Origin of the sequence: Sinimarinibacterium flocculans, from assembly GCF_003201205.1 — a bacterium.
Lineage (GTDB): Bacteria > Pseudomonadota > Gammaproteobacteria > Nevskiales > Nevskiaceae > Solimonas > Solimonas flocculans.
In genome coordinates this window covers 112,678-170,348 of sequence record NZ_QICN01000010.1, presented here as the reverse complement: position 1 = coordinate 170,348, position 57,671 = coordinate 112,678, and the positions used below count along the sequence as shown (strand labels likewise).

43 protein-coding genes (2 of these 43 only partly in view) are annotated in these 57,671 nt (G+C 69.0%); 24 read left to right on the top strand and 19 right to left on the bottom strand.

Annotated elements, in window-relative coordinates; all coding sequences use genetic code 11:
- The 6 genes from C8D93_RS16640 to C8D93_RS16615 all read right to left on the bottom strand — a co-directional run.
- A protein-coding gene (locus tag C8D93_RS16640; RefSeq protein ID WP_110266356.1) for an efflux RND transporter permease subunit crosses the window boundary here: on the bottom strand, nucleotides 1-401 show its 5' portion. Its footprint begins 2,266 nt before the window's first position; 401 of the gene's 2,667 nt are visible here — the first part of the coding sequence; it begins with the start codon at nucleotides 399-401; the stop codon falls past the left edge of the window.
- A 133-nt stretch (nucleotides 402-534) separates the two neighbouring features.
- Nucleotides 535-3,672, bottom strand: a complete 3,138-nt coding sequence (locus tag C8D93_RS16635; RefSeq protein ID WP_110266355.1) for an efflux RND transporter permease subunit — start codon at nucleotides 3,670-3,672, stop codon at nucleotides 535-537.
- 9 nt (nucleotides 3,673-3,681) lie between these two features.
- Entirely contained in the window at nucleotides 3,682-4,890 is a 1,209-nt protein-coding gene (locus C8D93_RS16630) for an efflux RND transporter periplasmic adaptor subunit (protein WP_211307395.1), read from the bottom strand.
- Nucleotides 4,891-4,920: 30 nt separating this feature from the next.
- Nucleotides 4,921-6,264, bottom strand: coding sequence for a TolC family outer membrane protein (locus C8D93_RS16625; protein WP_110266354.1), 1,344 nt, complete (start codon nucleotides 6,262-6,264; stop codon nucleotides 4,921-4,923).
- On the bottom strand, nucleotides 6,242-6,970 hold the full coding sequence (locus tag C8D93_RS16620; protein ID WP_110266382.1) for a TetR/AcrR family transcriptional regulator: 729 nt from the start codon (nucleotides 6,968-6,970) through the stop codon (nucleotides 6,242-6,244). Before C8D93_RS16620 ends, C8D93_RS16625 begins: the two co-directional genes overlap by 23 nt.
- Before the next feature lie 202 nt (nucleotides 6,971-7,172).
- Nucleotides 7,173-10,100: a parallel beta-helix domain-containing protein gene (locus C8D93_RS16615; RefSeq protein WP_170124074.1), complete on the bottom strand. Its 2,928-nt coding sequence runs from the start codon at nucleotides 10,098-10,100 to the stop codon at nucleotides 7,173-7,175.
- A 194-nt stretch (nucleotides 10,101-10,294) separates the two neighbouring features.
- Here C8D93_RS16615 and C8D93_RS16610 point away from each other — a divergent pair, with 194 nt between their 5' ends.
- From C8D93_RS16610 to cls, 7 genes are all read left to right on the top strand, one after another.
- Nucleotides 10,295-12,715 (top strand): penicillin acylase family protein, encoded by a 2,421-nt coding sequence (locus C8D93_RS16610; RefSeq protein WP_110266352.1) that lies wholly within the window; start codon nucleotides 10,295-10,297, stop codon nucleotides 12,713-12,715.
- Between the two features lie 75 nt (nucleotides 12,716-12,790).
- Nucleotides 12,791-13,162, top strand: coding sequence for a CopL family metal-binding regulatory protein (locus tag C8D93_RS16605; protein WP_110266351.1), 372 nt, complete (start codon nucleotides 12,791-12,793; stop codon nucleotides 13,160-13,162).
- A 62-nt stretch (nucleotides 13,163-13,224) separates the two neighbouring features.
- Nucleotides 13,225-14,463, top strand: coding sequence for a TolC family protein (locus C8D93_RS16600; RefSeq protein ID WP_170124073.1), 1,239 nt, complete (start codon nucleotides 13,225-13,227; stop codon nucleotides 14,461-14,463).
- Nucleotides 14,460-15,707 carry an efflux RND transporter periplasmic adaptor subunit gene (locus tag C8D93_RS16595; RefSeq protein ID WP_110266349.1) on the top strand — a complete coding sequence of 416 codons (1,248 nt, stop codon included), beginning with the start codon at nucleotides 14,460-14,462 and terminating at the stop codon, nucleotides 15,705-15,707. Before C8D93_RS16600 ends, C8D93_RS16595 begins: the two co-directional genes overlap by 4 nt.
- The gene (locus tag C8D93_RS16590; protein ID WP_110266348.1) at nucleotides 15,704-18,826 is read left to right on the top strand and encodes an efflux RND transporter permease subunit; all 3,123 of its coding nucleotides are present in this window, start codon (nucleotides 15,704-15,706) and stop codon (nucleotides 18,824-18,826) included. The genes C8D93_RS16595 and C8D93_RS16590 overlap by 4 nt, the downstream gene beginning before the upstream one ends.
- Before the next feature lie 7 nt (nucleotides 18,827-18,833).
- Entirely contained in the window at nucleotides 18,834-19,598 is a 765-nt protein-coding gene (locus C8D93_RS16585) for an endonuclease/exonuclease/phosphatase family protein (protein WP_245903946.1), read from the top strand.
- Nucleotides 19,595-21,058, top strand: coding sequence for a cardiolipin synthase (gene cls / locus C8D93_RS16580; protein ID WP_110266346.1), 1,464 nt, complete (start codon nucleotides 19,595-19,597; stop codon nucleotides 21,056-21,058). Before C8D93_RS16585 ends, cls begins: the two co-directional genes overlap by 4 nt.
- Before the next feature lie 6 nt (nucleotides 21,059-21,064).
- Here cls and C8D93_RS16575 read toward each other — a convergent pair whose 3' ends face one another.
- Nucleotides 21,065-22,063 carry an acrylyl-CoA reductase family protein gene (locus C8D93_RS16575; RefSeq protein ID WP_110266345.1) on the bottom strand — a complete coding sequence of 333 codons (999 nt, stop codon included), beginning with the start codon at nucleotides 22,061-22,063 and terminating at the stop codon, nucleotides 21,065-21,067.
- A gap of 93 nt (nucleotides 22,064-22,156) precedes the next feature.
- Between C8D93_RS16575 and pdxH the strand changes: the two genes are divergently transcribed.
- The 6 genes from pdxH to C8D93_RS16545 all read left to right on the top strand — a co-directional run bounded on the left by pdxH (nucleotide 22,157) and on the right by C8D93_RS16545 (nucleotide 28,193).
- Nucleotides 22,157-22,777 carry a pyridoxamine 5'-phosphate oxidase gene (pdxH, locus tag C8D93_RS16570; protein WP_110266344.1) on the top strand — a complete coding sequence of 207 codons (621 nt, stop codon included), beginning with the start codon at nucleotides 22,157-22,159 and terminating at the stop codon, nucleotides 22,775-22,777.
- Nucleotides 22,777-25,026, top strand: a complete 2,250-nt coding sequence (locus tag C8D93_RS16565) for a M14 family zinc carboxypeptidase (protein WP_110266343.1) — start codon at nucleotides 22,777-22,779, stop codon at nucleotides 25,024-25,026. Before pdxH ends, C8D93_RS16565 begins: the two co-directional genes overlap by 1 nt.
- A gap of 71 nt (nucleotides 25,027-25,097) precedes the next feature.
- A complete protein-coding gene (locus C8D93_RS16560; protein WP_110266342.1) occupies nucleotides 25,098-25,895 on the top strand; it encodes an SDR family oxidoreductase in 798 nt (265 codons plus the stop codon).
- 14 nt (nucleotides 25,896-25,909) lie between these two features.
- Nucleotides 25,910-27,598, top strand: coding sequence for a carbon starvation CstA family protein (locus C8D93_RS16555; protein ID WP_110266341.1), 1,689 nt, complete (start codon nucleotides 25,910-25,912; stop codon nucleotides 27,596-27,598).
- Between the two features lie 36 nt (nucleotides 27,599-27,634).
- Entirely contained in the window at nucleotides 27,635-27,922 is a 288-nt protein-coding gene (locus C8D93_RS16550) for a BrnT family toxin (RefSeq protein WP_110266340.1), read from the top strand.
- The gene (locus C8D93_RS16545; protein WP_110266339.1) at nucleotides 27,909-28,193 is read left to right on the top strand and encodes an antitoxin; all 285 of its coding nucleotides are present in this window, start codon (nucleotides 27,909-27,911) and stop codon (nucleotides 28,191-28,193) included. The genes C8D93_RS16550 and C8D93_RS16545 overlap by 14 nt, the downstream gene beginning before the upstream one ends.
- Here the strand turns inward: C8D93_RS16545 and C8D93_RS16540 are convergent.
- The gene (locus C8D93_RS16540) at nucleotides 28,190-29,101 is read right to left on the bottom strand and encodes a LysR family transcriptional regulator (RefSeq protein WP_110266338.1); all 912 of its coding nucleotides are present in this window, start codon (nucleotides 29,099-29,101) and stop codon (nucleotides 28,190-28,192) included. The genes C8D93_RS16545 and C8D93_RS16540 overlap by 4 nt on opposite strands.
- Before the next feature lie 85 nt (nucleotides 29,102-29,186).
- Between C8D93_RS16540 and C8D93_RS16535 the strand changes: the two genes are divergently transcribed.
- From C8D93_RS16535 to C8D93_RS16515, 5 genes are all read left to right on the top strand, one after another.
- Nucleotides 29,187-30,017, top strand: coding sequence for an SDR family NAD(P)-dependent oxidoreductase (locus tag C8D93_RS16535; protein ID WP_110266337.1), 831 nt, complete (start codon nucleotides 29,187-29,189; stop codon nucleotides 30,015-30,017).
- A 173-nt stretch (nucleotides 30,018-30,190) separates the two neighbouring features.
- On the top strand, nucleotides 30,191-31,171 hold the full coding sequence (locus C8D93_RS16530) for an NADPH:quinone oxidoreductase family protein (protein ID WP_110266336.1): 981 nt from the start codon (nucleotides 30,191-30,193) through the stop codon (nucleotides 31,169-31,171).
- A 3-nt stretch (nucleotides 31,172-31,174) separates the two neighbouring features.
- Nucleotides 31,175-32,233: a phosphotransferase gene (locus tag C8D93_RS16525; RefSeq protein ID WP_110266335.1), complete on the top strand. Its 1,059-nt coding sequence runs from the start codon at nucleotides 31,175-31,177 to the stop codon at nucleotides 32,231-32,233.
- A 152-nt stretch (nucleotides 32,234-32,385) separates the two neighbouring features.
- Entirely contained in the window at nucleotides 32,386-33,645 is a 1,260-nt protein-coding gene (locus tag C8D93_RS16520) for an acyl-CoA dehydrogenase (protein WP_110266334.1), read from the top strand.
- A gap of 94 nt (nucleotides 33,646-33,739) precedes the next feature.
- Nucleotides 33,740-34,738, top strand: coding sequence for an NADP-dependent oxidoreductase (locus C8D93_RS16515; protein ID WP_110266333.1), 999 nt, complete (start codon nucleotides 33,740-33,742; stop codon nucleotides 34,736-34,738).
- 47 nt (nucleotides 34,739-34,785) lie between these two features.
- Here C8D93_RS16515 and C8D93_RS16510 read toward each other — a convergent pair whose 3' ends face one another.
- A complete protein-coding gene (locus C8D93_RS16510) occupies nucleotides 34,786-35,796 on the bottom strand; it encodes an AraC family transcriptional regulator (RefSeq protein ID WP_110266332.1) in 1,011 nt (336 codons plus the stop codon).
- 131 nt (nucleotides 35,797-35,927) lie between these two features.
- Here C8D93_RS16510 and C8D93_RS16505 point away from each other — a divergent pair, with 131 nt between their 5' ends.
- From C8D93_RS16505 to C8D93_RS16485, 5 genes are all read left to right on the top strand, one after another.
- Nucleotides 35,928-37,127, top strand: coding sequence for a hydroxymethylglutaryl-CoA reductase (locus tag C8D93_RS16505; RefSeq protein ID WP_110266331.1), 1,200 nt, complete (start codon nucleotides 35,928-35,930; stop codon nucleotides 37,125-37,127).
- A gap of 114 nt (nucleotides 37,128-37,241) precedes the next feature.
- Entirely contained in the window at nucleotides 37,242-39,200 is a 1,959-nt protein-coding gene (locus C8D93_RS16500; RefSeq protein ID WP_110266330.1) for a DUF1302 domain-containing protein, read from the top strand.
- 25 nt (nucleotides 39,201-39,225) lie between these two features.
- Nucleotides 39,226-40,575, top strand: coding sequence for a DUF1329 domain-containing protein (locus C8D93_RS16495; RefSeq protein ID WP_110266381.1), 1,350 nt, complete (start codon nucleotides 39,226-39,228; stop codon nucleotides 40,573-40,575).
- Between the two features lie 225 nt (nucleotides 40,576-40,800).
- Nucleotides 40,801-42,120, top strand: a complete 1,320-nt coding sequence (locus tag C8D93_RS16490) for a spinster family MFS transporter (RefSeq protein ID WP_110266329.1) — start codon at nucleotides 40,801-40,803, stop codon at nucleotides 42,118-42,120.
- A 69-nt stretch (nucleotides 42,121-42,189) separates the two neighbouring features.
- Nucleotides 42,190-42,681 carry a hypothetical protein gene (locus C8D93_RS16485; RefSeq protein WP_110266328.1) on the top strand — a complete coding sequence of 164 codons (492 nt, stop codon included), beginning with the start codon at nucleotides 42,190-42,192 and terminating at the stop codon, nucleotides 42,679-42,681.
- Here C8D93_RS16485 and C8D93_RS16480 read toward each other — a convergent pair.
- From C8D93_RS16480 to kdpA, 6 genes are all read right to left on the bottom strand, one after another.
- Nucleotides 42,671-44,290 (bottom strand): flavin-containing monooxygenase, encoded by a 1,620-nt coding sequence (locus tag C8D93_RS16480; RefSeq protein WP_110266327.1) that lies wholly within the window; start codon nucleotides 44,288-44,290, stop codon nucleotides 42,671-42,673. The two genes, C8D93_RS16485 and C8D93_RS16480, sit on opposite strands and share 11 nt — an antisense overlap.
- Nucleotides 44,291-44,366: 76 nt before the next feature.
- A complete protein-coding gene (locus C8D93_RS16475; protein ID WP_110266326.1) occupies nucleotides 44,367-45,092 on the bottom strand; it encodes a response regulator in 726 nt (241 codons plus the stop codon).
- Nucleotides 45,089-47,785, bottom strand: coding sequence for a DUF4118 domain-containing protein (locus tag C8D93_RS16470; protein ID WP_110266325.1), 2,697 nt, complete (start codon nucleotides 47,783-47,785; stop codon nucleotides 45,089-45,091). Before C8D93_RS16470 ends, C8D93_RS16475 begins: the two co-directional genes overlap by 4 nt.
- Nucleotides 47,786-47,797: 12 nt before the next feature.
- Nucleotides 47,798-48,403, bottom strand: coding sequence for a potassium-transporting ATPase subunit KdpC (gene kdpC, locus C8D93_RS16465; protein WP_110266324.1), 606 nt, complete (start codon nucleotides 48,401-48,403; stop codon nucleotides 47,798-47,800).
- Between the two features lie 12 nt (nucleotides 48,404-48,415).
- Entirely contained in the window at nucleotides 48,416-50,434 is a 2,019-nt protein-coding gene (gene kdpB, locus C8D93_RS16460) for a potassium-transporting ATPase subunit KdpB (RefSeq protein WP_110266323.1), read from the bottom strand.
- Between the two features lie 14 nt (nucleotides 50,435-50,448).
- Entirely contained in the window at nucleotides 50,449-52,152 is a 1,704-nt protein-coding gene (gene kdpA / locus C8D93_RS16455) for a potassium-transporting ATPase subunit KdpA (RefSeq protein ID WP_110266322.1), read from the bottom strand.
- Nucleotides 52,153-52,478: 326 nt separating this feature from the next.
- Between kdpA and C8D93_RS16450 the strand changes: the two genes are divergently transcribed.
- Nucleotides 52,479-54,107, top strand: a complete 1,629-nt coding sequence (locus C8D93_RS16450; RefSeq protein WP_110266321.1) for an ABC-F family ATP-binding cassette domain-containing protein — start codon at nucleotides 52,479-52,481, stop codon at nucleotides 54,105-54,107.
- 28 nt (nucleotides 54,108-54,135) lie between these two features.
- On the opposite strand, the gene C8D93_RS16445 is transcribed toward C8D93_RS16450, so the two are convergent.
- The 4 genes from C8D93_RS16445 to C8D93_RS16430 form a co-directional block, all read right to left on the bottom strand.
- Nucleotides 54,136-54,543, bottom strand: a complete 408-nt coding sequence (locus tag C8D93_RS16445; protein WP_110266320.1) for an MAPEG family protein — start codon at nucleotides 54,541-54,543, stop codon at nucleotides 54,136-54,138.
- A 434-nt stretch (nucleotides 54,544-54,977) separates the two neighbouring features.
- Nucleotides 54,978-55,703, bottom strand: coding sequence for a crotonase/enoyl-CoA hydratase family protein (locus C8D93_RS16440; protein ID WP_110266319.1), 726 nt, complete (start codon nucleotides 55,701-55,703; stop codon nucleotides 54,978-54,980).
- A 186-nt stretch (nucleotides 55,704-55,889) separates the two neighbouring features.
- Nucleotides 55,890-56,825, bottom strand: coding sequence for a M14 family metallopeptidase (locus C8D93_RS16435; protein ID WP_110266318.1), 936 nt, complete (start codon nucleotides 56,823-56,825; stop codon nucleotides 55,890-55,892).
- A gap of 41 nt (nucleotides 56,826-56,866) precedes the next feature.
- A protein-coding gene (locus tag C8D93_RS16430) for a type I restriction-modification system subunit M (protein ID WP_110266317.1) crosses the window boundary here: on the bottom strand, nucleotides 56,867-57,671 show its end. The gene runs 827 nt beyond the window's last position; the window shows 805 of its 1,632 coding nt (coding positions 828-1,632); its start codon lies beyond the right edge, outside the window; it ends in the stop codon at nucleotides 56,867-56,869.

Genomic DNA, 57,671 nt, shown 5'->3' with positions numbered 1-57,671 from the left:
CCGTTCTCGACCACCTCGAGAAAGCGCACGTTGCGCGTGAAGATCGACGACAGCTCGGTGCGGTCGATGCCGCGCGTGAACTCGACCTCGCTCGTGGCCAGCTTGAGGCTGGCGAGAAAGCGCTCGTTGTAGATCTCGCCGTCGTCCGGATCGTCCTGCATCAGCGCCACCAGCACCGCGTTGGCGCCGCCGACGTCGCCGCGGTACTGCTCGAACACCTGCATGTACGGATGATCCGTCGGCACCGTCTTGCCGAAGCTCGCGTCCGGTTCCAGGCGCAGGGCCTGCACCGCCATCAGCGCCGTCATCAGCACCAGCAACACGACGCTGATGCGCCGGCCGCGCGGCGAATAGAGCGCCGGCTCGACGACGCGCAGGATGGTTTCGGCGTTCACACGCATGCGAAGAGTCCGCGAAGGTTCGGGCGAGAGTGTCACAGAAAGCGCAGCGGCCTGTTCTCCCCCGCGCGGATCAGGCGCCGCAACGCAAACGGGCCCGCGAACGGGCCCGTAGCGAATGCCGGCGACACGGCGATCAGTGCGCGGCTGCCGGTGCCGAGCCGTGCGCCTTGGCTGCCTTTTTCGCCGCCACGGCGGCGTAGTCCCGGCCGATATACAGGTACATCGCCGGTACCACGTACAGCGTGAACAAGGTGCCGATGGTCATGCCGGCGGCGATCACCAGACCGATCGAGAAGCGCGAACCGGCGCCCGGACCCTCCGCGAACAGCAGCGGGAACATCGCGATCACCAGTGCCGCCGTGGTCATCAGCACCGGCCGCAGACGGATCGACGCCGCCTCCTCGATCGCCTCGCGCTTGCCCATTCCCTGTTCCTGCAGCTTGTTCGCAAACTCCACGATCAGGATGCCGTGCTTGGAGATCACGCCGATCAACGTGACCAGGCCAACCTGGGTGTAGATGTTCAGCGTCATGCCCGGGAACTGCGCGATCTGCATGCTGTTGAGAATCGCGAAGATGTTGAGCACCAGCAGTGCGCCGCAGATCGACATCGGCACCGTGACCAGCATGATGATCGGATCGCGGAACGACTCGAACTGTGCCGCCAGCACCAGGTAGATGAGAATCAGCGCGAACACGAAGGTCGTCGCCAGCGCCGTGCCCTCCTGCTTGAACTGACGCGAGGCGCCGGCATAGTCGGTCTGGAAATTGGCCGGTGCCAGCTCCGCGAACAGGTCCTCGAACACCTTGAGCGCTTCACCCTGCGGGATGTCCGGCCGCGGCACCGCGATGATCGTGTTGGAGTTGAGCTGCTGGAAATGCTCGATCGTGCGGGGGATGACGCGGTCCTCGAGCTTCACCAGCGTGGACAGCGGGATCAGCTCGCCGTTGCGCGCGCGGGTGTAGTAGCCCTCGAGTTGCTGCGGGTTGATGCGCTCGCCGCGCGTGACCTGCTGGATCACCTTGTACGAACGGCTGTCGTAGGAGAAGCGGTTGACCTCGCCTCCGGCCAGCAGCGCCGCCATGTCGGCGGACAATGCGCCCATGTCGACGCCGAGCATCGCCGCCTTGTCGCGGTCGATGTGGATGCGCGTCTCCGGTTTGTCGATGTGCAGGCGCTGGCCGATGAAGAAGAACTGCTTGGTGGCCTCGGCACGCTCGACGATCTGGTCGCCGATACGCGCGATGGTCTCCGGCGGCGCCGTCGACTTGAGCACGAACTCCACCGGATAGCCCTGCCCGGGGGTCGGCAGCGCCGGCGGCTGGATGCCGGTCCAGCGCAGGCCCGGAAGCTTGTTCAGCTTGCCCTGCAGCTCGGAAAGAATCGTCGGCGTGAGCCGCTCGCGTTCGGTCCAGTTACGCATCACCATGCCCATGAACGCGGTGTTCGTCGCGTTGCCGTTGGAGATGCTGAACGTGAAGATATTGTCGACGTCCGGATCTTCGAGCGTGATCTTCTGCGCCGCCTGGAACTGCTCCTCGAGGTACTCGGGCGAGGCGTAGCCGTCGACCTCGTTGATCGAGAACGCGAAGCCGAAGTCCTCCTGCGGCGCCAGTTCGCCGGGTGTCGAGACATAGAGGAAGCCGCAGGAGACGAACACGATCACGCCGAAGACGCCGATCACGTGGCGCGTGTTCAGAGCGCCGTGCAGACGCTGCTTGTAGCCGTTGCGCCAGCTTTCGAACTTCGCGTCGAGCCAGTCGGCCAGGCGGTTGGGCTCGGCGTCCTCGCCGTGGGTAGGCTTGAGAATGCGCGCGCACATCATCGGCGTGAGCGTCAGGGCGATGATGCCGGAGATCAGTACCGCGCCGGCGAGCGTGAACGCGAACTCGCTGAACAGCTTGCCGGTGATGCCGGACAGGAAGCCGATCGGCGCGTAGACCGCCACCAGCGTGATCGTCATCGCGATCACCGGGCCGACCAGCTCGCGCGCACCCTTGATCGCAGCATCGAAAGGCTTCATGCCTTCCTCGATATGCCGATGCACGTTCTCGAGCACGATGATGGCGTCGTCGACGACCATGCCGATGGCCAGCACCATCGCCAGCAACGTCAGCAGATTGATGGTGTAGCCCATCACCAGCATGATGAACAGCGCGCCGACCAGAGACAGCGGAACGGTGACCGCCGGGATCAGCGAGCTGCGCACCGAGCCGAGGAACAGGAAGATCACGGCGAGCACGATCAGTACGGCCTCGATCAGAGTCGTGCGCACCTCGGCGATCGCCTCGCGGATGTACTCGGTGGAGTCGTAGCCGATTTCCGCCTCGAGCCCTTCCGGCAGCGCCTGCTTGATCGACGGCCACACCTTGAGCACGTCCTCGATGACGTCGAGCACATTGGCCTCGGGACGCACGAACACGGCGATGAACAGGGCCGGGTCGCCGTTCCAGCCGGCGCCGCCATCGTAGTCCTCCGCACCGAGCACGATATCGGCCACGTCACCCAGGCGCACGACATCGTCGCCCTCGGTGCGCAGCACGAGCTGGCGGAACTCGTCCGTGGTACGCAGGTCGGTCTGGGCAGACAGGCCGATGCGCACATAGTTGCCCTTGGCCTCGCCAACCGCCGACAGCACGTTCTGCTCGCGGATGCGGCCGTAGACCTCGCTCGCGGTGAGATTGTGCGCCGCCAGACGGTCCGGCTTGAGCCAGACGCGCATGGCATAGGTGCGGGCACCCTGGATTTCCGCCTTCTCGACGCCGGGAATCGTCGACAGCTGCGGCTCGACGACGCGGATCAGGTAATCGGTGATCTGGCTCTTGTCGAGCACCTTGGAGTAGACCGAGATGTACATCGCGGCGGTACCGCCGCTCTCGCCGATCTCGACCACCGGGTCCTCCGAGGCCTCGGGCAGCTGGCGGCGCAGCTTGTTGACCTTGGCGGAAATCTCCGTCAGCGCCTCGTTCGGATCCTTGTCCAGGCGCAGGTTCGCGGTGATCGTCGCGATGCCCTGCGCGGTGCTCGAGGTCATGAAGTCGATGCCGTCGGCGGTCGCGATTTCGCGCTCCAGCGGCGTGGTGATGAAGCCGTCCATCAGCTCGGCCTCGGCACCCGGGTACGCGACGCTGATGTTGATCTGCGCGTTCTGCAGCTCCGGGTACTCGCGCACGGTCAGGTCGGCCCCGGCGCGTAGGCCGAGCAGCAGGATGACCAGGCTGACCACGGTGGCCAGCACCGGGCGCTTGATGAAGATGTCGGTGAAGTGCATGAGGTCGCCTCAGGTCTGCGGCGGCTGCGGATCGAGCTTGGCGTCCGGCGCCAGGCCGTTGTCGATATGGACCGGTGTCTGGTTGCGCAGCTTCATCAGGCCCGAGGTGGCAACGCGGTCGCCCGGCTGCAGCCCCTCGATCACAGCGACGAAATCGCCGCGGCTGTCGCCGATCCGCACGAAGCGCTGCACCACCTCATCCTTCGGCCCCTGCTGCTCGCCGCCCTCGCTGCCCTCGGGCGGCTTGCGCGGCTGCAGCACGAACACCGAGGTGCCGTAGGAGCTGTACTCGACGGCAGTGCGGGGAATCGCCAGCACCTCGCGCTCGCCGGGCAGCGACAGCACGACGCGCCCGAACTGACCGGCGCGCAGCAGTCCGTCCGGATTCGGCAGGCGCGCACGCAGACCGAAGTTGCGCGTGGCCGGATCGACGCGTGGCTCCACCGCGAGCACCTCGCCGGTGAAGCGCTGCTGCGGATAGGCATCGACGCGCACGCTGACCTTGAAGCCGGCCTGCACGGTACCCGTGTACTGTTCCGGCAGGCTGAAATCGACGTCGATCGGATCGAGCGACTGCAGCGTGACGATCGGCGTTCCCGGCGAGACGTACTGCCCGACGTTCACCTGGCGGATGCCGAGCTGGCCCGCGAACGGTGCGCGGATCTGCTTCTGCGCCACGCGACCGGCCTGCGCCTCGGCAGCAGCCTTGGCCGCATCGGCCTCGGCCACGGCGGCGTCGTAGTCGGACTTGGAGATCGCCTCGAGCTTGTAGAGCTGCTCGCGCCGCTTGCGGTTGAGCTCGGCCAGATCGGCCTGCGCACGCAGGCGCTTGAGGTCGCCGATCTGCTCCTCGCTGTCCAGCGAGACCAGCAGCTTGCCCTTCTCCACCCGGTCGCCCGACTCGAAGTGGATGGCCTCGACGATGCCGCCGGCCTCGGAGGTGAGGTCAGCGCCGTTGACCGCCACCAGCGTGCCGATCGCCTCGAGCCGGTTGTCCCAGCGCATCGACTGCACCTCGCTGGCACTGATCGTCGCCGGCGGCGTCGGCATGTTCTCGAGGTATTGCGCCATCATGAAATTGCCGAACCACTTCGCGCCGAATACGGCACCGAAGACGATGGCGAGCAGCACGAGCATGATCACCATGCGCACGGCAGTCCTGCGCCCGGAGCTGGCGGCGGTATCGTGGTTCGAGGGGCTGGGGGCTCGGGGATTCATAATCCGTGTCCTGAATGTTCGGTGTGCGCGTTACGGCGCCGGGGGGTAGCGAAGAAGCGTGTCGATCTGATCGAAATCCGCGGCGGACAGTTCTCCGGCGCGCTGCCTGAGTTCGAGCAGTTTGAGCAGCAGGTTGTAGCGGGTGCTGTTGAGTTCGCGCCTCGCCTGCACGACGCGCGACTTGGCGTCGAGAACGTCGGTGATCGTGCGCGTGCCGGCATCGTAGCCGGCACGCGTCGCCGCCTCGGCAGCCAGCGCCGACTCCAGCGAGCGCTGGTAAGCATCGACCTCGAAGTAGGCGGTCGACGCCTGGCGGTAGCTCTGCCGGGTCAGCCGCTCGACCTCCAGCGTCACCCGCGTCAGCTCGGCCTGCGCCGCCCGTTCGCTGGCCTCAGCCTGGCGCAGACGCGCGGCATTGATGCCGCCGGCATAGATCGGCACGCTGAGTTCCACGCCCACGCGAGCGTCGTCCTGGAGCTGGCCCAGCTCGTATTCGCTGCTGTCGACCCGCCCCGCCGAGGCGACCAGGTCGAGGACCGGCGAGGCACTGGAACGGGCGCTGCGCCGGTCGGCGCCGGCGATCAGCGCCGCGTGTCGGGCGAGCGCAATGCTCGGACTCTGCTCGCGCGCCGCGGCCACCCACTCGTCGACGTTGGCGGGCGCCAGCGGCGGGAAGGCCAGGTCGTCATCCAAGGCGGGCAGCGCGACGTGGCCGCTGCCGGTGATCTCCTCGAGCGCATCCTGCGCGGTAATCAGCCCGGTCCTGGCCGACAGCAGCCGCGCCTGCGCGAGATCATCGCGCGCCTGGGCCTCCTTCAGATCGGTGCCCGGGACCAACTCGACCTCGTAGCGCTTGCGCGTGTCCTCCAGCGACTCGCGCACGGCCTCGGCTTCGGCCTCGGCCTGGGTGAGTTCGTCCTGGGCAAGCAGCACGCCGAAGTACCGCTCGGCCACGCGGAACAACGTCGCCAGTTCGCGCTCGCGCAGCGCCGCATCGGCGCGCGAGTCGAACAGACGCGAACGGTCGCGACGCGCGAACCAGTCGAGCCGGAACAGCGGCTGGCGCAACTCCACCTGCGCGGACCAGCCCTCGTAGTCGTCCTGCGACTGACCGAAAGCCGCTTCCAACTCCGTGTCGGCGTAGTAGTAGCTGCCGCCGAGCGTGACGCTGGGCAGCAGGCTGCCGAACTCCTGGCGACCCTGCTCGCGGTCGGCCTCGTACTGGGCGCGCGAGGCGGCGACGTAGGGATCGTGCTCGGCCGCCCGTTCGTAGGCCTCGCTGAGGCTCATCGCCGAGGCCGGCGTCAGGGCCGCCGCGGCGAGCAGTCCGAGCAAGGGTGCGAGTGTCCGCTTACTGCGCAGGGCACAGGTCATGGAAAACCTCGTTGGTGATTCGTTGGATCAGCCGGTCGGTGGCACGCACGTCCTCCGGATCGGCGAGCGGCTGCCAGCCGAGCCCGTTGAGCATGGCCTGGACGTGCCGGCACATCAGGAGGTAGGAATCGCCGACGGCGAAGTCCTCGAGCACGCCTTCGGCATGCACGAGGTTGTGGATGCCGTTGCACAGCGCCCACAGGCCGGTGCAGACCTCCTCGGGCGACATGCCGCCGAGCGCGAGATCGCCGGCCGCGACGGCGTCGCGGACGATGCCGATCACGATCTCGCCGATCGGCCGCCCGGCCTCGAGGAAGTCCTGGCGACGCTCGGCCGAGGCGGCACGCCAGACGACCTCGCACAGTGCGTACTGGGCGATGCGGAAGTGTTCGGGGTAGTTGCGCACGAAAATCATGTCGGCAACGGCGATCGCGAACATGCGCTCGCGCGGACGTGCCTCCCATTGCGCGACGCGCCGGAACATCTCGGTATGCGCCTGCGACTGCAGGGTGGTCAGCGCCAGCAGCAGGTCTTCCTTGCTCGCGAAGTGCTGGTAGAGCGTGCCGACAGCGTACTCGCACTTCTCGGCAACCTTGCTGACCTGCAGGTTGAGCAGGCCGTTGGCGCTCACGAGCTCGTAGGCAGCGTCCAGGAACTGACGCTCGCGCTCGGCGAATTCCCGCTGCTTGCGTTCCTTGGTCCCCACGATCCGGCCCGAAATGTTGCGGCGCAACGAATAGGTCGCGAATTTTGAATCCGGTTCATTATCGGAGTCAAGCTCTTCAATTTGAGCGGTTTTGCGCGCGCAACTCTCCTATCTATTTGATTCTATTTGACATCGACCGCCAACCGCCGCCCCTGCCCGGGCGGAATCGGTCGCAGCGGGCTGTCCGCCGATGCCGCCAGCGTCAGTCGGCGGACGCCGGTCTGGCCTCGATCACGCGGCGCTGATCGGGGGAAAGCAGTCCCGCCATCGCGAACAGGGGCTGCAGTTCGGCAGGCACGTCCAGCTTGGACAGTCCGCCGAGCAGGCCGCCACCGCCGCTGCAGACTTCCTCGTTGTCGATCTGGTCCGACAGCTCGGGCAGGGCCTCGTCGATCCAGCGCGCGATCAGGTTGACCGCTTCGCCGTGCACCACCGTGCGCGCCAGCGGCGGCATGCGCACGCCCGGCTGATCGCTGGCGGTGCGGAAGTACAGGATCGAGTCGGTGGACGCCCCCGGCACGATGTCGTACTGCAGACCGCCCGAACCGCGGCCGGCGGCCACCGGTTTCTTGCAGATGCCATAGCGCTGGTCGACCCGGCGATACGCGTCGAGGTAGAGCCCCGAATTGGAGCCGCCGCCCTGCGGGTGATGGCAGTGCGCGCAGTTGACCTCGAGATAGGCGCGCATGCGCGCATGCACATCGGCGGGCGACTCCGGCAGCTCGCCGCTGCTGCCGGCGACGTTCCACTTCGGCGAGCGCTCGACGCCGATGCCGGGCAGGCCGCTGAGCAGCCCCTTCATCTGCATGTAGTCGAGCTGGTTCATCTCGCCGACGTCGGCGAAGACATTCGTGCGGTTGAGAAAGCGCGGCTTGGGCCCGATCGGGGCCGAACCGGCTTCGCGGTTCTCGTCGGCGTGACAGGTCAGGCAGTTCAGTGCCGCCGGAATGCCGTAGTTGGCCACGCTGCCGCGGTAGCGCACCGGCTGGCCATCGGTCGTGCGCACTTCGTCGTCCGGATCGGCATAGTCGTACTCGACCGCCTTGTTGCCGCCGGCGACCGCGAGTTCGGCATAGCGGCTGCCGTCGTCCGCGGTCTTCCAGATATAAGGCAGGCCGACCCAGTTCACGCCCTCCTCGGTCTGCCGCTTTATCAGCAGGCGCGTCTCGACGATGTCTTCGCTCAGCGGCGCACCGCTGTCGTCCTCGACCGGGAAGGAGAAGGTCTTCGCGATCACGGTGCCAACGGGGAAGTCCAGGGTCGCCGTGACACCGTCGTCGTGATCCCGGTAGACCGCCTGCGTGCCGTCCGGCACGAACAGGAAGCGGTACTTCTTCGCGTAGTCGGAGAACAGCGCGCTGTTGAGCTCGAACGGCATGCCCTGCCCGCTCGGGCCGCTGCGCGGATCGGCTGGATCGGTGAACAGCCCGTAGTCGGCGAGACGCGGGCAGTTGTAGTGCAGCACGGCGTCCATGTTGACGTGCCCGGCGCGGCCCTTGCTGCAGGCCGCGGCCACGGCAGCCGGATCGGGCCGCGCACCGGCGCTGTCCGGGTCGGGCTCGTAGGGCAGGTCCAGCACCGGCTCGGGGTGCGCCGGCAGTTCGCAGCGGTGCGGCGCAAGGTCCGTCGACGCCGGCCGCAGCAGGTCGACGATCAGCGTCGCCGGATCGCTCGACGTGATGTTCGCGCGCAAAAACGGCGTCGTCAGCGTGCCGAGCACCGATCCGCCGCTGACGAACTCGTTGGTCTCGGCGATGCACAGCCAGTTCTCCGGCTTGTTGAGTTCGCCTTCGTCGTCGAACTTCCAGGCGTTCCACTTGCACTCCGGGTCCTGGTCCTCGCGCGTGACGTTCGGCCGGCCGCGTTCGTCGGTGCGACCGCCCTGCTCCTCGTGCGGGTAGTGGGCGTTGGGCTCGGTCAGCGGCACGCCGTCGCCGTCCTTCGGAATCGAGGTGCAGTCGTTCGGCGCGTCCTCGGCACCGTCCCAGACGATGTGTGCCGAGCGGCCGAGGTTCTTGATGCGCAGCAGCAGCGGCAGCAGGCTCGCTTCGCCGCGGGCCGGATCGGGCTCCTGCGGGTTGCCGCCGTTGTTGCGGAACACGTTGTGGTGGATGTACAGCCCTTCGGGGAAGAAGTCGTAGCGCAGGTCCGGGTACTCCGGCGACGCGAGACCGAAGTTGACGATCGCGATGCCGGTGGTGTCGTTGTCGTAGATCTCGTTGTCGTGAATCTCGAGCTGGTCGGTCGCGAGGATCAGCATGCCGGTGCCACGCGGCGTCAGGCCGACGATGTTGCCGATCGGCGCGAAGTTGTCGGTGTTGTTGTCGTACGACTTGTTGCGGCGGACGATGTTCTTGGCGCCGTACTGGCGCAGGTCCGGCAGGTCGAAGACCAGAAAGCCGCCGGTATTCTTCGTGGCCACGTTGTCTTCGAACACGGCGCGGAAGGTGTTCTCGAACTCGAAACCGGCGACGTTGTAGGTCGCGTAGCAGTTGCGCACCAGCACATCGCTGGTCTGGCCGACGTAGATGCCGGCGTCGGAGGCGCCGTGGGCCTCGCAGTCCTCCATCAGCACGTGGCGGGTCTCTACCGGATAGAGCCCGTAGGCGCCGTTCTCGGGACTGACCTCGTAGCCCTCGTCGGTCTCGTCGCGGCCTTCGCTGTCGCGCCAGCGCGCGCGCACGTCGCGCATGGTGATGTACTCGGAGCGGAACACGCGGATGCCGTTGCCCGGCGTGTCCTCGACGGTGAAGCCTTCGAGCACGAGGCCGTCGGCGTGCACGGCGTTGATGCCCTCGGCGCTGTCGCTGTTCCTGAAGTTGAGGATGGTCTGATTCATGCCGGCGCCGCGCACGGTGATGCCGCGCTTGCCGTTGAGAATCAGGCCGGTGGTCATCTCGAAGGTGCCGGCACAGAACTCGATGGTGTCGCCTTCGCGCGCATCGAAGAACGCCGTCAGAATCTCCTCGCGCGCCGTCGCGCCGGGACAGATGCGGAAGGTCTTGACGCCGGCGTCGCCGCCGCCACCGGGCGCGGTCACATCCGGCACCGAACTGCTGCCGCAGGCGGCCAGCAGCGCCGTCGCGACCGCCACCACCGCCCACCGAACCGCTTTCGTCTGCATCCCCATGTGCGCTCTCCCGCTGCTGGAGGCCGGCATTCGTCGATCCCGGCTCTTGCCCATGGGGCGACGCTAGCACCCGCGTCACCGCCCACCAATAGTAAAAACGCGACCGCGGAAATCACCCAGCCGCGTCAGCGGATTCCTGACGGCGGCGCGGTTATAGTTCGCCGCATAGAAGCATTCAAACACCGGAGGAGAGCATGCGCAGGAACGTATGGGCGGCCGTGGCCGCCGGTCTGGTCGTCGCCGCCTGTGGCGAATCGTCGGTCCCCGAGATCGGCGATGGCGGGGGCGGCGGCAACGGCAAGTACGACGTGACCGTCACGCGCACGACACTGGGCATCCCGCACATCAAGGCCGACGACTACGCCAGCATGGGCTACGGCTACGGCTATGCCTTCGCCGAGGACAACCTCTGCGTGCTGCAGGAGGACCTGGTCACGATCCGCGGCGAGCGCGCGCGCTACTTCGGCCGCGACGGCAGCTACACGATCATTCCCAGCGGTGTCACCGCGAACAACCTCGACAGCGACTTCTTCTGGCGCATGTCCACGACCGAGGAGCGCCTGGCGCCGACGCGCGAGAACACGCTGCCCGAGTTCAAGGAGGTCACTGCCGGCTTCGTCGACGGCTACAACCGCTACATCCGCGAACTCAAGTCCGGCGCGCACCCGGGACGCCATGCCGCCTGCGCCGACGCCGACTGGCTGTTCGAGATCGAGACCGACGACATGTACCGGCGCTACCTGCGCCTGGCGATCATCGCCAGCTCGACGGTGCTGATGAACGAGATCGCCAACGCCCGGCCGCTGCTGTCGCTCGGCAAGGCCGGCGAGCCCAGCGAGGACGAGAAGCGCGCCGCGCTGCAGGCCGATCCGGGCCCGCTGCGCTACTTCACCGAACTGCGCGGCCAGCGCTTCGGCAGCAACATGTACGCCCTCGGCCGCGAGGCCACGCAGGACGGCAGCAGCATGGTCTTCGGCAACCCGCACTTCCCGTGGACCGGGCCGGAGCGGCTGTACGTCGCGCACGCGACGATTCCGGGCGAACTGGACATCATGGGCAGCTCGCTCTACGGCGTGCCGGCGATCCTCATCGGCTTCAACGACCACTTCGCGTGGAGCCACACGGTCTCCACGGCGTACCGCTTCGGGCTCTACGAGCTGACGCTCAACCCGCTGAACCCGCTGCAGTACATCTATGACGGCGAGATCCGCGACATCGAGCAGATCCCGATCACCATCGACGTGCTCGAAGCGGACGGCACGATCAGCCAGGAAAGCCGCACCCTGTACCGCTCGCATTTCGGCCCGATGCTGGTGCTCGAGGTCAGCGGCATTCCGGTTCTCGGCTGGACCCCGCTGAAGGCCTACACGATGCGTGACGCCAATGCCGAGAACGACCGGCTCATCAACCAGTTCGCGCGCTGGAACCAGGCGGAGTCACTCGACGAGTTCGTGCGGCTGCACGGCGAGATCCTCGGCGTGCCCTGGGTCAACACCGTCGCCAGCGGTCCCGACGGGCAGGCCTACTACGGCGACATCACCGTCGTGCCCAACGTGCCGGACAGCAAGGTCACCGTCTGCCAGGCGATTCCGATCCACGCCGTCGTGCAGACGCTCGTGCCCGGCCTGCCGGTGCTCGACGGGTCGCGTGCCGACTGCGAATGGGATTCCGACCCGGACGCGCCGGCGCCCGGCATCTTCGGCCGGAGCAACCTGCCGACGCTCGCCCGCAACGACTGGGTCGGCAACTTCAACGACTCGTACTGGCTGACCAATCCCGCCGAGCCGATCACCGGCTACGCGCGCATCATCGGCGACGAGGAGACCGAGCGCACGCTGCGCACGCGCCTGGGCATCCGCCAGATCCAGCAGCGGCTCGACGGCAGCGACGGCCTGGCCGGCACCGGCTTCACGCTGCCGCTGCTGCAGGAGGTCGTGCTGTCGTCGCGCATCCTGTCCGGCGAGCTCGCGCAGCAGACGGTGCTCGACGAGATCTGCCCGGATGCCGGCGGCGACGCGGCCAGCGCCTGCGCCGCACTCGCCGGCTGGAACACGCGAGCCGGGCTCGACTCCACCGGCGCGCACGTCTGGCGCGAGTTCTGGTACGTGCTGTCCGGCAACCGCGGCGGCACCGGAGGCGACTACTGGGCAACGCCGTTCTCGGCGGACGACCCGGTCAACACGCCGCGCGATCTCGACGCCGGCCAGGCCGCCGTGCAGGAAGCCTTCGAAGCCGGTGCCGCCGCCGTCGCCGCATCGGGCTTCGATTTCGATGCGCCGCTGCGCGACATCCAGCACCCGCTGGCGATCGAGGACGACATCCCGATCTTCGGCGGCCAGTTCTACGAGGGCGCCTTCACCATCGCCGACTCCGACCCGCTGGACGCGAACGGATACGAGGTCGAGTACGGCAACAGCTACATCCACACCGTGACCTGGGACGAGAACGGCGTGCATGCCGAGGGCTTCGTCACCTACTCGCAGTCGACCGACCCGGCGAACCCGCACTTCGCCGACTACACGCGCGAGTACTCGGCCAAGCGCTGGCACAAGTTCCCGTTCACGCCGGAAGAGATCGCGGCCGACCGCATCCGCGAGTACCGCCTGAGCGAATAGGCCGGTGCCCCTCCCCTGCACACCGGGGGAGGGGCACTTGAACTCCGGACCCCGGTCAAGGGCTATGATCACGCGATGCTGCACCGCCTTGCCGCCATTGCCCTGATGCTGAGCCTGCTGACGCAGGCGTTCGCACCTGCGTCGGCGATGGCGCCTGCGGCGACCGATGCGGTCGCGACGGCCACCGAGACCGTCATGCCCTGTCACGGCGCGACTGCCGAGGCCGGAGCGGAGCAGACCGCGACCATGCCGTCCATGGATTGCTGCGACGACGGCAATTGCGGACATTGCAGCGCCGGCTGCATGTCGGCGCCGGGGCTGGCGGCCAGCCTGCCCGCGAACGCCGTGCCCGTGGCCGGAACGCTGCGCGCGGAGCGGTGGTCCGCACCGCGACCGCACGCCTCGCCGCACGAATTGTTGCGCCCCCCGATCGACCTGACCTGCTGAAGCCCGCGCCCCGCCGGATGCGTTCCGGTGCGGCTGTCGTTCCCTTCATCGGAGTCAGGCCCATGCCTGTGTCTTCCCCCCTGCCCGGCCTCGTTGCCGGCATCGCCCTGTTGATCGCCGCACCGGCGAGGGCGTCGATCGACCTGGATACCGCCGTGCGCCTCGCACTGGCACAGCAGCCGCGGCTCGAGGCGCAGGCCGCCCGCGCACGGGCCGCCGACGCGCGGAGCGTCGCGGCCGGCGCGCTGCCGGACCCGGAGTTCATCGCCGGCCTGCAGAACCTGTCGGTGGAACAACCCGACCCCTACGCCGCCGATGCCGAACGCATGACGATGACGGAAGTCGGCATCATGCAGGCGTTCCCGAATGCCGCGAGGCGGCACCAGCTCGAGCGCAGCGCGCGCCTCGATGCGGCGCGCATCGAGGCCGAGCAGGCCCTGCTGCAGCGTGCCGTCGTGCGCGACGTGTCCCTGGCCTGGATCGACGTCTGGCAGGCACAGGAGGCGCTGACAGTCGTCGAGCGTCTGGCCGTCGAGACTGCACGCACCCGCGAAGCCGGCCTGATCGCGCAGCGCAGCGGCCGCGGCAGCCAGGACGCGACGCTCGCCGCCGAGCTGGCGAACGGACTGGTCGACGACCGTCGCCGCGCCCTCGGGCAGGCACTGGTTTCGGCGCGCGCACGGCTCGTCCGGTGGACCGGCCACGAGGCCGACGCCGTCACCGGCAATCCGCCGACGGCGATGCCGGCGTCGCTGGAGGCGGCACTGGCGCGCGCGGGCGAACACCCGGAACTGCAGGCTCTCGAACGTGCCGCCGAGCGCAGCGGCGCGGAGGTCGACCTGGCCCGCGCCGCCTATCGCCCGGACTGGCGCCTGCAGGCCATGTACGGCCACCGCCGACCCTATGACGACATGTTCAGCGTGCAGGTCGGCATCGACCTGCCGCTGTTCACCGCGCGCCGGCAGGACCCGGCGCTGGCCGCGGCAAGCGCCGAGCGGCTGGCGGCGCAGGCCGACGCCGAAGACGGGCGGCGCGCCTTGCTCGCCGAGCTGCAGGCCGCCTGGGGCGAGCAGACGCTGGTCGACCAGCGCCTGGAGCACTTCGAGACGCGACTGCTGCCGGCCGCGCGCCTGCGCGTGGATTCGGCGCTGGCGGCCTACGGCGGCGGTCGCGGCACGCTCGACGCCGTCTTCGACGCCCGTCTGCAGGCGCTCGACATCGAGCTGCAGACCCTCGACCTGCGTGCCGCCCGCGCACGCCTGCGCACGCAACTTCGCTACCTGACCGGAGACGACGCATGAAAACCCTTCCGATCCTCGCGGTGACCGTGGTCGTCGTCTGCGCCGCCGGCGGCGCGTGGTGGGCAGCACAGCGGCACGTGCACGAGCCGGTCGCGCAGACCGGCGACGACGGCGAGGTCTACTGGACCTGCGCCATGCACCCGGAGGTGCGCATGGACGCGCCCGGCAACTGCCCGATCTGCGGCATGACACTGGTGCAGAAGCGCGCGGCCGCGCAGGCCGCGACAGCCCACGCCGACACCCTGCCCACGGTCGAGGTCACGGCGCAGATGGTGCAACGGCTCGGCATCCGCACGACGACGGTCGAGCGCGGTCGCTTCTGGCAGCGCGTCGACACCGTCGGCCGCGTCGAGGTCGATGCACGCCGCATCCGCACGCTGGAGAGCCGCGCGGCCGGCTGGATCGAGCAGCAGCGCGTGCACGCCGTCGGCGAGCGCGTGCGTGCAGGCGAGACCCTGGCCGGCGTCTACGCGCCGGAGCTCTACGCGGCCCAGCAGGAGCTGTTGCTGGCGCGGCGCAGCGGCGACGAGGCCCTGCAGTCGGCCGCGCGCCAGCGTCTGCGCCTGGTCGGTGCCGATGCCGCGCAGATCGATGCGATCCTGCGTCGCGGCGAGGCGCAGCGAGCGTTGCCCTTGCTGGCGCCGGCCGACGGCGTCGTGCTCGACCTCGACGTGCACGAAGGGCGGCAGATCGCACCGGGCATGCCGCTGGCGCGCATCGCCGACCTGTCGTCGGTGTGGATCATCGCCGAGGTGCCGGAGGCGCAGCTCGGCCGCATCACCGAGGGCCGGCCGGCCGAGGCACGCTTCGCCGCCCTGCCCGGCGAAGTCTTCGAGGGACGCATCGACTACCTCTACCCCGGCGTCGACACGGTCACGCGCACGGCACGGGTGCGGGTGGTATTCGACAACCCGGACTGGCGGCTCACGCCGGGCATGTATGCCGACGTCGCGCTGTTCGGTGGCGCGCGTGACGACGTCCTGACGATTCCGAGCGAGGCGCTGATCCGCACCGGCACGCGCAGTGTCGTGATCGTCGCGCTGGACAACCACCGCTTCCGTCCGGCCGAGGTCGTCGCCGGTGACGAACGCAACGGCCGCACCGTGATTCTCGACGGCCTCGCCGAGAACGAACGTGTGGTCGTCTCCGGACAGTTCCTGATCGACTCCGAGGCGAGCCTTCGCGGTGCGTTCGGCCGCATGAGCGCACCCGCGCACGCACATTCCTCCGGGGAAGGTCCATGATCGCGCGGCTGATTCACTGGTCGATCGGCAACCGGCCGCTGGTGCTGCTGGTCACGCTGCTGGTCGGCGGCTGGGGCGTCTGGGCGGTGAAGACCACGCCGCTCGACGCGCTGCCGGACCTGTCGGACGTGCAGGTGATCGTGCGCACGACCTTTCCCGGCCAGGCGCCGCAGGTCGTCGAGGACCAGATCACGTACCCGCTGACCACGCGCCTGCTCGCGGTACCGCACGCGAAGACCGTGCGCGGCTACTCGATGTTCGGCGAATCGCTGGTCTACATCCTGTTCGAGGACGGCACCGACCTGTACTGGGCACGCTCGCGCGTGCTGGAATCGCTGTCCCAGGTGCAGGGCCGCCTGCCGGCGAACGCGAAGACGGCGCTCGGCCCGGACGCGACCGGTGTCGGCTGGGTCTACGAGTACGCGCTGGTTGATCGCAGCGGCCGTCACGACCTGGGCGAGCTGCGCGCGATCCAGGACTGGTTCCTGCGCTACGAGCTGCAGGGCGTCGACGATGTCGCCGAGGTCGCCACCGTCGGCGGCTTCAACGCGCAGTTCCAGATCGTCGTCGATCCCGACCGGTTGCGCGCCTGGGGCCTGGCGCTCGACCGCATCGTCGAGGCGGTGGAGGCCGCCAACGGCGAGACCGGCGGCTCGGTGATCGAGATGGCCGAGGCCGAGTACATGGTGCGCGCACGCGGCTATCTGCGCACGCTCGACGACTTTCGCCTGATCCCGCTGGCGACCGGCGCCGACGGCACGCCGGTGCTGCTCGGCGACGTCGCGACGATCCGGCGCGGCCCCGAGCTGCGCCGCGGCATCGCCGAACTCGACGGCGAGGGCGAGGTCGTCGGCGGCATCGTCGTGATGCGCTACGGCGCCAACGCCGCGACGACGATCGAGGCGGTCAAGCGCAAGCTCGATGCGCTGCGCGCCGGACTGCCCGAGGGCGTGGAGATCGTCGAGACCTACGACCGCTCGGCGCTGATCGGGCGCGCCGTCGACAACCTGCGCGGCAAGCTGATCGAGGAGTTCGTCGTCGTCGGCCTGGTCTGCGTCGCCTTCCTGCTGCACCTGCGCTCGGCGCTGGTGGCCATCGTCACCCTGCCGCTGGGCGTACTCGTGGCCTTCATCGTCATGCGTCACCAGGGCATCAACGCGAACATCATGTCGCTGGGCGGCATCGCCATCGCGATCGGCGCGATGGTCGACGCCGCCGTGGTGATGGTCGAGAACGCGCACAAGAAGATCGAGCAGGCACCGCCCGACGCGCGACGGCCGGCGCTGATCGCCGAGGCCGCCACCGAGGTCGGGCCGGCGCTGTTCTTCTCGCTGCTGATCATCACCGTCTCGTTCCTGCCGGTGTTCACCCTGCAGGCGCAGGAGGGCCGCCTGTTCGCGCCGCTGGCGTACACCAAGACCTACGCGATGGCCGCAGCCGCCGGCCTGTCGGTGACGCTGGTGCCGGTGCTGATGACGCTGTTCATCCGCGGCCGCATCCGCTCCGAACAGGACAACCCGATCAACCGCATCCTGATCGCCGCCTACCGTCCGCTGGTCGACCGCGTGCTGCGTCACCCCGGCGCGACGCTGCTGGTCGCCGCGCTGCTGCTGGTCGCCAGTGCCTGGCCGCTGACGCGACTCGGCACCGAGTTCATGCCGGCGCTCGACGAGGGCGACCTGCTGTACATGCCGACGGCGCTGCCCGGGCTGTCGGCGGGCAAGGCCGCCGAACTGCTGCAGCAGACCGACCGCATCATCGCCGCCTTTCCCGAGGTCGATCGCGTCTTCGGCAAGATCGGCCGCGCCGAGACCGCCACCGATCCGGCGCCGCTGGAGATGATCGAGACCACGATCCGGCTCAAGCCGCGCGCGCAGTGGCGCGCCGGCATGACCACCGAAAAGCTGGTCGCCGAACTGGACGCCGCGCTGCAGATTCCCGGCATGGGCAATGTCTGGGTCCAGCCGATCCGCAACCGCATCGACATGCTCGCGACCGGCGTGAAATCGCCGCTCGGCATCAAGGTATCGGGCCCCGAGCTGGACGAGATCGCCCGCATCGGCGCGCAGATCGAGCAGCTGCTGCGCGACCAACCCGGCGCGGCCTCGGTGTTCGCGGAACGCGTCGACGGCGGACGCTATGTCGAGATCGTGCCGGACCGGCTGGCAGCGGCGCGCCACGGCCTGTCGGTCGCCGACGTGCAACGCATCGTCGGCTTCGGCATCGGCGGCGCCAACCTCGGCGAGGTGGTCGACGGGCTCGCGCGCTACCCGATCAACCTGCGCTACCCGCGCGAGCTGCGCGACTCGCTCGCCGAGCTGCGCGAGCTGCCGGTGTTCACCGCCGGCGGCGCCACGGTGACGCTCGGCAGTATCGCGCACATCGACATCGCCGACGGTCCGCCGATGATCAGGACCGAGAACACGCGTCCCAGCGGCACCGTCTACGTCGACATCCGCGGCCGCGACCTCGGCGCCTTCGTCGCGGAGGCACGAGAGCTGGTGAGCAGCCACATCACGCTGCCGCCCGGCTACTCGATCACCTGGTCCGGCCAGTTCGAGTACCTCGAACGCGCGGCGCAGCGGCTGCAGCTCGTCGTGCCGCTGACGCTGGGGCTGATCTTCCTGCTGCTCTACCTGAGCTTCGGCCGCGCGCAGGAGGCACTGCTGATCATGGCCAGCCTGCCGCTGTCGCTGATCGGCGGCCTATGGCTGGTCTACCTGCTCGGGCACTCGCTGTCGGTCGCCTCCGCGGTGGGCTTCATCGCGCTGGCCGGCGTCGCGGCCGAGTTCGGCGTGATCATGCTGCTCTACCTGCGCCAGGCGATCGCGCGTCACGCCCCGCGCGACGAGCAGTCCCTGCATGCCGCGATCGTCGACGGCGCGGTGATGCGCGTGCGGCCCAAGGCGATGACCGTGGCGACGATCCTCGTCGGCCTGCTGCCGCTGTTCTGGGCACTGGGCGAAGGCGCCGGCACCGGGTCGGAAGTCATGCAGCGCATCGCCGCGCCGATGCTCGGCGGCATGATCAGCGCGCCGCTGCTGTCGATGCTGGTCCTGCCGGCGGCGTATCTGCTGCTCGGACGCCGGCAGCTCCGCGATGCCGGGTCCGGGCAATAATGGAGCGGTGAGCGCCATCGAAGTCCCGTCGCCGGCTTTGCGCATCCTGACCCTCAACATCCAGGTCGGGATGCCCACCCGCAACTACGGGCACTACGTGACCGGTGCCTGGCGCCACGTGCTGCCGTCGCGCAGCGCACGCCGCAACCTCGACCGTATCGCCGAAGTCATCGCCGACTTCGACGTCGTCGCGCTGCAGGAAGCCGATGCCGGCAGCCTGCGCACCGCGCAGATCAACCAGATCGAGTATCTCGCGCGCCGCGCCGGCTTCACGCACTGGCACGCCGCGATCAACCGCAACCTCGGCCCGTTCGCGCAGCACGCACTGGGCTTCCTGTCGCGCCACCCGCTGCAGGACATCCGGCACCATCCGCTGCCCGGGCGCATTCCCGGACGCGGCGTGCTCGAGGCCCACCTGCGCGAACCGGGCCACGCGCCGCTGCACCTGCTGGTGGCGCATCTCGCGCTCGGCCGCGCCACGCGCGAGCGCCAGTTGAGCTTCGCCGCGGATCTCGTCGACCCCGAGGCCGACACGTTGCTGATGGGCGACTTCAACTGCGAACCGCAGGAACTCGACGCCCACCCGCATCTGCAGCGCATCGGCTTTCGCTCGATCCACCAGACCCCGACCTACCCGAGCTGGCGGCCGATGCGCAGCATCGATCACGTGCTGGCGACGAAGAGCGCCCAGGTGGCACCGGCGCAGGTACTCGATCTGCAGCTCTCGGATCACCTGCCGGTGGCCACCGAGATCCGCCTGCGTCCGACATGACCGCCGGCTCCGTCCTGCTGCTGGAACACTGGCGCAGCGCACTGCTGGCGCTGTGGCTCGCCATCGCGATCGGCGCCGCCGGACACGCGCTGCTGACCCGTCGCGATCCGCGCGCCGCCTGGGGCTGGATCGCCGTCTGCTGGCTGTTCCCGTTCGCCGGGCCGGCGCTGTACTTCCTCTTCGGCATCGACCGCATCCGCACCCGCGCGCGGCGCCTGGGCATGGAATCGCGACTCGGCAGCGCCAGCGGACCGCTGCACGAACAGGACGTGCGCAACCGCGCCGACAAGGGCACGCACGCGATCCCGATGTGGCTCGAGGAAGTCGCGCGCACCGCCGACCGGCTGACCGGCCTGCCGCTGCTCGACGGCAACCGCCTGCGCCTGCTGCACAACGGCGACGAGACCTACCCGCGCATGCTCGAGGCGATCGCGCAGGCGCGGCAGTCGATCGCGCTGGCCACCTACATCTTCGACAACGACGATCTTGGGCACCGCTTCGTCGATGCCCTGGCCGCGGCCGCCGAACGCGGCGTCGACGTGCGGGTGCTGATCGACGGCTTCGGCCAGCACTACTCGCTGGTGCCGATGACCCGCCGCCTGCGGCGCGCCGGCATCGCCACCGCGGTCTTCAACCGTCCGCGCCTGCTGCCGCCGTCCCTGCACCTGAACCTGCGCAACCACCGCAAGCTGCTGCTGATCGACGGCGAGACCGGCTTCACCGGCGGCATCAACATCGGCCGCCGTCACCTGACGCGTGACGCCGGCATCCGCCGCCCGGCGGCCGACCTGCACTTCGAGCTGCAGGGCCCGGTGCTCGCGCAGCTCGCGGAGGTTTTCGCCGAGGACTGGCGACTGTCGGCGAACGAGAACTGGACGGCGCCGCCGCTGCGGGCGCTGCCGGTCGAGGCCGGCGCCGCCTGCCGCGCGATCACCGACGGGCCGAACGAGGACTACGACCATCTGTCGATGGTGCTGCAGGCCGCCATCTCGGCGGCGCATCGCGAGGTCATGGTGATGACGCCGTACTTCCTGCCGCCGACGGCGATGGTCGCCGAACTGCAAGCGGCTGCGCTGCGCGGCGTGCGCGTGGACGTGATCCTGCCGGCGCGCAACAACCTGCCGTTCGTGCAATGGGCATCGCGTCACATGCTCGGCGAGCTGCTGCGGCACGGCGTGCGCATCTTCGAGCAGCCGCCGCCGTTCAACCACAGCAAGCTGTTTGCGGTGGACGGCGTCTACGCGCAGATCGGCAGCGCCAATCTCGACGCACGCAGCCTGGAGCTGAATTTCGAACTCGCCGTGGAAGTCTACGAACGCGCATTCGCGCAGTCGCTCGGCGCGCACTTCACCGCGGTGCGCGCGCGTTCGCGCGAGATCACGCTCGACGAGATCCAGAACCGTCCGCTGCCGGTGCGTCTGCGCGACGCGCTGTGCTGGCTGTTCTCGCCCTACCTGTGACGGCGCTCAGCCACCGGCGATGCGCACCAGCGTGCGCCCCTGGACCGTGCCGGCAACGAGGTCCTTGCACGCTTCCGGCAGTTCGTCGAGCGTGACTTCGCGCGTGACCAGCCGCTCGAGGATGCGCGGCTTCCACTCGCCGGCGAGCCTGCGCCACAGGTCCTCGCGCCAGGTGCGCGGCACCTCCACCGAGTGGATGCCGAGCAGCGACACGCCGCGCAGGATGAAGGGCATCACCGTGGTCTGCAGTTCATGGGATTGCGCCAGACCGATGCTGCCGATGTTGCCCCAGGGGCGCACGGTGCGCGTCAGCCACGCCAGGGTCTCGCCGCCGAGATTGTCCACGGCACCGCCCCACAGCGCGTTCTCCAGCGGCTTGCTGCCCAGCGTCAGCGACTGGCGCGAGACGACCTCGTCCGCGCCCAGCGCCTTGAGATAGGCGTCGGCGGCGCCGGCCTTGCCGGTGATCGCGTGCACGGTGAAACCGGCGCGCTTGAACAGGTCGATCGCGATCGAGCCGACGCCGCCGGTCGGGCCGGTGACGGCGATCGGCCCCATCTCCGGCGCCTGATGATTCTCGAGCATGCGCCGCAGTGCCATCGCCGCGGTGAAGCCGGCGGTGCCGATCGCCATGGCCTCGCGCAGCGTCAGCCCGTCCGGCAGCGGCACCAGCGCCTCTGCCGGCAGGCGGGCGAACTCGGCGTAGCCACCGTCGAGTGCCTCGCCGATGTTGCAGCCGGTGACCAGCACCTTGTCGCCGGGCTGGTAGTGCGCGCTCTCGCTGTGCTCGACGACGCCGGCCAGGTCGATGCCCGGCACCTTCGGGTAGCCCTTGAGAATCCGGCCCTTGCCGGTAACGGCGAGCGCGTCCTTGTAGTTGATGCCGCTCCAGGCGTTGCGGATCACGACTTCACCCGGCCCCAGATCGTCGAGGCCGATGGTTTCGAGACGGGCGGTCGCGGTCTTGTCCTGCAGATGGACGCGCAGGGCCTTGAAGCGGGACATGGGTTCTCCTGGATGAGGCGGGGGTTTCGACTTTTCGCACGCAGCGGCGCCACAATGCGGACCCGAAGTTTCGCGCATTCCCGTCGGCCCGTCATGGCGCAATACACGAAGAATCCGCCGCTGCTCGAAGAGGAGCTCGAAAGCCAGCCGCTGGCACAACTCGATCGCTGGCTCGGCGATGCACAGGCCGCCGGCATGATGGAGCCGACGGCAATGACGCTGGCGACCGTCGATGCGCAGGGCCGGCCGTCGGCGCGCATCGTGCTGTTCAAGGGCGTGCACGACGGCGCGCTGACGTTCTACACGAACTACGCCGGCCGCAAGGGCCGCGAGCTGGCGGACAACCCCAACGTCGCGCTGGTGTTCTGGTGGGACCGGCTCGAACGCCAGGTGCGCATCGAGGGCATCGCGGACAAGCTGCCGGTGGAGGTCTCGCGGCGCTATTTCTATACGCGCCCGCGCGAATCGCAGATCGGCGCGCTCACCTCGCTGCAGAGCGCCGTCGTCGCCGACCGCGAGACCCTCGACCGCCGCTACGACGACACCGTCGCGCGTCTCGCCGGCGAAGACGTGCCCTACCCCGAACAGTGGGGTGGCTACGGCGTGACGCCGCAGAGCGTCGAATTCTGGCAGGGCCGCAGCGGACGGCTGCACGACCGCCTGTGCTACCGCCGTGCCGGCGACAGCTGGCGCATCGAGCGTCTGGAACCGTGATGCGTGCGGCTGCCACTGCGCTGCTGGTGCTCGCCGCGACGACGGCGCGGGCCGACCATGCGACGCCGGAGCAGATCGAGGCGGCGATGCGCGCCGCCGCGACCGAGGCCAAGGCCTACGCCGACGAGTCCACGATGGTCACCGGCCTGCAACGTGCGCAGGCGTCGGGCGCGGACGATCCACTCGCCGCCGAGGCACGCCTGCTGCAACTGCTGATCCGCCTGCGCGAGGTCCGCGCGCCGCAGGCGCAGACGCGTGCAGTCGTCGCCGCGCTTCTCGACCACGCGCCTCGGACGATGACCGATCCGGTCGACCCGGAACAGCGCGGTCTGCAACGGCCGGCGTTTGCGGTGGCCGGTGCCGCGCGCGCGCTGCTGCGACAGTGGGATCAGGTACCCGGCAAGGACACGCCCGCGCCGACGCCGGGCCCGGGCGTGCTCATCCTCACCGAGGACGCGTTCGGCGAGCAGCTCGTGCCGCTGGGCTATCCCGTACCGGTCCCGCTGGACACGCCGGAGCCGGGCGACGGCTTTCGCAGCTATGCGGCGCTGCAGGCGCGGCTGGCGGCGCTGGCCGAAGGCAGCGCCGATCTGCGCGCCACTGTCGTCGGCCGCAGCCGCGAGCAGCGCGACATCGCGGCGTGGACGCTCGGCGACGCCGACGACACGACACCGGTCGGCGCGCCCGAACCCGCGGCGCTGGTCAACGGCACGATCCACGCACGCGAGTGGGCCAGCCCCGAGGTCGTGGTCGGCCTGATCGAGCGCTTTGCCGGGAACGCGGAAGACGGCGGCCTGTACCGCTATCTGCTCGATCACGTGAACCTCGTGGTCGTGCCGGTGCTCAACGTCGACGGCTTCCTGCATACGCAGCGCACACCGTCGGTCACGCTGGAAAGCGAGGCCGGCGACCCGATCCCCGCGGGCCAGCCGCCGGAGTATTCGAACTATCCGCGCGACGGTCGCCTGCGACGCAAGAACCTGCGCAGCGTCGACGCCGACGCCTGCCCGGCGCCGGCGTCCGGCTGCATGAACGGCGTCGACCTCAACCGCAACAGCGACTCGCAGTTCTTCGCCTCCGGCAACCAGAACAGTGGCAATCCGCTGTCGATCGTCCATCACGGCCCTTCGCCGGCCTCGGAGCCGGAGACGCAGGCGCTGTACGCCGCCGCCGATCTCGCGCGCCGCGAGCGCCTGCGCCTCTACGTGGACGTGCATTCCTTCGGTCGCGTGTTCTTCGGCGTCAACACCGGCGCGAGCCGGCGCGACGCGCTCACCGCGACGCTGGTGCAGCGCATGAGCGGCGCCACCGGCCGCGGCGCGAACCGTTACCCCTACGACGCCACGCCGCCCGGCTTCGGCATCGGCAGCACCGACGAATACTTCGGCTACGGCCTGCAGATTCCCGCGTACACGCTGGAGATCGAACCGACCGGCAACGGCGCCAGCGAATACGGCGGCTTCGGCTATCACCACGACGGCTTCATCCTGCCGGAGAGCGAGATCGCGCGCGTGCGCCGCGAACTGGCCGATGCCCTGACGCTCGGCCTGTACCGCATGGCCGGACCGCCGACGCTGATCGAGGCGCAGATCCGCGAGGCCGAAGGCGATCGCGTCGTCTACTCGGCGCGCTGGCAGGCACAGGGCGACGGACGCGCGCTGCAGACCGACGTCGCCGAACCGCTGGCCACGCAGACGTCGTATCGGCTGTGGCTGGCGTTCGACAAGCCGATGCGCGTGCGCGACGAGCAGAACGAGGTCGTGCCCTATGCCGGCCAGACCGCGCCGCTGGCCCCTTCGATCGCAATCGAAGGCCTGTCCGCCGAGGGGACGAGCTTTCGTCAGGACCTGGACACCGAGGCGCAAGGCTGGCTCGCGCAGCGCTATGCCAACGACGCCTACGCGCTCGACTTCACGCTGCCCGCGAACCTGCCGCTGACCGATGCGCGCCGTCTGAACCTGCGCGTCGACGTGCAGGACCTGTCGGGCCAGGCGCTCGACGCGAACCCGGCGACACGCGTCGACTGGAACGCCGGCTGGTCCGGCTACGAGGACGGCAACGGACGCGCCGACACCGACACCGGCGGTCCCGACCGCAGCCTGCGCATCGTCGACGACGGCTCGCCGACGCCCGGCGACGATGGTGGTGGCAGTGGTGGCGGCGCTTTCGGGGCACTGGGGCTGTTCGTCGCGCTGCTATGGCGCCGCGGCATCTGTAGGAGCGCCTTCAGGCGCGACGGCCCGATCTGAGCGCGTGCGGGGTCGCGCCTGAGGGCGCTCCTGCAAAAGACATCGAAGGCCTTTCCCATCAGGAGACTCCCATGTTCGATTTCACCGGCAAGCACGTGTTCGTCGCCGGCGGCACCAGCGGCATCAATCTCGGCATCGCGCATGCGTTTGCGAAGGCCGGCGCCCGCGTCTGCGTGCTGTCGCGCAAGCAGGAAAAGGTCGATGCCGCCGTCGGCGAACTGAAGACGCACGGCGGCGAGGTGGCTGGGTTCGCGGCAGACGTGCGCGACTATGCCGCCGTCGAAGCCGCGCTCAAGGCCGCGCACGCGCAGTTCGGCGCCATCGACGTGCTGATCTCGGGCGCCGCCGGCAACTTCCCCGCACCGGCCCTGGGCATCTCCTCGAACGGCTTCCGCTCGGTCGTCGAGATCGACCTGCTCGGCAGCTTCCACGTGCTGCGCGCGGCGTTCGCGTTGCTCAACAAGCCGGGCGCGAGCATCGTCAACATCTCCGCACCGCAGGCCTACAACGCGATGGAGTTCCAGATGCACGTCTGCGCCGCCAAGGCCGGCGTCGACATGCTCACGCGCGTTGGTGCGATCGAATGGGGACCGGCCGGCGTGCGCGTGAACTCGGTCGTGCCCGGACCGATCGCCGATACCGAGGGCATGAAGCGGCTCGCCCCGACGCCGGAGACCGTCGACATCGTCGCCGAATCAGTGCCGCTCAAGCGCTTCGGCACCCGGGACGACATCGCGAACTGCTGCCTGTGGCTCGCGAGTCCGTACGCCTCGTACGTGAGCGGCGCGGTGATCCCGGTCGACGGCGGCTGGTCGCTGGGCGGCACCAGCGTATCCAGTGCCGGCATGAAGAAACTGATGGGCGGCTGAGAGGACTCCGATCGATGCAATCCGTCGTCCTCGTACTGCTCGGCGTCGCCGGCATGGCCTTCGGCTGGTTCGTGTACTCGCGCTTCATCGCCACGCGCATCTACCGGCTCGACCCGGACTTCGTCACGCCGGCGCACGAGTTCAACGACGGTCGCGACTACGTGCCGACGCATCGGGTCGTGCTGTGGGGCCATCACTTCACCTCGGTGGCCGGCGCGGCGCCGATCGTCGGCCCGGCGATCGCGGTCTACTGGGGCTGGGCGCCGGCGCTGGCCTGGGTCGTGCTCGGCACGATCTTCTTCGCCGGCGTGCATGACTTCGGCGCGCTGTGGGCCAGCAACCGCCACAAGGGCAAGTCGATCGGCGCCCTGTCCGAAAGCGTGATCGGCACGCGCAGCCGCGCGCTGTACATGATCGTCGTGTTCCTCGTGCTGCTGATGGTCAACGCGGTGTTCGGGGTGGTCATCGCCAACGCCTTCGTCAACACGCCGGGCGCGGTGTTCCCGGCCTGGGCGGCGATCGCGGTGGCGCTGGTGATCGGCCAGCTCGTCCACCGGCGCATGAACCTCGTGGCGCTCGGCGTCATCGGCGTCGCGGTGCTGTACTGGACGATGTGGGCCGGCAGCGCGATGCCGCTGACGCTGCCCACGGAGATGTTCGGCCTGACGCCGCAGGCCAACTGGATCCTGATCCTGTTCGTCTATGCCGCGATTGCGTCGATGCTGCCGGTGTGGATGCTGCTGCAGCCGCGCGACTTCATCAACGGCATGCAGCTCGTCGTCGGCCTGGCGCTGCTCTACGGCGCGGTGATCCTGGTGATGCCGGACATCTCGGCGCCGGCGTTCAACAGCCGCGTCGGCGAATCGGCGCCGTCGATCATCCCGCTGCTGTTCGTGACCGTGGCCTGTGGCGCGGTGTCGGGCTTCCACGGCATCGTCGCCTCCGGCACCAGCTCCAAGCAGCTCGACAAGGAGACCGACGCGCGCTTCGTCGGCTACCTGGGGGCGGTCGGCGAAGGCTCGCTGGCGCTGATCACGATCGTCGCCGTCTCCGGCGTCGCGCTCGCCGCGACGCCCGAAGCCTGGCACGCGATCTACGACGAGTTCGGCAAGGCCGGCGCCGGTGCGTTCATTTCCGGCGGCGCCCGTCTGATCGAACAGGGCTGGGGCATTCCGGAGCTCGTCTCGCAGACGATCCTGGCGACGATGGTCGTGCTGTTCGCCGGCACGACGATGGACTCGGGCGTGCGCCTGCAGCGCTACATCATCCAGGAATGGGGCGAGATCTACCGGCTGCCGTGGCTGAAGAACGGCATCGCCGCGACGCTGGTCGCCGTGGCCTGCTGCCTGCTGCTGGCCTTCGGCGCCGGCGGTGCGAGCGGCAGCGGCGGCATGATCATCTGGCCGCTGTTCGGCTCCACCAACCAGATCCTCGCCGGCATGACGCTGCTGGTGATCAGCGTGATGCTGCTCAAGCTCGGCCGGCCGGTGCGCTACACGCTGCTGCCGATGATCTTCGTCATCGCGATGTCGTTCGCCGCCGCCTGCGTCACGCTCGTGCAGTTCTGGCGCGACGGCAAGTGGCTGCTGGTCGCGCTCGACCTCGTCGTACTCGCGACCAGCCTGCTGGTGATGCTGGAGGCGGCATCGGCCGTGCGACGGTTCCGGCGCGAGTCCGCGCATGGCAGGGCCGTTGCGTCCTGAGTACAAAATGCACACATGGATTGATATGCTTTGCCCATGAAGCGCTACGAATGGAGCCCGGAGAAGAATGAGTGGCTCAAGCGTGAGCGCGGCGTCGGCTTCGAGGACGTGGTCTTCCACATCGAGGCCGGTGACGAGGTCGATCTTTTCGAGCACCCGAATCAGCGCCGCTATCCCGGCCAGAAGATTTCGGTTGTGCTGATCGAGGGTTACGCCTATCTGGTGCCCTTCGTCGAATCGAAGGACGCGATCTTCCTGAAGACCATCATTCCGAGCCGCAAGGCAACGAAGCAGTACCTGGGTGACGACGATGAGCAAGCTTGACGCTGAAGAGAAGGAAATCCTCGACGCCTTCGAGTCCGGCGCGATCAAGCGCGTCAAGAACCGCGCACGCGAGATCGCCCATCACAGGAAGGCGGCCGAGGCGACGTTCCGCAAGGACAGCCGTATCAACGTGCGTATCTCATCGCGAGACCTGCGCGCCCTGCAGAAGCGCGCACTGTCCGAGGGCATGCCTTACCAGACGCTCGTCTCCAGCGTGCTGCACAAGTACGCCGAAGGGCAGCTCACCGAACGCAAAGTCTCCAAGCGCTAAGCGCCGCCCTTCACCGTCGCGACGATCTGTTCGCGCAGCCAGCGGTTGGCGGGATCATTGTCGACGCTGGTGTGCCAGTAGAGGTAGGCGTCCATCGACGGCATCTCCATCGGGAACGGCAGGATCTGGTTGCCGAACTGGCGGTTGGCGAGCTGGGCATAGCGTTCCGGCATCGTCAGCAGCAGGTCGCTGTCGGCGACCACGCCGCAGGCGGCGAAGTAGTGCTGGCAGCGCAGGCGGATGCGTCGCTTGAGGCCCTGACGACTGAGTTCCACGTCCTCGAGCCCCGGGCCGATGCGGCGCGAGCTGACCAGCACATGCTGCGCGCGCAGGTAGGCGGCGAGATCGAGCGCCTTTTTCTGCGTCGCCGGGTGGCGCTTGCGCGCAATGACGACGAGGCGATCCACGGAGATGCGCTGGTGGCGGATCTCGGCGGACATCGGCAGCAGCACGTCGAGCACCGCATCGAGGCTGCCGGCGGCGAGTTCGGATTCGAAGCCGCGGCGGTCGGCACGGATCGCGCTGATGTCCACCGACGGCGCCTGCTGTTCGACGCGCGCCAGCAGCGGCGGCAGCACCAGCGCCTCGAGCACGTCGCGCACGGCGACGTTGAAATGCCGCTGCGTCGTCGCCGGGTCGAAGCGCTGCGACTCGTTGAGCGTGACTTCGAGGCTGTGCAGCGCCCGGCGCACCGGCTGCATAAGGCTGCGTGCCAGCGGCGTCGGCACCATGCGCCGGCCCTCGCGCACGAACAGCGGATCGCCGAACAGGTCGCGCAGCCGACCCAGCGCGTGGCTGATCGCCGGCTGGGTCAGGTGCAGCTTTTCGCCGGCCTTGGTGATGCCGCCCTCGGAGAAGATCGCGTCGAGCACGACGAGCAGGTTGAGATCGATTCGATGTAAATGCACGCGCTTGATCCGGCGGGATTCACAATATTCATTGGAATGATTGCACGCCCGCGCCTAGTCTGCTGGCTCGGACGCCGGAGGAGACATGAACGAGCTGCATGACAAGGTCGCCGTGATCACCGGCGCAGGCAGCGGCTTCGGCCGCGAGCTGGCACTGCTGTGTGCCGCCGAGGGCATGCGCCTCGTGCTCGCCGACATCGACATGGCCGGCCTCGACGCCACGCAGGCCCTGCTGCCCGCCGGCACGCAGGTGCTGACGCAGCGCTGCGACGTGTCCAGCCCCGAATCGGTCGAGGACCTCGCCACGCAGACCTGGGCGCGCTTCGGCGCCGCCCACCTGCTGTTCAACAACGCCGGCGTCGCCGTCGCCGGGCCGACGTGGACCACCACGCGCGCCGACTGGCAGTGGGTACTGGGCGTCAACCTGATGGGCGTGGTCCACGGCGTGCAGAGTTTCGTGCCGCGCATGCTCGAGCAGGACGAGCCCTGCCATGTGGTCAACACCGCATCGGTCGCCGGCCTGCTGTCGGTGCCGGCGTCGAGCGTCTACTGCGTCTCCAAGCACGGCGTGGTCACGCTCAGCGAATGCCTGCATCACGAGCTGCGCACCGCGAACGCCAAGATCGGCGTCTCGGTGCTGTGCCCGGCCTTCGTCAGCACCGGCATCGCCGATGCTGCGCGCCATCGTCCGGCCGAGCTGGCGGATGCCAACCCGCTGGCCGCGCCGTTCGAAGCACGCGTGCGCAAGGCCGTGCAGTCCGGAAAGCTCACAGCTGTGGACATCGCACGCGCGACGATGGCCGCCGTGAAGGCCGACCGCTTCTACATCCTCACCCACTCGAACATTCGGCCGGCCATCGAGGCGCGCATGCGCGACATTCTCGATGGCCGGCAACCGACGAATCCGATGCCTTAGTTCATTCCCTCTCCACCCGCTTGCGGGGGGAGAGGGTTAGGGTGAGGGGGGTGTCCGCGCGACGCGCGGCCCTCTCCCGCGTTTGTACAAGCTGGGGAATGACGCAGTGTCATTCCCCAGTAGCCAAACGCCCTCTCCCGCAAGCGGGAGAGGGGCAACAACGGAGTCCAGCAATGAAAGCCCTGCTCTGCAAATCCTTCGGCCCGCCGGAAAACCTCGTCGTCGAGGAGGCTCCGGACCTGACGCCCGGCGACAACGACGCCATCGTGCGCGTGCATGCGGCCGGCGTGAACTTTCCGGACGTGCTGATCATCCAGAACAAGTACCAGTTCAAGCCGGAGCTGCCGTTTTCCGCCGGCGGCGAGTGCTCGGGCGTGGTCGAGTCGGTCGGCGCGAAGGTCAAGAACGTCAAGCCGGGCGACAAGGTCATCGCCTTCACCGGCTGGGGCGCGTTCGCACACCAGGTGCGGGCGGATTCGCGTGCGCTGATCCCGATGCCACCGGAGATGGATTTCGTCACCGGCGCCTCGTTCGTGATGACCTACGCCACCTCGTACCACGCGCTCAAGGACCGCGCCGCGCTCAAGAGCGGCGAGATCCTGCTGGTGCTCGGCGCGTCCGGCGGCGTGGGCCTCGCGGCGATCGAGATCGGCAAGGCGCTCGGCGCCAGGGTCATCGCCGCGGCGTCGACCGCCGAGAAGCTCGCGGTGTGCAAGGACCATGGCGCCGACGAACTGATCAACTACAACAGCGAGGACCTCAAGGCGCGCCTCAAGGAACTGACCGGCGGCAAGGGCGTGGACGTGGTCTACGACCCGGTCGGCGGCGACTACAGCGAACCGGCGCTGCGCAGCATGGCCTGGCGCGGCCGCTTCCTGGTGATCGGTTTCGCCAACGGCGAGATTCCGAAGATTCCGCTGAACCTCGCGCTGCTCAAGGGCTGCAGCATCGTCGGCGTGTTCTGGGGCGACTACGCCAAGCGCGAACCGATGAACAACCTGATGGACCTGCGCGCCCTGCTCGGCTGGCTCAAGGACGGCAAGCTGCGTCCGCACATCGCCGGCACCTATCCGCTCGAACGCGGCGCCGAGGCCATCCGCCAGCTCATGGACCGCAAGGTCTCCGGCAAGCTGGTCATCACGCCGCAGGAGTAAGGCATGTCGACGATCCCGGTCCAGGACAAGCACCGCTTCGACGAGGCTGCGCTGGCGCGCTACCTGCAGCAGCACGTCGAGGGTTACTCCGGCGAGCTGCACGTCGAGCAGTTCAAGGGCGGCCAGTCCAATCCGACCTACAAGCTGACCGCCGGCGGCCGCAGCTACGTGCTGCGGCGCAAGCCACCGGGCAAGCTGCTGGCGTCCGCGCACGCGGTCGACCGCGAGTACACCGTCATCACCGCACTGGCGCAGACCGACGTGCCGGTCGCGAAGACCTACTGTCTGTGCGAGGACGACGCGGTCATCGGCACCGCGTTCTACGTGATGGAGCACGTCGAGGGGCGCATCCTCTGGGACCCGGCGCTGCCCGGAGACGGCTACACGCCGGCGGTGCGGCGTGCGATGTTCGAGGAGATGAACCGCGTCATCGCCGCGCTGCACCAGGTCGACCCTGTGGCCATCGGCCTCGCCGACTACGGCAAGCCCGGCAACTATTTCGCGCGCCAGATCGGCCGCTGGACCAAGCAGTACCGTGCCTCGGAGACCGAGCGCATCGACGCGATGGACCGGCTGATCGCCTGGCTGCCGGAGCACATCCCGCCCGGCGACGAGACCACCATCGTCCACGGCGACTACCGCCTCGACAACATGATCTTCCACCCCACCGAACCGCGCGTGCTCGCGGTGCTGGACTGGGAGCTGTCGACGCTGGGGCATCCGCTCGCGGACTTCGCCTATCACTGCATGACCTGGCACATCCCGGCCGGCGTGTTCCGCGGTCTGGGCGGCGCGAAGCTGGCCGAACTCGGCATCCCGACCGAGTCGGAGTACGTGCAGATGTACTGCCAACGCACCGGCCGCGACGGCATCGACCCGAATCACTGGGATTTCTACATGGCCTACAACCTGTTCCGCCTCGCGGCGATCCTGCAGGGCATCGCCGGCCGCGTGAAGGACGGCACTGCCTCGAGCGCGCAGGCCGCGCAGATGGGCGCGGCGGCGCGGCCGCTCGCCGATCTGGCGTGGATGCAGGTCGAGAAGATTCTCGGGCGCCGGTAAACGACCGACGCTCCCCACAGTCCCCTCCCCCGCTTGCGGGGGAGGGTCAGGGAGAGGGCGCCGGCGCAGCCGGCGGTTCCGCGCTAACGCGCGGCCCTCTCCCCCAACCCCTCTCCCGCAAGCGGGAGAGGGGAGCACACACGGAGTCACCGATGAGCTTCGAATACTCGGACAAGACCCTCGACCTGATGAAGCGCCTCAATGCGTTCATGGACGAGCACATCTACCCCAACGAGCACCGCTTCCTCGCGGAGGTGGCCGAGGGCGACCGCTGGCAGCCGACGACAGTCATCGAGGAGCTGAAAACCAAGGCCAGGACGGCCGGACTGTGGAATCTGTTCCTGCCCGGATCGGAGCGCGGGGCCGGCCTGACGAATCTCGAATACGCGCCGCTGTGCGAGATCATGGGCCGCGTGATCTGGGCGCCGGAGGTGTTCAACTGCTCGGCCCCCGACACCGGCAACATGGAGGTGCTCGAGCGCTACGGCACCGAGGCGCAGAAGAAACAGTGGCTCGAACCGCTGCTCAACGGCGAGATCCGCTCGGCCTTCGCGATGACCGAACCCGAGGTGGCGTCGTCCGACGCCACCAACATCGCCTGTTCAATCCGGCGTGACGGCGACGAGTACGTCATCAACGGCCGCAAGTGGTGGACCTCCGGCGCCAATGACCCGCGCTGCAAGATCTTCATCGTCATGGGCAAGTCGGACCCGGACAATCCGAGCCGCCACAGCCAGCAGTCGATGATCCTGGTGCCGCGCGACACCGAGGGCGTGAACATCCTGCGGCACCTGCCGGTGTTCGGCTACGACGATGCCCCGCACGGCCACGCCGAGATCGTGTTCGACCAGGTGCGCGTACCGGCGAGCAACATCCTGCTCGGCGAGGGCCGCGGCTTCGAGATCGCGCAGGGCCGGCTCGGCCCGGGTCGCATCCACCACTGCATGCGCCTCATCGGCCTGGCCGAACGCGCGCTGGAGAAGATGTGCCAGCGCTCGCTGCAGCGCGTGGCCTTCGGCAAGCCGGTCGCGGCACAGACGGTGACACTGGAGCGCATTGCCGAGTCGCGCATCCTCATCGACTCCGCACGCCTGCTGACCCTCAAGGCGGCGTACATGATGGACACCGTCGGCAACAAGATCGCCGCCAAGGAGATCGCGATGATCAAGGTCGCCGCACCGAACATGGCCTGCCAGGTCATCGACTGGGCGATGCAGGTCCACGGCGCCGGCGGCATGACCGACGACTTCGGCCTGTCCTACGCCTACGCGCAGGCGCGCACGCTGCGCCTGGCCGACGGCCCGGACGAAGTCCACCGCAATTCGATCGGCAAGATGGAGCTGGCGAAGTATGCCGGCAAGGATGCGATCCGCAACTACATGTCCGCCAGCAGCAGCGTTTCGCGCAGCTGAGGCCTTCTTTTGTAGGAGCGCCTTCAGGCGCGACCTGCGCGAACCGCGGTCGCGCCTGAAGGCGCTCCTACAAACAACTTCAACGGAGAACACCATGTCCACAAACCGCCAGTTCAAGCTCAAGCAACGCCCCGTCGGCATGGTCAAGCGCGAGGATTTCGAGTTCGCGAAGGCCGATGTCCCCGAACCCGGCGACGGCGAGTTCCTCGTCAGGATCGCCTATCTGTCGCTCGACCCGGCGATGCGCGGCTGGATGAACGAGGGCAAGTCCTACGTGCCGCCGGTGGGCCTCGGCGAGGTGATGCGCGCCGGCGCCGTCGGCGAGATCGTGAAATCCAACCATCCCAAGTTCGCCGTGGGCGAACACGTCGTCGGCATGTTCGGCGTGCAGGACTACGCCGTGTCCAACGGCAAGGGCGTGACCAGGGTCGACCCGAAGCTCGCGCCGCTGCCGGTGTACCTGGGCACGCTCGGCATGCCGGGTATGACCGCGTACTTCGGCCTGCTCGAGATCGGCAAGGCGAAGGCCGGCGACACCGTCGTCGTCTCCGGCGCCGCCGGCGCAGTCGGCCAGGTCGTCGGCCAGATCGCAAAGATCAAGGGCTGCCGCGTCGTCGGCATTGCCGGCGGCGCCGACAAGTGCCGCTACGTGGTCGACGAGCTCGGCTTCGACGCCTGCATCGACTACAAGAACGAGGACGTGAAGAAGGGGCTCAAGCAACACTGCCCGCAGGGCGTGAACGTCTACTTCGACAACGTCGGCGGCGAGATCCTCGACATCGTGCTGACGCAGCTCGCGATGCATGCGCGCATCGTCATCTGCGGCGCCATCTCGCAGTACAACAACACCACGCCGGTCAAGGGCCCGAGCAACTACATGTCGCTGCTGGTCAACCGCGCCACGATGGCCGGCATGGTCGTATTCGACTGGGCCGACCGCTACGGCGAGGCGGCGCGCGAGATGGGCGGCTGGCTGCAGAGCGGCAAGCTGAAGACGCGCGAGGACGTCGTCGAAGGGCTGGAGACCTTCCCGGAAACCCTGCTCAAGCTGTTCAAGGGCGAGAACACCGGCAAGCTGGTGCTCAAGGTCTAGCGCCCCCATGTGGGACGGGCGCGGTCCGGATGCGGACGGCGCCCGCCCTACGCAGAGGACTCGGGCTGCGCGGTGCGCCAGGCCGTCGGCGTACGGCCGGTCCAGCGCCGGAACGCGCGCGTGAAACTGCTGGTGTCCGAGAAGCCGAGCAGGTAGGTGATCTCGCAGACGCTGTGCCGCGCATCGCGCAGGTAGGACAGCGCGAGTTCGCGCCGCGTCCGGTCGAGCAGCGCCTTGTAGCTGCAGCCCTCGTCGGCGAGTCGTCGCTGCAGGCTGCGCGGACTCATCGCGAGCTGCTGGGCGATGTCCTCCTGTGACGGCTCGCCCTGCGGCAGCCGCTCGATGAACGCCGCCTCGACGCGAGCGCCGATGTGGTCACGGTCGATCCGCGCGAGATGCCGGACCACGATCGCATCGTTGTGTCGGGCCAGCTCCGGGTTCGCGCTGTCCAGGCGACGCTCGAAGCTTTCGCGGTCGAACACCAGGCGGTTCTCCGGCGCCCCGAACACGATCGGCGCCCGCAGAATCCGCTCGAAGCATTCGCCGCCTGCCGGGCGGCTGCGGCGCATCTCGATGCGCCGCGGCGCATAGTCGCGGCCGAGCACCGAGCGGCACATGCGCACGTAGACGCTGAGAAAAGCGTCGATCGCCTCCGGCGCCGGCTGCGGCCCGCCGGGACGCATGCGGATCAGCACGTGGTACTCGTCGCCGTGCGCCTCGAAGTGGGTGTCCGCGGCGTCGCTGGCGATGCGGAAGTAGCGTGCAATGCGTCCGAAGGCTTCCTTCAGCGTCGCGCTGGCGAGCAGCGAGTAGCTCAGCGCGTGGAAGGTCGTGTGGGTGACGCCACTGGCAACACGCAGGCCCAGACACGGATCGCCGGTCGCATCGACCGCGAGCCGCCACAGGCGCGTGGTCTGCTCCAGCGGATAGCGCCCATGCGGATCTTCGAGCACGCGCGGGTCCATGCCCGCCTCGCGCATCAGACATTCACCGTCGCAGCCGGCCGCGTCGATCGTGCGCCGGATCGTGCGGGCCCAGCTGCTCAGCGATGTCGCCATCGGTCTCCTTCGTCGTGCGTGCTGTCGCCCACGGACAGTGTTCTGGCGCCTGCGGCCGCGTGCGGCGCGCCGGCGATTTCTTAGCGTAAGCCCCTCGCCGGCAATCCTGTCGGCGCGGAGGAGAACAGCGGGTGAGCGATCAGCGGATTCGCATCCCACGCGATGCGGAGCACGATCATACGTCCGAAATAGCGGCGCGGCGGCGCAGGTTCGCCGGAGAGCGGACGGGCGCCGCGCTCGACCATCTCGGCAGCTACTCTATCGACCCGTCGGGTACCGCCGGCAACATCGAGCACTTCACCGGTGTCGCCCAGGTGCCGGTCGGCCTCGCCGGCCCGCTCCGCATCGACGGCGAGCACGCCCGCGGCGATTTCTATGTCCCGCTGGCGACCACCGAGGGCACCCTGGTCGCGAGCTACAACCGCGGCATGCGTCTGCTCGCCGAATGCGGCGGCGTGAGGACGACCGTGGTCGAACAGTCGATGCAGCGCGCACCGGTGTTCGTCTTCGACGATGCGCGCGCCGCCCGAGACTTCGGCCGCTGGGTCGATGCGCGATTTTCCGACATCAAGACCGCCGCGGAGACGACGACGCGCATCGGAAAACTGCAGTCCATCGGCCAGTATGCCGTCGGGCCGCTGCGCTATCTGCGCTTCAACTACACCACCGGCGACGCCGCCGGCCAGAACATGAGCGGCAAGGCCACGCACGCGGCCTGCGAGTGGATCGTGGCCCATCACCCGGACCATCCGCGCTACATCCTCTCCGGCAATATCGACACCGACAAGAAGCACTCGCAGATCAACACGCTGCTGACGCGCGGACGCCGCGTCGTTGCCGAGGCGGTGATCCGCGACGAGGTGCTGCGCAAAGTCATGGGGGTTGACGCACGCACGCTGTTCGCCGCGCGCCAGATCTCGATGGCCGGCGCGACGCTCGCCGGCTCGGCCAACAACGGTTCGCATGCGGCGAACGGCCTGGCCGCACTGTTCATCGCCACCGGGCAGGACGCGGCCAACGTGGCCGAGTCGCATGCCGGCATCACCTACGTGCGCCTGCTCGACAACGGCGACTACTACTGGTCGATCACGCTGCCGGCGCTGATCGTCGCCACCGTCGGCGGCGGCACCGGGCTGCCGACGCAGCGCGAATGCCTGCAACTGCTCGGCTGCGCCGGGCCGGGGTACGCCGACAAGTTCGCCGAGATCTGCGCCGCGACCGTGCTCGCCGGCGAGACCTCGCTGGCGAGCGCGGTGATTGCCGGCGACTGGGTCACCAGCCACGAGCGGTACGGACGGAACAGGCCGGGGGAGGAAGGCGCGCGCGACTGAGTGCGGCCGGTACCCGCGCCGCCTGCGTGGCGGCGCGGGGCCGGACCTACCAGCGACGCGGGCACGCAGCGGTTGCACACAGGTGCGGTTCGGCATCGAACGAGGAGAACATGAATGACACAACACCGAAGCTGGGGGCGGCCGCTGACGGCGGCCTGCGTCCTTGCGGCGTGGCCGCTGGGCGCCGCGCCCATGTCCTTGAGCATGGGCGGCATCGAGGGGCGGCTCGACACTTCCGTGTCGCTGGGCGCGACGTTCCGCATGGCGGACCCCGACGCAGCATCCATCGGCATTTCCAACGGCGGGCTTGCGCGCACCGCCAACGAGGACGACGGCAATCTGGGGTTCGCGCGCGGCGACGTCGCCTACGCCGTCGCCAAGGCCACACATGACCTTGAGCTGCGCCGCGGCGACTTCGGCGTGTTCACGCGATTCAGTTACTTCTTCGACGCCGCGGCCGACGAGGCCGATCGCCGGGAGGCACGCTTCGACGCAGCAGGACTGCCGACACGCAACCGCGAGGCCGAGACCTACGAGCTGGGATCGCGCGGTCGCGACAAGCTGGCCACGCATATCGACCTGCTCGACCTGTTCGCCTTCGGTCGCTTCGATGTCGGCGGGCGCAACCTGTCGGTGCGCTTCGGCAACCAGGTCGTGAGCTGGGGCGAGAGCACCTTCATCGGCAACGGCATCAACGCGATCAATCCGATCGACGTCGCCCGCTTCCGTGCGCCCGGCGCCGAGATTCGCGAAGCGCTCAAGCCCATCCCGATGCTGTGGACCTCGCTGCAGCTCACCAGCACGCTGAGCGCCGAAGCGGTGTGGATGACCTCGTTCAATCGCACCGAGATCGATCCGCGCGGCGCGTTCTTTTCGACCAACGACACGGTGTCGACCGACGGCGACAAGGTCTTCGTCAGCTTCGGCCGCCGCAAGGACGACAATTCGGCCATCACCAGCCCGCTCGAGGACCCGGCGGCGTCGGTGTGGCTGCCGCGCGATCGCGATGACACGCCGGACGACGGCACCGACCAGTACGGCCTCGCCCTGCGCTGGTTCGCCAACCTGTTCGGCGGTACCGAGTTCGGCTTCTACTACCTGAACTACCACAGCCGCACGCCGCTGCTGTCGGTCGTGCAGGGCAGCAACGCCTCGCCCGGCAGCAGCGGCACCAACGCGCTCAACGGCGCACTGCCGCGCTGCAGCGAGAACGCGACGGTATCCGGCTGCCGCGCGAGCTACTTCGTCGAGTACCCCGAAGGCATCGACCTGTACGGCATCAGCTTCAACAGCAGCGGGCCGTTCGGCATCGCCATACAGGGCGAGTACTCGTTCCGTCCGAACCAGCCGGTGCAGATTTCCGGACCGGAACTGGTCATGGCGTCGCTGGGGGTGTCGAACTCGGTCACCGGACAGGGCTTCGTGGCGATCGACGAGAGCACCCAGGTGCCGGAGGCGATCCTGACGCCGCCCGGTACCGTGATCACCGGCTACGAGCGCGTCGACGTACATCAGCTGCAGGCCACGCTGACCAAGGCCTTCGGACCACAGCTCGGCGCGCAGCAGTTCATCACGCTCGCGGAGATCGGCGTGACCCGGCAGGACCTGCCGGACGACCAGTTCTTCGCCGGGCCCGGCGTCGCACTCCCCGCACCCGGTTCGGGTCTGCCGATCCCCGGCGTGCGGCCGGACGGCGCCGCTGCCGGCGGTTCGATCCAGACCGAGGGTTTCGCCACGCGCAGCTCCTGGGGCTACCGGCTGGTCAGCTCGCTGACCTACGAGAACGTGCTCGGCCCGGCGAGCCTGTCGCCGCGGCTGGTGTTCGCGCACGACGTCAACGGCGTCAGCTCGACCTTCAACCAGGACACGAAGTCGCTGACCGTCGGCATCGGCATGAACTACCTGCAGCGCTGGCAGGCCGACCTCAGCTACACGAGCTTCTTCGGCGGCCGCACCTATGCCGGCACCGACCTCATCCCCGCACCGGCGGGCCAGACGCAGGACTACGCCACCAGCGCCAACCCCAACGGCGACCGCGACTTTCTCGCGGTGAGCCTCTCGTATGCGTTCTGAACGCAGCCGACGAATGGAGACTTTCATGCATCGCAAGACTTTCATCGCCGCCGGCCTGCTGTTCGCCGGCGCCGTTCATGCCGCGGTCCCGCCGGAGCAGGCTGCGGCGCTCGGCACGACGCTGACGCCGATCGGCGCCGAACAGGCAGGGAACGCCGACGGCAGCATCCCGGCCTGGACCGGCGGTCTCACCGAGGTCCACCCCGACTTCCAGAGCGGCGGGCACTATCCCGACCCCTATGCCGACGACGAACCGCTGTACGTCATCGACGCCGGCAATGCCGAGCAGTACGCCGACACGCTGAGCCCCGGGCAGATCGCGCTGCTGCAGCGCTACCCGACCTGGCGCATGAAGGTGTATCCGAGCCGTCGCAGCGCCGCCTATCCGCAGGGCATCTACGACGAGACGAAGCTCAACGCCACGCGTGTGCAACTGGTCGAGGGCGGCAACGGCTTCGCCGGCGCCACCGGCGGCATCGCCTTTCCCCTCCCGCAGAGCGGCGTCGAGGCGATCTGGAACCACATGACGACCTACAAGGGCGACATGTACTCCACCCGCTGGGCCCAGGCCGCGGTCACCGCCGGCGGCAACTACAACCTCGTGCGCTTCGACTACGAGTACGACTTCATCTACGGCAACCAGCAGCGCAAGCCGGAGGAGCGCCAAGAAGACCTGCTGTTCTACTTCCTGCAGCTCGTGCTCGATCCGCCGCGGCTGTCGGGCTCGATCCTGCTCGTGCACGAGTACGCCAACCAGGTGAAGAACCCGCGCCAGGCCTGGACCTACAACCCGGGGCAGCGCCGCGTGCGGCTGGCGCCCAGCGTGGCCTACGACAACCCCGGTACCGCCGCCGACGGCCTGCGCACCAACGACGACTTCTCCATGTTCAACGGCGCCACCGACCGCTACGACTGGAAGCTCGTCGGCAAGCAGGAACTGCACATTCCCTACAACGCCTACCGCATCAGCAGTCCGGACCTGAAGATCCGCGACGTGCTGCAGGCCGGGCACGTGAATCCGGAGCATGCGCGCTACGAGAAGCACCGTGTCTGGGTCGTCGAAGCGAATCTGCGCGAGGGCACCTCGCACCTCTACAAGAAGCGCCGCTTCTACCTCGACGAGGACAGCTGGGTCATCCACGTGCAGGACAAGTACGACAACCGCGACCAGCTGTGGCGCGTCGACGAGCTGCACACGACCATGTTCTACGACGTGCCCTTCCTCGCCACGGGGCTCGAGGTGAAGCACGACCTGCAGTCCGGGCGCTATCTGGCGATGTCGATCCGCAACGAGGAGACGAAGATCTACCAGCCGATCCGGCGCACGCCGGCGGACTTCTCGCCTGCCGCGCTGCGCGACAAGGGCGTGCGCTGATCCAGGCAGTTCCGTTCGCATCGAGTAGCGCCGCCCTGCGGTGCGTATCGAGATGCCGGGCCAGTGCCCCTCGATACGCCGCCGCTGCGCGGCGGCACTCGGGGCGAACGGATCGGGGCTCGGCCTCGGACGCGAGGCGCTTGGCGGAAGCTCGCCTGCATCTGCGTACAATCCGGCAACAACGCGCACCCCGGGGGGAGCGCAATAACGAGAGGAGACACGCGCATGTCGCAGACCGGTGAGCGCCCGGCGTCCCTGGCGTATCCGTGGTTCGTGGTGGCGATCCTGATGGTCGCTTACGTGTTCTCCTTCGTGGACCGGCAGATCCTGAACCTGCTGGTCGGGCCGATCCGCGCCGACCTGGGCATCAGCGACACGCAGATGAGCCTGCTGATGGGCTTTTCGTTCGCGATCTTCTACACGATCCTCGGCATCCCGCTGGCCCGTATCGCCGACGCCAAGAGCCGTCGCGGCCTGATCGTCGCCGGCATCGTCGTCTGGAGCGCGATGACCGCGCTGTGCGGCCTCGCGAAGCACTACTGGCAGCTGCTGCTGTTCCGCATCGGCGTCGGCGTCGGCGAGGCGGCGCTGTCGCCGGCGGCGTACTCGATGATCGCCGACTACTTCCCGCCGGAGCGTCGCTCGACGGCGATGAGCGTCTACTCGATGGGCATCTTCCTCGGCTCGGGCATCGCCTTCCTGGTCGGCGGCCTGGTGGTGCAGTACAGCGTGGCGCAGGGCACGGTGCTGTTGCCGCTGCTCGGCGAGATCCGGCCGTGGCAGATGGTGTTCCTGATCCTCGGCGCCAGCGGCATCGTGTTCAGCTTCGCGTTCCTGCTGGTGCGCGAGCCGAAGCGGCAAGGTGTCGTCGACGGCCAGGACAGCCTGCCGTTCTCCGAGGTGGTCTCCTACCTGTGGGCAAACCGGCGCGCCGTGCTCAGCCACAACGTCGGCTTCGCGATGATGGCGATGTGCTCCTACGGCACCACCGCGTGGATTCCCACCTACTTCATCCGCTCGCACGGCTGGACCGCCGCCGAGATCGGCGTCGTCCTCGGCCTGCAGGTCGTGGTCTTCGCCTGCGCCGGCATCATCATCGGCGGCCGCATCGCCGACCGCTGGACCCGGCAGGGCCGCAGCGACGCCGCGATGCGCGTCGGCGTGCTCTCCGGCATCGTCACGATGATCGGCGGCGCCACGTACCTGCTCGCGCCGAACGGCACCGTCGCCGCGGTCGCACTGGTCGTGCCGGTGTTCGCGCTGGCGATGCCCTTCGGCGCCGCGCCGGCGGCGCTGCAGGAGATCGTGCCCAACCGCATGCGCGGCCAGACCACGGCGGTCTACCTGTTCATGACCAACATGATCGGCCTGGGGATCGGACCGACCGCGATCGCCGTGTTCACCGACTACGTGTTCTCCGACGACAGCATGCTGCGCTGGTCGATGCTGATCGTCGCCAGCATCTCGCTGACCGGGTCGATGGCGATTCTGCTCAGCGGCATGAAGCCCTACCGGGCGATGCACGCACGGTTGCACGCGGGCTGAGGCTCGCAGGGCGGCGCGTGAGCCGGCACCGCTTGCGACCGCGGCGGCGCGGTCGCAAGCGGTGCCGGCATGACCGCCATCGAAACCCGTCCGCTGCCGCCGCAGGCGCTGCATGCCCGCTACGCCGCGGACGGCGGCTACGTGGACGGTTACGCGACACGGGTCGAGGGCACCGTCGACCTCGCACGCTACGTCGAGGCCTTCTACACGACCGGGCTGTTCCGCGTGGAGCGCGCGATCCTGCGCGTGGCGATCCGTGCACCGTCCACCGACGACGAGGCGCGCGCGGTGGCCGCCGGCACGGGCGAGCGATTCGCCGCATGGTCGGTCGAGGCGCGTGCGCCGGACCAGTTGCTGATGTGCGACCTGTACGGCCGCACGCGCTCCTGGTTCATGGTCGAGCCGGCGACAGACGCGGGCCCGGTGCAGACGCGGCTCTACTTCGGCTCCGCCGTGGTCGCGTCAGCGATGCGAAAACCGTCGTTCCGCCTGCTGCTGGGCTTTCACGTGCTGTACTCCAAGGCCCTGCTGCGCGCGGCGCGGCGCCGGCTCAGGAGATGACGAAGCCGGCGTAGCCCTTCTGCGCGACGTCGTTGCAGGCCTGTCGGTAGTTGCCGGCACCGATGTACGAGAGCAGGCGCTGTGGCTTGCCCGGCACGTTGCTGCCGAGCCACCACGACGGCGTCTTCGCGATCAGCGTCGCGTTGGCCACCTGGTCGTGATGCTTCACCCACTGCGCCTCGAACTCCGGCGTCGGCTCGATCACCTGCCGGTCACCGGTCCTGCGCACGTAGTCGATGCAGTCGGCGATCCAGTCGACCTGCTGCTGCAGGCAGGTCGGCATGTTGCAGAAGGCGGCCGACGGCGCCAGCGGCGCGGCGGTCATGAACAGATTCGGAAAGCCGTGCTTCTGCAGGCCCATCGCGGTCGAGATCTCCTTCTTCCACTCGTCCTTCAGCGACAGGCCGTCGCGACCGCGGATGTCGATGCGGCCGAGCGTGCCGGTGCCGGCATCGAAGCCGGTGGCGAGGATGATCACGTCCAGCTCGTAGGCGGCGGTGCCAGTCTTCAGGCCGGTGTCGGTGAAGGCCTGGATCGGATCGGCCTTCACGTCGACGAGGTGCACATGGTCGAGGTCGAAGACTTCCAGGTAGCCGCTGTCCAGCGGCGTGCGCCGCGTGCCGAAGCCGTGCGTGGTCGGCAGCAGCTTCTCGGCCAGCTCCGGCTTGCGGATGCGCGCGCGCATCTTCTCGCGCACGAAGTCGGACACTTCCCTGTTGGCCGCTTCATCCATGATCACCTTGATGAAGTTCGAACCCCAGAACTGCAGCGAGCCCTTGTCCCACAGCGCCTCCAGCGTGCGCCGCCGCTCCTCCTTCGGCACCTGGTCCCAGTCGCGCGGGTCGAGGTCGAAGTGAAAGCCGATGAAGCTATCGAAGACGCGCTGGCGGTTCTCCGGATAGCGCGCCCGCATGCGCTCGCGCGCCGCGTCGTCGACCTTCGGATTGCGCATCGGGATCGTGTAGTTGGCGGTGCGCTGGAACACGTAGAGCGCGCCGACCTCGTGCGCGATGGTCTGGATCACCTGGATGCCGGTTGCCGCGGTGCCGACGACGCCGACGCGCTTGCCCCTCAGGTCGATGCCCTCGCGCGGCCAGCGCGCCGTGTGCAGCACGGTGCCGCGATAGGCCTCGCGGCCGGGGAACGGCGGTTCGGCCGGTTCCGACAGCGGCCCCAGGCAGGGCACCAGCCAGCGGCAGCGCACGGCGTCGCCGCCGTCGGTCTGCACCACCCAGCGTGCGGCGGCCTCGTCCCAGTGCGCCGCCGTCACGCGCGTGTTGAAGGCGATGTCCTTGCGCAGGTCGAGCCGGTCGGCCACGAAGTTCAGGTAGCGCTCGGTCTCGGCCTGCGCCGGAAAGCGCTCCTGCCAGTTCCACTCGGCGAGCAGTTCGTCGGAGAACCAGTACTGGTAGACCTCGGCCTCCGAATCGGTGCGCGCGCCCGGATACCGGTTCCAGTACCAGGTGCCGCCGACGCCGCTGCCGGCCTCGAAGGCGCGCACGTCCAGCCCCATGCCGCGCAGGCGGTGCAGCGCATACAGGCCGGCGAATCCGGCGCCAATGACCACGGCATCGCAGTCGCGTGCCACTTCCGTCGCGTTCTGGCTCATCTCGCTCTCCTCCGCCCGCAGGCCGCGCGGGCGCAGGTCGAAACTAGACCGCGAAGATGGCCCGGCGCACTACCCGTTAGGGCAGATCGTGCGGTCCAGCGTCGTCGCGGCGGGGCGCCGCCAGGCGGTAGCCGACGCCCTGCTCGGTCAGGATCAGCCGCTGGCGTTCGCCGCGGTCCCCGAGCTTGCCGCGCAGCTGCTGCACCAGCACGCGCAGGTACTGCACGTCATCGCGATGCACCGCCCCCCAGATCTCCTCGAGCAGCTGCCGGTGGGTCAGCACCCGCCCGGCATGGCGGGCGAGCAGGCTCAGCAGGGCGTACTCCTTGCGCGTCAGGGCGACGGGCAGTCCATCGACCGACACCTCGCGTGCCGCGAGGTCGACGCGCAGGCCCTCGTGCACGTACACCGGCTCGGCGTCCGCCTGCCGCGCCTGCTTGCGCAGCGCGACCTTGATCCGCGCCAGCAGCTCGCCGACCGAGAACGGCTTGGTGACATAGTCGTCGGCGCCGTCTTCCAGCAGCCGGATCTTCTGCGCCTCGTCGTCGCGCACCGTGAGCACGATCACCGGCACCGTTGACCAGCCGCGGATCGCGACCAGGGCCTCGTGGCCGTCGCCGTCACCCAGTCCCAGATCGAGCAGCACCAGCGCGGGGTGCCGCGCGGCGCACAGGCGCACCCCTTCGGCCACGCCGTCGGCCTCGACCACCTCGAAGCCCTCGGCCGCCAGCGTGATGCGCAGAAGACGCCGGATCTGCGGCTCGTCGTCGATCACCAGGATGCGGGCCGGCGCGGCGCTCATGGCGTCGGGCCATCGGCGGCGAGCAGCCGCTCTCGCGGCAGGTAGACGTCGATCTGGCAGCCGTTGCCGCGCAGCGGCACCGTCGCCTCGATGCGCCCGCCGTGCAGCTCGGCGATGGCCTTGCAGATGCTCAGTCCGAGCCCGGTGCCGGCGCCGCGATGATCCTTGTCGCTGGAGCGGTTGAACATCTCGAACACCCTGGTGCGCTCGGCCGCGCCGATCCCGGGGCCCTGGTCGATCACGCCGATGATGACGTGCTCTTCCGTGGTCCGCAGCTGCAGCGTGATCTCGGCGGCCTGACCGTGGCGGATCGCATTCTCGAACAGGTTCACGAGCAGCGCCCGCAGCAGCGGGCCGTCGCCGCGCAACAAGCGCGTGCGCTGCGGCGGCCCGTCCCATGTCACGCGCAGGTCCTTGCGCAGGCCCTGCACGGACCGGCGCACCTCCTGCACGAGGTCGTCGAGGTCCACGGTCTGCTCGCGCAGCGCCAACCCGGGCCGCGACAGCCGCGTCATGTCGAGCAGGTTGCGCACGTGCCGGTCGAGCCGCTGCGATTCCTCGAGAATGGTCTGCGCCAGCTCCGTGCGCTGCGCGCCGCCCAGCCGCTCCGACTGCTCCACCAGCGACGAGGCCGCACCCATCACCGAGGCGATCGGCGTGCGCAGATCGTGCGACACCGACGCCAGCAGCGAGTTGCGGATCTGCTCGGTCTCCTGCGACACGCGGCGCTGCTCGACCTCCTGCGTCAGTGCTGCGCGCTCCAGCGCCACCGCGGCCTGATCGGCAAGCGCATCGAGCAGGCGCCGCTGTCCCGGCGACAGCGGGCGCCCGCGCGCCGACAGGTTCAGGCCGGCCACGCCGACCAGACCCGCCGATGTCGCCATCGGCACGAGCAGGAAACGCGAGTTCGGCAAGGTCGAGGTGTGCGCGCCGGCCGGCTTGCGGTGCAGCCAGCACCAGGCCGCGGCTGCGCGCTCGCTCTCGGAAAACTGGAAGTCCGCGCCCAGCTCTGCACGCGCCAGCGGCCGCAGCTGCGTGTCCGGCGGCTCCGTCACGACGAAAGCGGCGCCGTCGAGCGTCGCGCACAGATGCTGCGCCGTCGCCTCGGCGACCTGTTCGACGGTGCGGGCGCGGGCGACGCGGCGGCTGAACTCGTTGAGATTCGCGGTGCGGCTCGCGGTCTTGCGCAAGGCCTGCATCTGGCCACGCAACTGCGCGGCGAACTGCCCCGCGAGCACAGCCACGACGAGAAAGAACACGAGCGTGACCCACTCGTCACGCAGACTCATCGCCATCGTGAAGCGCGGCTCGGTGAACAGGAAGTTGTAGAGCGCGAAGCTGGCCAGCGCCGCCGCGAACGCCGGTGCCCGCCCGTGGCGGACCGCGACGACGAGCACCACCAGCAGATACAGCAGCGAGACGTTGGCCAAGGGCAGCACGCTGTGCAGGCCCGTCGCCGCCAGCGTCGCCGCCAGCAGGCCGGACGCCGCCTCGGCGGCGGCCCTCCCCGTCCATCCGCCCGGCTCGATCGGCACTGCCGCGGGCTGGCGCGTGACCGTCTCGCCTTCGGCATCGACGAAGGTGACGTCGAATCCCTCGCCCAGCCGCATTACCTGGAAGCTCACCGGAGGGCGCAGGAGCAGACGCCACAGCGAGCGCCGCGGCCGTCCGATGACGATCTGCGACACGTTGCGCGTGCGGGCGTAGCGCAGCAGCTCCTCGGCAACGCGTTCGCCCGGAATCGTCACTGCCTCGCCGCCGAGTTGTTCGGCCAGCCGCAGCACCTCGGCGATGCGATCCTTGTCCGCGTTCGGCAGCGTGTTCGCGCGGCTGTTGATGACGTGCACGGCGGTCCACGGCTGGCGTCGCGACTGGGCGATCCGCGCGGCGGCGCGCACGACGCCGCGGGACACCGAGTCGCCGCCGACGCAGACCAGCAGACGCTGACTCGTCGGCCATGGCTGATCCTGCGGATGCCGGCGCAGATAAGCGTCCACATCGGCATCGACGCGCTCGGCGGCGGTGCGCAGCGCAAGATCGCGCAGCGCGGTCAGGTTGCCGAGGTTGAAGAAGCGCTCGATCGCGCGCTGCGCCTGTTCCGGAACGTAGACCTTGCCGGCCTTCAGGCGCTCGACCAGCGTCTCCGGCGGGAGGTCGACCAACTCGATCCCGTCGGCAGTCCGCAGCCAGGCGTCCGGTACGGTCTCGCGCACGCGCACGCCGGTGATGCGCGCCACCGCGTCGTTGAGGCTCTCGACATGCTGGATGTTGAGCGTGGTCCAGACGTTGATGCCGGCAGCGAGCAGTTCCTCGACGTCCTGGTAGCGCTTGGCGTGCCGGCTGCCGGGAACGTTGCTGTGCGCGAACTCGTCGACCAGCGCCAACCGCGGACGCCGCTGCAGCAGGCCGTCGAGATCCAGCTCCGAGAAGCTCCGGCCACCGTGGCGCAGCGTGCGCAAGGGCTGCACCGGCAGCCCCGCGAGCAGACGCGCGGTTTCCTCGCGCCCGTGGGTTTCCACCACGCCGACGACGACATCCTCGCCGGCCGCGACGCGCTCGTGCGCCGCACCGAGCATCGCAAACGTCTTGCCGACCCCGGGCGCGGCACCGAGGAAGATCTTGAGCCTGCCCCGCCGCTGCGTCTGGACGTCACGCAGCAGGCTGTCGGGATCGGGACGGCTGTCTGGCTTCACCGCGCCATTCGATCACGGCGCGGGACTTTCGTCATGAACCCGGGAATCATCCAGCGCCAGATTCACCCCCAGGACGTGCACGCGCGGCTGGCCCAGCACGCCCAGCGTCGGCATCCGCGTATGCCGCGCGATCACCTCGCGTACCTGCTGCGGCGCAATGCCGCGCGCGAGCGCAATGCGCGCGACCTGCAGCTCGGCGTAGGCCGGGCTGATGTGCGGATCGATGCCGGCACCCGATGCGGTCAGCGCGTCGACCGGAAGGCGCGTGGGCGCGCCGATCTCCCTGTCGGCGATGGCGCGCGCTCGCGCGGCGACCGCCTCGCGCAGCGCCGGATGGCTCGGCGCCAGATTGCTGCCGGCGACGGCAGCCGGATCGTAGCCGACCGCCGACGGCCGGCCGGTCAGGTAGCCGTTCCCCTCGAAACGCTGGCCGACGAGGTCCGACCCGATCGCGCGGCCATCGCGCTCGATCAGGCTGCCGCGGGCCTGCGCCGGAAACGCCGCCCGGCCGACCATCACGACGGCTGCCGGGTAAGCCAGGCCGAACATCAGCAGGCTGACCGCCGTGGCGACGAGCGCCGGGCGGAGCGTGCCTGTGCTGTCGGGTTCGTGTCGCATGGAGGCTCCTCCTCACAAGAACAGGCCGGTGCCGGCCAGCAGCAGATCGATCAGCTTGATCGCCGCGAACGGCGCGACGACGCCGCCGAGCCCGTAGATCGCCAGGTTGCGCCGCAGCAGCACGTCGCCGGGCTCGGCGCCGGTACCGATGCCACGCAGCGCCAATGGAATCAGCGCCGGGATGATCAGCGCGTTGTAGATCAGCGCCGACAGCACCGCCGACTGCGGCGAGTGCAGGCGCATCACGTCCAGCGGCGCGAACAGCGGCAGGCTGCTCGCGAACAGCGCCGGCAGCACCGCGAAGTACTTGGCGACGTCGTTGGCCAGCGAGAAGGTGGTCAGCGCGCCGCGCGTGACCAGCAGCTGCTTGCCGATCTCGACCGCCTTGATCAGCTTGGCGGGATCGGAATCGAGATCGACCATGTTCGCGGCTTCCTTCGCCGCCTGGGTGCCGGCGTTCATCGCCAGTCCGATGTCGGCCTGCGCCAGCGCCGGTGCGTCGTTGGTGCCGTCGCCGACCATGGCCACCAGCCGGCCCTGCGCCTGCTCGCGGCGGATCGCTGCAAGCTTGGCTTCGGGCGTGGCCTCGGCAACGAAGTCGTCCACCCCGGCCTCGGCAGCGATCGCCGCCGCGGTCAGCGGGTTGTCGCCGGTGATCATCACGCTGCGCACACCCATGCGTCGCAGACGCGCGAACCGCGCCTGGATGCCGGGCTTGACCACGTCCGACAGCTCGACGACGCCGAGCACGCGATCGGCGACCACGGCCAGCGGCGTCGCACCCTTGCGTGCGATCCGCTCGGCAACGGCCGGCAGATCGCCGGGCACCGGGATGTCCTTTTGCACACACCAGTCGCGAACGGCATCGATCGCGCCCTTGTAGATCAGACCGGCTTCCGTCTCGACGCCGCTCATGCGCGTCTGTGCGCTGAACGCGATGCTGCGCACGATGCGCGCAGCCTGTGGGCGGATGGCGTGCGCGTCGGCGGCGAGCTGCACGATGGACCTGCCCTCCGGCGTCGGATCGGCGACCGACGCCAGCGCCGCCGCCTCGACCAGCGTCTGCACGCGCGTACCGCCGACCGGATGCCAGGCGGTGGCATGGCGGTTGCCGAACGTGATCGTGCCGGTCTTGTCGATCAGCAGCGTATCGATGTCGCCGGCGACCTCCACCGCCTTGCCGGACTTGGCGATCAGGCGCTCGGCGAACGCGCGGTTCATGCCGGCGATGCCGATCGCCGGCAGCAGCCCGGCGATGGTCGTCGGAATCAGGCAGACCAGCAGGGCCAGCAGCATCGTCGCGTCGAGTTCGGCGCCGACGAAGCGCGCCAGCAACGGCAACGTCACGACGACGATGATGAACACCAGGCTCATCGCCGCGAGCAGCACCGTCAGCGCCAGCTCGTTCGGCGTCTTCTGCCGCTGTGCGTTCTCGACCAGCGCGATCATGCGGTCGAGGAAGGAATCGCCCGGATCGGCACCGACCTCGACGACGATGCAATCCGACAGCACCAGCGTGCCGGCGATCACGCCGGAACGGTCGCCGCCGGCCTCGCGCAGCACCGGTGCCGACTCGCCGGTCACCGCGGACTCGTTGATGCTGGCCATGCCTTCGACGATGTCGCCGTCGACCGGAATCAGCTCGCCGGCTTCGACGACGACGCGATCGCCGCGCCGCAGAGCCGTCGCCGGCACGGTTTCCTCGCGGCCATCATCCAGGCGCCGGCGCGCGCGCAGCTCGGTGCGGATCTGTCGCAGACTGCCGGCTTGCCCGCGCGCGCGGGCCTCGGCGACGGCCTCCGCCGCGTTCGCGAACAGCACCGTGAGCGCCAACAGCACGAGCACGCCGATGGGGAATCCGACGCTGTCGCCGACCCACAGTCCGCGGACGACCACAACCGCGGTCAGCAGCGTGCCCATCCACACCAGGAACATCACCGGATTGCGCGCAGCCTGCGTCGGCGCGAGCTTGACGACGCTCGCCGCCAGCACCGGTCCAAACCGCGGCGCGAAGGGAACAGAGGCGGACATCGGTCGGGTCTCCTTCACCGTGCAGCAGCCAGTGCCAGTGCCTCGCCGATCGGCCCCAGCATCAGCGCCGGCAGGAAAGTCAGCAGCGTGAGCAGTGCGATGACGCCGATCAGCGTCGCTGCGAACAGTGGCGTGTCGATGCGCAGGCTCGCGGCCGTTTCCGGCGCCCCGCGCTGTGCCGACAGCCGGCCGGCGATGTACAGCGGAATCGCGATCGGCACGTAGCGGCCGAGCAGCAGCGCCAGCACGCAGCTCAGGTTCCACCACGGCGTGTTGTCGCCCAGGCCCTCGAAACCGGAGCCATTGTTGGCGAAGGCCGAGGTGTATTCGTAGACGACCTGCGCGATGCCGTGGAACCCAGGGTTGCTGGTGCCCGCGAGCGCGGGATGCCACAGGGCGACCGCCGACAGCACGAGAATCACCGCCGGCGGCAGGACGACGAGGACGGCGAGGCCCTGGATCGTCGGCAGGTCGAGCTTGCGGCCGAACAGCTCGGGCGTGCGACCGACCATCAGCCCGGCAAGAAACACCGTCACCAGCAGGTAGACGACGAAGCCGATCAGGCCCACGCCGACGCCGCCCCAGACCGCGTTGACGAACATGCCGACCAGCGCCGTCATCCCGCCGAGCGGGTTGAACGAGTCGTGCATCGCGTTGACCGAACCGTTCGAGGTCTGTGTCGTCAGCGTGCCCCACAGTGCCGACGCGACGGCACCGAAGCGCTGCTCCTTGCCTTCCATGTTCGGGCCGTCGGTGTAGGCGACGGCCGCCGCATTGGGCTGCAGTTCGGCGTGCACGCCGAGCGCGACGAGCCCCGCCGACGTCAGCGCCATCACGCCGACGATCAGTGCCGTCACCCGCGGCCGGCGCAGCAGCGGCCCGGCCGCGAAGGCCATCGCCACCGGCAGCAGCAGGATCGCCATGGTCTGCAGGGCGTTGGACAGCGGCGTCGGATTCTCCAGCGGTGTCGCGCTGTTCGGCCCGTACCAGCCGCCGCCGTTGGTGCCGAGCTGCTTGATCGCCACCATCGGCGCCACCGGGCCGAGCGGGATGGCCTGCGGCGCCGCGGCCTCGAGCGTCGTCACCTGTGTCGCCGGTGCGTAGGTCGCCGGGACACCCTGCCAGACCAGTACGAGCGACAGCAGCAGCGCCAGCGGCAGGAACACACGCGTCAGCGAACGCACGAGGTCCACGTGGAAGTGGCCGAGCCGCCCCGGCTGCGGTGCCGGCGCCCCGGCCCACTGAAAGCCGCCGCGCAGACCGCGCAGCATCGCGACGGCGGCGGCCATGCCGCTGGCCGGCGTGACGAATTGCAGCGTCACGATGGCGAAGGTCTGCGACAGATGCGAGAGCTGCGCCTGCCCCGAGTAGTGCTGCTGGTTGGTGTTGGTCATGAACGACACCGCCGTATGCAGCGCCAGGTCCCAGGACAGGTTCGGCACGCGGTCCGGGTTCAGCGGCAGCCACGCCTGCGTCATGAACACCAGCCACGCGAGCGCGCCGAGCAGCAGGTTGAACAGCAGCAGCGCACCGAAGTAGCCGCGCCAGTCCATCGGCACCCCCGGCGCGACACCCAGCAGGCGATACAGCGGCGCCTCGACGCGGCGGTGCAGCTCATCGGCGCGAAAGCGGCTCTCATCGAACACCGCGACCAGATGGCGCGACAGCAGCGCACCGCCGACCGCCGTCGTCGCCAGCACCAGCAGCAGCTCGGTCATGTGCGGCGCCTTTCTAGAACCGTTCCGGATGGCGGATCGCGAGCCACAGGTACAGCGCGGCGGCGACGCCCATGCCCAGCAGCAGAACGTCCATTGCAGCTCTCCGGCTTCGGAACTGCGGACATGCTCGGTCGCCGGCGCATCAGGAATCGATATCGATCCGCCCCGCGTCGCATAAGAAATCCATAAGACGGCGCGCTACACTGGCGCCCTGCCTTTCCGGAGCCTGCCGCCCATGCGCCACTGATGCCCGCCGTCACCTGAGACGGCCTGCTTGCGCCCGCAATCCCTTGCGGCCCCGAGCCCTGGCATGAGTGTTTTCGCGCATGACGCACGCCCCTTTCCTGACGCTGCACGGCGTTTCCCATTCGCTTCCCGACGGTCGCCTGCTGTTCCGCGACCTGGAGGCGCATTTCGATCATCGACCGACCGGCCTCGTCGGCCGCAACGGCATCGGCAAGAGCGTGCTCGCGCGCATCCTCGCCGGAACGCTGATGCCCACGAGCGGGCGCGTGCTGCGCAGCGGGCCGGTCCACTACCTGCCGCAGCAGATCCGGCCGCAGCCGCTGCAGACCGTCGCCGGCCTGGCCGGTGTGCAGGCCGGCCTCGACGCGCTGGCCCGCATCGAAGCCGGTTGTGCGCAACCGGGCGACGACGAGCTGCTCGGCGAGCGCTGGGACCTGCGCGAATGTCTCGCACGGATACTCGACGCATCCGGCCTGTCGCACGTCGACGCCGACACGCCGGCCACGCGGCTCAGCGGCGGCGAGCTGACGCGTGTCGCGCTCGCCGGCGCGTTTCTCGGCGGGGCGGACTTTCTCGTACTCGACGAACCGAGCAACCATCTCGACCGCCAGCACCGCGACGCGCTGATCGAGCAGTTGCGGCGCTGGCCCGGCGGCCTGCTCGTCGTCAGCCACGACCGCAGCCTGCTCGACAGCCTGCACACCATCGTCGAGCTGTCGGAGACCGGATTGCGCCGCTACGGCGGCGGTCACGCCTTCTACGCCCGGACCCGCGCGCAGGAACACGCCGCGGCACAGGACCGGCTCGACCGCAGCAAGGCGCAGAACCGGCGGCAGGCGCGCGAACTGGACCGGCAGCGCGAGCGCGCCGAACGCCGGCAGGCGCGAGGCCGGCACGATGCGGCGAACGCCAACCTGGCGCCGATCCTGCTGGGCTTGCGCAAGGGCCGAAGCGAGACCACGAGCGGCAAGCTGCGGGTGCAGCAGCAGGCCGCACGGGAATCGCTGGCGCAGCAGGTTCGCGAGGCTGCCGCGGCAGTCGCGTCGCAGCGCGAGACCGTGCTGTTCGCGCCCCCCGCCGCACGCGGGCCGGACCGGGTGGCCGCGCTCACCGACGTGACACTGCCGCACCTGGCCGGCGCCACGCGCAACATCGCGCTGTCGCTGCTGCGCGGTCAGCGTATTGCGCTGGTGGGTGCCAACGGCAGGGGCAAGTCCACCTTGCTGCAGGTGCTGTCCGGGCGGCTGGCGCCGCTGGGCGGCCGTTGCGAGCTTGCGGTGGCGACGGCATACCTGGACCAGCACCTGTCGCTGCTCGATCCGGACCGCGGCGTGCTCGACCAGCTGCGCGCGATCAACCGCCGCACCGGCGAGGGCGAACTGCGCAGCCGGCTGGCGCTGCTGGGACTGGGCCCGGCGCAGCTACGGCCGCCCGCCGGCCAGCTCAGTGGCGGCGAGCGCGTGCGCGCGGCGATGGCCTGCGCGCTCTACGGCGAGAACCCGGCGCAACTGCTGCTGCTCGACGAGCCGGACAATCACCTCGACCTGGAGGCCACGGCCGCGCTGGAGACGATGCTGCGCCAGTACGACGGCACGCTGGTCGCGGCCTCGCACGACCCGCACTTTCTCGACGCGCTGGCGCCCACGCACCGGCTCGAAGCCGGGGCGGCGGGATGGCGGCTGACGCCGTGGCAGGCCGCCGCCCGCTGAGGGCCGCGGCCTGCCGGCGTCCGTCCGCTCAAACCATCAGCAGCTTGACCGCGATGTAACCGATCAGCACGACCTGGATCAGGAAGAAGGTCGCGCGCAGCATGATCTGGATGAACGACGTGCCGCTGATGTGGACCGCACTCTGCGCCACGCGCGCGTACAGCACCCACGCGGCGACGCTGTCGGCGATGGCGATCTGGTTCATCAGCCCCGCGATCGCCACTACGCCGGCGAACAGCGGCAGGTTCTCGATGCAGTTCAGGTGCGCGCTCTTCGCACGCTGGAACATCGGCGGATCGACCGGCGCCTTGTTGCGCTCCCAGCTGTCGATGGCCTTGGCGCCGACGAGCGCCTGCGGAATGCGCGGTCCGGCATAGATCAGCAGCAGGACGATCATCCACAGGATGTAAAGCAGAACCGCATCGAATGCCGACATGAAAGAGTCCCCCAGGCACATGGATGGACGGGGCGATCACGACGCGCCGGAACCGACGCAGCCACTGCCCCGCTGGCCGCCGGCGGCGCCGACCGAGCCGCCGTTACTCTACCCGCGGCGCGAAATGTGCGGCACTACCCATGCAGGCAGCCGCAACCGCGACCGCTGCGAATCGGGAAGAAACCCCTCACGCTCCGTTCGCCCCGAGTGTTTCGCGCAGCGAAACGTATCGAGGGGCCTGTCCCGAGTGCCGCTGTAGCGGTGTATCGAGGGACTTGCGGCACCACCCTGCCGGGGATGCCCCTCGATACACCGCAGCTTCGCTGCAGCACTCGGGACGAGCGGACTCGTGCGCATGCCCCGCCATCTGCGCGTCCCACGAACGGCCGCAGCAGCAACATAGGCAGACGGGCGACGAACATCGCAAGCCCAAATCAGCGCTTGGGCTTGCGGCCGCGCAGACCGAACTTCACCGCGTCCACCAGATCGAGCGGCACCTGGCGGCGGATCGCGCTGATCTGCTTGGCGCGGATGCGGCGCTTGGATTCGGCATGCGCGCGTGCGTCCAGCTTGGCGAACTGCGTCGCCCGCGATTGCGCGCGCGCCATCAGCTCGGCCGGATCCGCCAGCTCGTCGAAGAAGCCCGCGGCCAGCGCCGTCTCCGGCGTGAACACCTCCGAGAGCGTGACCGCACGCTGGTAGGCCGCCGGCGTCAGCCGCTGCTGCAGGGTCGTGCAGGCCACGCGCGGCATCGTCAGGCCAATCGCGACCTCGTTCGCGGCGATCTGGAATTCGCCGCGCGTGCCGATGACGTAGTCGGTGGACAGCATCAGGAACACGCCCATCGCGAACGAATGCCCGTTGCATGCGGCGATCACCGGATACGGGTAGGCCATCACCCGCGCCGTCAGCGAGTAGCCGGCGCGCAGCATGCGCAGCGTGTCGGCATTGCCCGCCTTCATCACCTTGAGGTCGTAGCCGGCCGAGAACACGCCCTCGCGCCCGGTGAGGATCACCCCGGCACGATCCTTCTCCGCCTGGCGCAGGGCCCCGTAGATGCCGCGGAACACCGCCGGCGACAGCGCATTGCGCTTGCCGTCGTCGATGGTGATGACGGCAATGCCGTCCTTCAGCTCGTATCGAACGCTCTCGCCGCTCATATCCACGCTCCGTGGTGATTACTCCCCTCTCCCGCTCGCGGGAGAGGGGCTGGGGGAGAGGGCCGCGCGAAGCGCGGACTCTTCATCTGCCCGCTACCTTAATCCCGCAACATGACCGCGGCGAGCACTGGCCCCGTTCCCCCGAGTGCCGCGCCTTCGGTGCGGCGTATCGAGGGGCTGGCGTTCTCAGCCGTCCCGATGCCCCAACGCGTACCCGATCGCCGCCGTCACCGCCGCCACCTGCGCCTGTACGCATAGCTCCGGGGTCGCCCGCGGACTGTCCGGGTACACCTCCGTCGTCGTGCGGAACTTCGCGTCCGTCATCCCCGCGCACAAACCGAGCGACTGCAGCGGGTACTCGATCACGCCGGGCGCCACGACCTTCGAGCCGATGATGCAGCCGGCCTCGTCCGCCGGCGCAATGTGTGTCACCTGCGCCACCGCGTCGATCACCGCGCTCTGGAACGCCGTCTGTGGCCGTTCGGTGTCGTCCACCAAGTAGAAGCCGTCCGGAATCGTCCCCGGCTCGAACGGCTTGCCATCCCGCGCCGCCAGCGCCGGCCGGAACTCCGACTCGTCCGTGTCCGTCGTCTCGTGCAGGTCGATATGCAGCAGCACCCGGTCGCGCAGCGGCGCCACCAGCGCCATCAGCGCCATCAGGGCCGCCGACTCCGGCGCCGGGCTGTTCGCCACGAACGAACGGTTCGGGTCCACCGCATCCACGTTCCAGCGCTGGATCGTCTCGTAACCCCAGGGACTCACGCACGGCGCCACCAGCAGGTTCACCTTCCCCGCATACGCCGCCGCGTGCCGCTCGGCAAAGCGCAGCGCGCCGTGCACGCCGCTGGTCTCGTAGCCGTGGACTCCGCCCGTCACCAGCACCACCGGCAGACCGTCCCGCCAGTCGCGGGACTTCAGCGCAAACAGCGGATAACGCGCCGGATCGTGCGGCAGACGGCCGTACTCGATCACCGTCCACGTCGCGCGCAGCCGTTCGATGATCGTCAGTACGTCGTCCGTGTAGCGGCGCTGGAGGGTCTGCCGGGCGAGCCAGGTCTTTCGCTCGGGTTCGCCCCATGCGGTGCCGGGGGTGCCAATCGGATATGGGGAGTGACCGGTCATGAGGGTCTATGGACTGGGCTTGATCAGACGCGCTTAGCCATCTACTCACCGCCCGGCAGCAGCGGCAGTCCCAGCTCCTTCAGAAACTCGTTGTGCTTTCGTGTGGCGCTACGAATCGCCTTCTCGATCTCCATCAGGCTGCCGTGGGTGGCCGTCAGATCGATCTCCTTCTCGGCAACTGCCGTACTGATGTAGCGGGAGATATTGAGGTTGTAGCCCTCCTCGGCGATGCGTCCCATCGAAATGCGCGCGGCATAGCGCTCCTCCGGTTCGCGTGTCTGGTACGTCCGAACGATCTTCTCGATGTGCTCATCGGTCAGGACGTTCTGCCGCTTTCCCTTCTCGAAGTGCTCCGCAGCGTTGATGAAGAGCACGTCGTCCGGTTTCTTGCATCGCTTGAGCACGAGGATGCAGACCGGGATGCCCGTTGAATAGAACAGATTCGCAGGCAGCCCGATGACGGTATCGATGTGGCCGTCCTTCAGCAGCTTGGTGCGGATGCGTTCCTCTGCGCCGCCGCGAAACAGCACGCCGTGCGGCAGGATGATCGCCATCACCCCCTGATCCTTCAGGTAGTGGAAGCCATGAAGCAGGAATGCGAAGTCGGCAGCGGACTTCGGGGCGAGGCCATAGTTCTTGAAGCGCACATCGTCACTCATGTCCGCCTTCGGCTCCCAGCGATAGCTGAAGGGCGGATTGGCCACCACGGCATCGAACTTCGGCATCTTCGCCGGGTTGGTCTCGCGCAGCTCATCCCACTCGTTGAGCAGCGTATCCCCGTGGTAGATCTCGAATTCGGTGTCCTTCACCCCGTGCAGCAGCATGTTCATGCGCGCGAGGTTGTAG

Coding starts and splice junctions, on each gene's coding strand:
- C8D93_RS16495 (WP_110266381.1), top strand. CDS start 39,226: ATGCATCGCAAGACTTTCATCGCCGCCGGCCTGCTGTTCGCCGGCGCC.
- C8D93_RS16490 (WP_110266329.1), top strand. CDS start 40,801: ATGTCGCAGACCGGTGAGCGCCCGGCGTCCCTGGCGTATCCGTGGTTC.
- C8D93_RS16615 (WP_170124074.1), bottom strand. CDS start 10,100: ATGGGGATGCAGACGAAAGCGGTTCGGTGGGCGGTGGTGGCGGTCGCG.
- C8D93_RS16575 (WP_110266345.1), bottom strand. CDS start 22,063: ATGTCCCGCTTCAAGGCCCTGCGCGTCCATCTGCAGGACAAGACCGCG.
- C8D93_RS16635 (WP_110266355.1), bottom strand. CDS start 3,672: ATGCACTTCACCGACATCTTCATCAAGCGCCCGGTGCTGGCCACCGTG.
- C8D93_RS16480 (WP_110266327.1), bottom strand. CDS start 44,290: ATGAGCCAGAACGCGACGGAAGTGGCACGCGACTGCGATGCCGTGGTC.
- pdxH (WP_110266344.1), top strand. CDS start 22,157: ATGGCGCAATACACGAAGAATCCGCCGCTGCTCGAAGAGGAGCTCGAA.
- C8D93_RS16555 (WP_110266341.1), top strand. CDS start 25,910: ATGCAATCCGTCGTCCTCGTACTGCTCGGCGTCGCCGGCATGGCCTTC.
- C8D93_RS16610 (WP_110266352.1), top strand. CDS start 10,295: ATGCGCAGGAACGTATGGGCGGCCGTGGCCGCCGGTCTGGTCGTCGCC.
- C8D93_RS16525 (WP_110266335.1), top strand. CDS start 31,175: ATGTCGACGATCCCGGTCCAGGACAAGCACCGCTTCGACGAGGCTGCG.
- C8D93_RS16515 (WP_110266333.1), top strand. CDS start 33,740: ATGTCCACAAACCGCCAGTTCAAGCTCAAGCAACGCCCCGTCGGCATG.
- cls (WP_110266346.1), top strand. CDS start 19,595: ATGACCGCCGGCTCCGTCCTGCTGCTGGAACACTGGCGCAGCGCACTG.
- C8D93_RS16625 (WP_110266354.1), bottom strand. CDS start 6,264: ATGACCTGTGCCCTGCGCAGTAAGCGGACACTCGCACCCTTGCTCGGA.
- C8D93_RS16520 (WP_110266334.1), top strand. CDS start 32,386: ATGAGCTTCGAATACTCGGACAAGACCCTCGACCTGATGAAGCGCCTC.
- C8D93_RS16510 (WP_110266332.1), bottom strand. CDS start 35,796: ATGGCGACATCGCTGAGCAGCTGGGCCCGCACGATCCGGCGCACGATC.
- C8D93_RS16435 (WP_110266318.1), bottom strand. CDS start 56,825: ATGACCGGTCACTCCCCATATCCGATTGGCACCCCCGGCACCGCATGG.
- C8D93_RS16600 (WP_170124073.1), top strand. CDS start 13,225: ATGCCTGTGTCTTCCCCCCTGCCCGGCCTCGTTGCCGGCATCGCCCTG.
- C8D93_RS16630 (WP_211307395.1), bottom strand. CDS start 4,890: ATGAATCCCCGAGCCCCCAGCCCCTCGAACCACGATACCGCCGCCAGC.
- C8D93_RS16450 (WP_110266321.1), top strand. CDS start 52,479: ATGACGCACGCCCCTTTCCTGACGCTGCACGGCGTTTCCCATTCGCTT.
- C8D93_RS16590 (WP_110266348.1), top strand. CDS start 15,704: ATGATCGCGCGGCTGATTCACTGGTCGATCGGCAACCGGCCGCTGGTG.
- kdpA (WP_110266322.1), bottom strand. CDS start 52,152: ATGACCGAGCTGCTGCTGGTGCTGGCGACGACGGCGGTCGGCGGTGCG.
- C8D93_RS16485 (WP_110266328.1), top strand. CDS start 42,190: ATGACCGCCATCGAAACCCGTCCGCTGCCGCCGCAGGCGCTGCATGCC.
- C8D93_RS16535 (WP_110266337.1), top strand. CDS start 29,187: ATGAACGAGCTGCATGACAAGGTCGCCGTGATCACCGGCGCAGGCAGC.
- C8D93_RS16500 (WP_110266330.1), top strand. CDS start 37,242: ATGACACAACACCGAAGCTGGGGGCGGCCGCTGACGGCGGCCTGCGTC.
- C8D93_RS16560 (WP_110266342.1), top strand. CDS start 25,098: ATGTTCGATTTCACCGGCAAGCACGTGTTCGTCGCCGGCGGCACCAGC.
- C8D93_RS16445 (WP_110266320.1), bottom strand. CDS start 54,543: ATGTCGGCATTCGATGCGGTTCTGCTTTACATCCTGTGGATGATCGTC.
- C8D93_RS16595 (WP_110266349.1), top strand. CDS start 14,460: ATGAAAACCCTTCCGATCCTCGCGGTGACCGTGGTCGTCGTCTGCGCC.
- kdpB (WP_110266323.1), bottom strand. CDS start 50,434: ATGTCCGCCTCTGTTCCCTTCGCGCCGCGGTTTGGACCGGTGCTGGCG.
- C8D93_RS16530 (WP_110266336.1), top strand. CDS start 30,191: ATGAAAGCCCTGCTCTGCAAATCCTTCGGCCCGCCGGAAAACCTCGTC.
- C8D93_RS16550 (WP_110266340.1), top strand. CDS start 27,635: ATGAAGCGCTACGAATGGAGCCCGGAGAAGAATGAGTGGCTCAAGCGT.
- C8D93_RS16565 (WP_110266343.1), top strand. CDS start 22,777: ATGCGTGCGGCTGCCACTGCGCTGCTGGTGCTCGCCGCGACGACGGCG.
- C8D93_RS16545 (WP_110266339.1), top strand. CDS start 27,909: ATGAGCAAGCTTGACGCTGAAGAGAAGGAAATCCTCGACGCCTTCGAG.
- C8D93_RS16475 (WP_110266326.1), bottom strand. CDS start 45,092: ATGAGCGCCGCGCCGGCCCGCATCCTGGTGATCGACGACGAGCCGCAG.
- C8D93_RS16605 (WP_110266351.1), top strand. CDS start 12,791: ATGCTGCACCGCCTTGCCGCCATTGCCCTGATGCTGAGCCTGCTGACG.
- C8D93_RS16440 (WP_110266319.1), bottom strand. CDS start 55,703: ATGAGCGGCGAGAGCGTTCGATACGAGCTGAAGGACGGCATTGCCGTC.
- kdpC (WP_110266324.1), bottom strand. CDS start 48,403: ATGCGACACGAACCCGACAGCACAGGCACGCTCCGCCCGGCGCTCGTC.